This is a genomic window from Acidisarcina polymorpha, from assembly GCF_003330725.1.
Lineage (GTDB): Bacteria > Acidobacteriota > Terriglobia > Terriglobales > Acidobacteriaceae > Acidisarcina > Acidisarcina polymorpha.
Window position 1 is genome coordinate 1 of the sequence record NZ_CP030843.1, and the last position, 57,671, is coordinate 57,671.

The window sequence follows — 57,671 nt, forward strand, 5'->3', positions numbered from 1 at the left end:
CCGTTGGCACGGCTTGACGATCTCTAACCGCTGGCGACCGATAGCTATTCTTCCTGAATATTTGATTCGGCCGGGGCTTGGAATTGGAAGCAGGGATGAAAACGGACCGAAGGCGCTGCTTCAAGGGTCACGTGCGCTGCAGGTAAATCAATGCGGACAATGGTTTCGCTGGGTTCGGAATTTTCTGCTGGCTGAATGTGGGAATCTAAGCCCTTCCAAGATTGCCATTTTATCTGCAGCTCTAATTCCTTTGGAGGTGTGTACCAGTACCTTCTTTCAATGCTCAATGCGGCCACTGATCGGGCCAGGAATTCTTTGAACGTCTGGGGCCAGGAGCCATTGTCATCCATCGAGCTTGGCACAAAAACGCCGTTGTATGTGTGGCATGTGCGTTAGGAGGTTCTGTCGCGATAAGGCTCTGTTCATTAACTTCACAGGTCGCATTCACTCGGTGCGACGCTCGATCAGGGCAGCGACAGCGAAGATGTCGAACAGCTTGTTTACGAAACGGATCTTCTTGACGCGCGGCTTACAGGTGAGGCAATGCCCTCGACGGATCATACGCCTTTTACATGCTTCACTCAGGGCCATGGCGGTAGTAAGGCCAGATAGCCCAAATTCACCTCCGTTTGCGGAATGTAAAGTTATTGCTCATAATCGTCCAATGAGAATTCAGAGGCCAGGCCCCTCGGACTATCTGAAGACACAGCTGGCCAAGCGGCTCATGCTGTAACAGATACCATTATACGATCTCAGTCAATGAGTCCATAGGAGGAAGGAGCTGGCCTGATGTTGTCTCTATGCGAATGAGCATACGGCTAACGGACCAGAAAAAGTTAAACCGCCTGAAATCGGCCCCGATAGAAAACAGGCTCCAGGTCAAAACCTGGCGCGACCCCAGCGACCATGTCCGAAGTATCTCCGATGACACTCGAGAACTTGAATCCGTGCCCTGAAAAATGCGGCAATAGTCACCTGCAGCGGGTGAGCCGGATGCTGATCGAGGATGAAGTGCTCATCGGGGGGTCAGGTGTGTAAAGACAGGTGTCAGCATTCAGCAGGCGGCCGGCCAGGGTGGCCGAATACATTTGGGGCAAGGCCGCCCCCGAAGAGACGGCCTTGCTGCGAAGACACCATTTGGGGAGCGGCTTGCCGATCAGTGACGGGAGAAAGTCTACAACGATGGCAAGTAGCCATCACCGCCGCAGTGACGAGCCACCAGAGCCTTCTCTTGGACCCTCCACCGCGTAAGAGCAAGCCTCCCCATACAAGATCGGCCACGAAAAAACTCCCAGCGCCGGCAGAGCTAGAGCCCAGACGAAGGGCTCCCCGGCGATAGGAACCATCCCATGCTCCTGCGGTATTCGCCAGCCGCGAGATGCAAGTCGAAGGTAAAGCCCGATGCCGACTACGTTATGGCCATGAACGCGATGTCTAGGGGCCTCGCGGAACTGCCTGATGAGCGATCTAGGGTATTGATGGTTGACATGAGTATGTCCCCTTTCCAGCAGCCAGAGAAGCCCAAATTTCTAAACTGCGCCTGCTGAGCAGTGGCTCCGTTTGAGGATTTGAAGAAGGCGTAAGTGTTCGAGATTAAGCTGGCCACCCATTGTGGCGCTCCGTCCCTTGAACGTAGGCTCCTACTGCGACATTGGCTACCGGTGTGTATCCAGAGAAGAATTGCGTGACGGAACCTACCTGGAAACGCTGGAAGTCATAGTATCCACCTTGCCCAACAGCGGCTCCCGCCCCTGACAGCCCATTGGTCGCTCCGTTTGCGGCTATATTGCTGACGCTGAATCCTGGCGGAGCGGGGAAGCTAGCCCCAGTGCTCGTGGTGCAATTCAGATGGTTTTACGGAAGAGGCATTCGCTGGAAGTTACTTGGGGCACTACTTCTAGGTCGTCGTCGCAGTTCCTTGCGGGAGTCCGACAAATGTACATCAATGGAATCCCATTTATCTCTCTTTTCAATCACATCTATCTTCTGAATTCCGCAGTTTGCACATACCACGTTAATGCGACCGGTGCTAATCCATTGAAGTTCCACGTCATGGCCGTGTGTAGCGACGAGAATTGGCTTATCGTGTATTGCTTTAGGTAGGTCGGTTGGGTCGTGGTGATGATCTACCAAGACAACATAAAACACATCCGAGGAAAGAGAGTCGTGGCCGCGGCGTTGTACAAGTAGTGCAGAGATTGCGCTATCAGGCGATTTGACTTCCCTCACGACCGTATAGTCGGCAGAGTCACAGCCACCAACTGCGATCGTGCTTAGGGGAATTGCGATAAGAAGCAGTACGAAGGAGAGTAGCCTCTTCGCTTGACGAGTCGCAGTCATTGCGTTGCTCTGCTCAGCAGCCTTTCTTTTTTTGATAGCTTGCCCTTGTTGAATCTGTTGATTGTCCGATGGAATATCAAAGTGTGTAGCTGCCGTTCCTGGGTTGCCGCTGAGTTTGCCGTATAGACCAGCGGCATATTGACATGCTTCGTCACCAATAAAGCATGTTGCACCGTAGTTCACGTTCCCAGCGGCGACGCGTTGGTCGTGCGTTCCAGGGCCAGAAGAATTCTTGAAGTCCCATGGTCCGCCGGTGTGCACTAAACCAAAATATATTGCCAATGCATTCACTGCTCCACTGGGGCAGCAGTCCAGAACATGGCATTAAGCACTTTTGAAACCTGTATATTTTGCTGCAGATTTCCACCAACTTGGTTAACTGCGTTATCTGTGCAGTCGTTATTTGGGGCTGAACCGCTTCCGGAGCCGCCGTGGCCACTAGCTCCACCATCTCCGCCATCGCCACCGCCATAGAAGCCACCACCCCCATTAACGCAAACCGTGTCATCATCATCACAGTTCGGGTGACTTGGATCGCCGTCTTGCAGGCCGGCTGGATCGAAGAAGCTCAGCGGATTATTCAGCACATAGGCATATCGGTTAAGGCTCTGCGGATTGGGGATATCGTACGACCCGTCGTAAGGGTCAGGCGAGAGCCAACGTCCCTGGTAGAAGGAATAGTTGCGGAACTGAGCGTGTTCGGACATAGGTGCGCCGGCGTCGTTGCTGTCCTGCTCCATGTCAGCGAAGTGAAAGTTGTCTACATCGGCCTCGCTATTGAGGATACTGGCCACGTAGCCATCACCCCAGGGCAGAGACTTGTAGGTTGCAGACGTCGTGCCGTTATGGTCAGTCCGGATGCGCTCGGTGCCGATATAATCCTGGTTCTCGAAGTAGGTAGCGTTGTCAGAGGAACGAAAGGCGATCTGTTGCCCATCCCAATACATGCGGCCATCGGTACCATTGTTCGTGGCTGCATTCCAGGTGGAGATGCGCCTTCCCGCATAGTCGTAAGAATATTCACTGGTTCCAGCGGGAGTAGCCACGCTCACCCTTCGGTTCAGTGCGTCGTAGGTGTAGGACGCGGTTGAGCCGCCATCGACGCTCACGATGTTGCCCTCCGCGTCGTAAGTGTAGCTATGATACCCGTCTCTGGTCATGTTACCGGCCGCGTCGTAAGTATAGCCGCCGCTATTGATTTTGTTACTCGTCGCGTCGAAGGAGGCGCTGAAGGAAGGTGCGCCGTTTTGCGACCATCGGTTGCCATACCGGTCATAGCTGTAGGTGTAGTTCTGATTGGCGACTCCATTCGTCACGGTACGGGCGCTGAGCCGGTTGAACTCGTCATAGGAGTAATTGGTAGAGAGACCCAGAACGGTATCGCCCACGTAGGAGACCTGCGAGCCCTTGATGGTCTCGCCCTGACCGAAGGCTTGTGTCCCCCGCTGGCACAGTATGCGGCCGCCGGGCCTCCTCTGCACAGCCACTGCCCGTCTGGCCGCCCCATGAAGTCGTAGCCTTTGTAGAGATTAAGGCCGTTACCTAAAGTGTAGCTGACCGGGCCGTTTGGTCCATTGATGATGTTTGAGGCGATGGGTGTCGATCCGCCGGTTCCACCGGTCAGGTTATAGCTGTTGTTGTTGATCGAGGTCACCTCGCCGGCCGGGGAGCGAGTGTAGGCGACTTGTCCACTGACAGCGTCTCCTTCGGAGGTCAGGTTACCCGCCCAATCGTAGGTAAAGCCCAGCGGACGCGACTCCTGCTTCGCCGTGCCACACGTCGACGGAGCACAGTTCCACATATTCACTATCTGGCCCCTCACGTTATAGCTGAACTCTGAAGCGGCAGGATGATTCGTAGTTGCCGTTCCGACAAAGGCTCCCATGACGGCCAGCCGGCCCCTAACGTACTGCAGATTGTTCGTCGTGCAGCAAATCGTGTCGTAAACGAAACTCTTGTTTGATGTAGATGCGGATGGAACACCGTTGTCCACGTACCAACAGAAACCACCCGTCCAAGTGCATCATACTGGGTCGTCGTCGTTGTGAGGATGGCCGGGTTGGTTTGGTTCGCTTCTGGTCGAGTTCGGGTTACCTTGAGTCCCGTAGCGTTGTAGGCATACTGATAATTTGTCGCGCCTCGCTCCGGCTCGGTGACCGACACAGGGCGACCCAGGGAATCGGTAATGAATGTGCGGGTCTGCGAGCCTTGGGCGACCATTGTCACTTGATTGCCCCCGCAGCCGTGGGGTAGGAGTAGGAGGTCAGAAAGCCCGTGGCGGGGATATCCTGGCCGCAGGCAACCGGAGCAACCCCCTCTAGTGTGGAAGAGGAGACCTCGCAGGCCGACGTGACCCGGCCCAATCCATCGACCTGGGTGATGCGGCTGACACCATTTTCATCGGTCGCCAGAGTGGCTCGTCCGGCATAAGTGTACCGAATAAGGTCGTTACTATCCCAGTGGGTAATCTGCGTGACTCTTCCTAGTGAGTCGTACGCATAGACATCGTCCGCCCCACCCCCGCCGCACTTGGGCGGAGCCTGGAATTCGGAGCCCTGATATGGGTAGGACACGGAGCCTACGTTCCCATTTGCGTCATAGCAAGTATCCTGGAGATACCAGGGATTAGCGCTCTGGCCATTCATAATGGCTCGCCGGTTTGGACGCCCATAGCCGTCGTAGAAGATCACGGTTTCAGCCGTTTCCGTGGCGCTCAGCGTCTTTGACACGCTGCTGTGGCCCGGCGAGTAAAAGTTATACGTTGCCCCGTCGCCGGGATTGTCGATCTCCAGCGGCCGCAGCAACGCATCGTATGTCTTATAGGTTGTCACCTGTGAGCTAAGATCGGTGGTCGTTAACAGAACTCCAGTGGCTGCGTCGTAACTTGAGCCAGTATAAAGAGACACCCCGCTCGTCGGGGTTGGCGGGGTGACCCTATTCAAGAAGCCAGTGTGTGGGGGATCGTAGCTGAAGGTCGATGTTCCGTTCTGCGTAGTCACACTCAAAGGGTTCCCGGTGTCCTCATAGGACAGCTCAGTGGTTAGCGGCGTCGAGCTGTTCGATTGAGTGATCGTAGTGACATTTCCTCGCTGAGCACCGATCAGGCCTCCACGTTGGGGAAGTCCCGAAGTTTGCGATAGAGCAGCATGTCCTGTTCCCGTCGTCTCATCGTACAGGTAGGAGGTCCGACTGAGTTGGTTTCCGCTTCCATCGGTGACGGTATCCGACGCTAACAGACTCGCAATGCCAGACGCGGGATAAGTCCACACCTCCTTCCGCAACAGCGCTCCCCGACTGGCTCCGCCGAAATCATAGCTGTCGAGTTCCGTCTGAAGGCCAAACTGGTTGTAAGTAGAAGTCCAGCCGTGCTGGATCCCATCCAAGTTCTCATAGGTGTCAATTTTCGTAATTGGCAGGGTCAGAGCGGCCGTGGCGCATTGTTGCGTTGCAGCACCGTTGTAGCAGTTCAAGAGCTCTTCTCGTGGTAAACCGTTGATTGCGCCGTCATAGACTGTCTGATGGGTCTCATAGAAGGAGGTCGGCGACCCAGAGGTCACGAAGTTAAAGGCAGAATGATTCCCGTAGCCGTCGGTGATATCGGTTCGGCTGGTGTTGCTGGTTATCAGGCTACGTACGTAGACGCGACTTCCGTCACTAGTGGTGCGGGTAATACCGGTCGGCGTGCCGTCCGCGCAGTTAATTCCGTTATTAGCGCCCGTATAGGCGTAGGAGATAATCCCACCCGCCGGCAGGGTAATCGATGCCAAGCGTCCGGTGACGTTCGCGCTATGGCCCGGCGTCGGTTCATAGGTGAACTTGTAAGTGCTGGCGTCCCCAAGGGTGATGTGGTCAACAAGGTCTGCTGACAGGTTGTACTCTCCCGGACCACTGCATCCAAATGCCGTCTGCACTTGATATGTCTTGTAATAGATGGTCGCGCTTGCTGAAGGCGGGCTAGTGCCGTTTGGATTCGTACCATAGGTAGGATACGAGAACACCTTCGGGGAAGAGGCAGTACCGCTACCGGTAATAGTAAGAACTTGTGCTCCGGTGGTATCAGTGAAAGCACCGCTCTTGCTGGCCGTCACTTGGTTGCCGTTCGTATCGCTCACTGAAGCGGGACCTGAGGGCGCTACCGGCACTGCAAATGTATTTCCCTTCCTATCGAGAACAGGTCCTTGGGGGATACTCAAGCCACTTGCATTCTTGGCGAGCCGATAGCCGGACCCATCGATGGCTCCCCCGATGTTTCCAGAAGTCGTTATTCCGCTGGGGCAGGTTTCCGACCGAATAGCACCCGAAAATGCATGATTAGCGCCAAACGGATCGTGATAAACCACGTTTGAATAAGTGAAAAACGTACACGTATCGCCAATAGCACCCGATAAGTAAGAGTAACTTATATATCCAACCGCCGCGTCTGTATCAGCCTGCCACCCGAACGACTGAGCAGGCGACCAAGTGCTCACATCGTTGACGACCGTTGGCGTCCAAACAAGACCCTCATGAGAGAGGTTGTAATAAAAGGGCACGCCACGGCCGGATTTATTCACGATGGGAATTAAGAAGTGCACATTTAAGCTGCCCCGGTCGATGGAGTCGAACCCGAGATTATCGAACGAGCCGTAGGGATAGAGGCCAGTCGTCACTTGCGACCAGGCAGGGATCAGGCTGAAAACAACCACGAGCAGAAGCAAGGCCTTGCGAATCATTAAAACCATCCAAGTGTGCAGAAGTAATTTGGCTTTATTGGATCTGAGTGCGATTGACAGAAATCTCAAGCTGCAGCTTCCCATTCACGAATCGCTTGATCGTGTAAGGAATCTGAACTCCATTCACCAACTTGTAGTTTGAGTAATGAACCTGGATAGCAATCGGGGTTTGAGAACCCGTGTCGGGCTGAACTTTATAGGCGATGACCGCAGGCAAAGAGGAGATGGAGTCTAGACCAATGTCGGTGGTGCTGGCTTTCATTGCTTCGGTCGTGATGCTCATTGGCGTGTCACCAAAGACCAATTGGCTTTGAAGATGATGAAAGGTACCGGATCCGACGATTCCCGTACCGAAGTCCGCTATGCCCAGACTTGACGGCATCAGCCCTAATTGAAGCGACAGTGCCGGGAGGAACCAAATCACTGGTTTCCAACAGTTGTTCAGGTTGCTATCGTGCAAATCTCCGTTGGATCCAGACCACGAGCAGGCCATCGCAGAACCCAAGCCGGTCTGAGACTCAGTCCTGCTGCCTAGAGAAGAAAGCGACAGTTGCATCTGAGCGGCCCCCGAGGAAGCAGCAGTTAAGGTCACTGGACCGGAGTCCTCCAGGCTTCCCGCATACCACTTCGCGTTTCCGGAGAGTTCAACGCTGGTGACCGATTTACCCTGGGAGAAGGCCTGCTTCAGCTCGGCAAGAGCACTGGCTGCGCTTGTGCCGGAGGCGCCAACGGCTAGATGCCCAGACACCGAAGCGACTAGGAAAAGAACAAGCACACTTCGAGTGCAAGACAGGCATGTGTTCACAATTCCTCCTGGAGAGGCGATGGCCCGGTAGTCAGGCTGTTTAGGATTGGGGAAGCTCAATGGAAGGCAGCGAAATCCAACAGCGCAAACGTAGCGCAAGGCGCGAGTTCGTGCCTATACCACTTTAGTGGAAGTTACCCTGATTTTATTACTCAGGTAATCACTAGTAACCTACTGCATATTTCCTGACTAGCTAGCGGATGATTGTGAAGGTATCGCCCAACCGCGGACTACGCTCGGCTCGAATTCCATAGCGTGTTCGCTTTTTCTTCGCTATATACTGATCTCATGTTTCAAGGGCCGAGTTCGTCCCTCCACGATTTTGTGATCACGTGGAAGCTGCGCAGATAACAACAGACATCGCCCAGCTGAACGTCACGTACAGCGAGATCGCCAATGTGGTGGCTAGGTATCAGGGATTGTGCTTGGTTGGGGCGAAATTTCTTAATCAGCAGATTCCAAACCATTGCAAACATAGAAACCAGATGGACTCAGTCTGTCATTAAGGTATGCGAAACAGAATCGTGTCGTGTGGCCCGTTCCAAACTGGTCTTTGTAACGGGCGCAGCCAAGCAGATAGAATTGCCCACTTCGAGGATCTTGCTCAGAAGTGGCGTGGGGCAATGCTCCTGTAATCTGCGCTTCGATCAATCCATGGACATCTCCCATCGCCATTCTCATTCGCGTCTCTTGGCTGGGGGCGAGAACAAATCCAATTGGCCAAGTATCCCCAAGACCCTTCGCTGCCGATGTGTGAGATGCGAGTATCTGCTGGTCGTCTATTTCACATGCCTGGTCCCAGTTCTTGGTTAGCCAACTTGTGGCAGTGGGTACGGCAACCATCATGACCCAGCCGTCAGTGGCGACAGATACCCCTGTATTCTTGATCACCAAATCGCCATCAACGGCAAATCTACCGTCAGGCGGAAGTGTAAAGGTCGTTGGGACAAATGATTCGGCATTCACCCAGGGTCGCTGACTTTTCCTGAGTGTTTCCCCTGGCTGTGTCGGCGGCAGATTTGGTGGCATCAGCAGATCGGCTCGCTTGATCGGCCTGGAGTTGCAATTTCTTGACAGCGTCCTCTACTCCACGATTGATCAGGCCGGCACTGGTTGCGAATTCTTCCGCAGCTGTGGCGTTTCTCTGGGAAGCTTCGGCAATCTGATGGGCGGCACAAGCCTGCTTTTGCGCAGCCTCAGCTATAGCCTTAGTATCTGCTCCGCCAGTATGCATCTCGTACCACTGAAATCCAACAGCGATGGCACTCGCAATGGTGCCAAGGGCAATGAAGACTGTGAGGAGGATCATTACCGCATCCGAAAAATCCATCGGCCACGCCCAAGCCCAAAACCTTCGCCATTTGGATCTCGCTGGAGCCTCGGTGCAACTTGTGTCTGCACCGCAGCCTACGTGTTCTCCGCCTTTTTGTGCGTCTATGAGGGGTGGGAGTTTGCCTTGGGAAGTACTGGGTGCAATGGGATTCTCTTTCGTTTCTCCTGGCGAGTGATCTTCCATGCCGTTCTCAGTTCTCCGGGGTGGGAAATTGGTATGTTGAACGCATAGCCTTTGGATTTCACGACCTTAGCACCCCGACCACGCTCACGGATACCATCGTACGTTACGGCTGACGCAAAGGCTGAGTTTGCTTTGCCGAGTCTTGCAGTGTTTCGCCACTGGTAGTCACCGGTAAGGTTGATGTGCTCCCAGCCGAGCGGAGACAAGTGCTTCCGGAGCACCGGGTCCGCGAAGCCAACCGCCGACCCTAGCAATCGCGTTTTCGACCAGAGCCGCGTGGGCGGCGGCGATGGAATGTTACCTCTTGAAAACTTCCGGGCATGGCTGCATCGAGCGCAGCACTCACCGGCGCGGCTTCGTGTTTAAGGATGTTCCAATCGGTTTCTTCCAGTACGACTAGCGCCAGCTTGCGGCCCGTCAGATTTTGCTGATATGAGAGGTTCTTATCCCCCGTCACCAGGTTCTGTCGCAATAAGGCGACTTGTTATTCTTTGGACGGACGGAGAGGTGTTGAAGAGCCATGAAGCAGACGATGAATCCGATGGTGGCAAAGGTATTAAAGCGGTTGCATTATCCACTGGATGTGATTCTGCTTTGTGTTCGCTGGTATAGTGCGTATCCGTTGAGCCTCCGGCATCTGGAGGAAATGATGGCCGAGCGTGGGACTTCTGTCGATCACTCGACCGTGCACCGTTGGGCGATCAAATTGTTGCCAGTCCTGGAGAAGGCGTTCAGGCGCGTCAAGCGCAAGGTGGGGAGGAGTTGGCGGATGGACGAGACCTACATCAAGGTGAAGGGCGAGTGGAAGTATCTATACCGCGCCGTCGATAAGGCAGGCAAGACCGTCGATTTCTTGCTGCGGGCGCATCGCGACAAGGCCGCGGCACGCACGTTCTTTGAACAGGCGATCGAACGGAATGGCGCACCAGAAAAAGTAACCATCGATAAGAGTGGCTCGAATGTGGCGGCTTTGGAAACCATCAACGCCGAACGAGGGAAGCAGATCCTCGTGCGCCAGGCCAAGTATCTAAACAACATCGTTGAGCAAGACCATCGTGGGGTGAAACGTCGAACCAGACCGATGCTCGGCTTCAAGGATGTTCGCTGCGCTCGCATCCTTCTTTCCGGCATTGAACTCATGCGCATGATCAGCAAAGGACAAATGAAAACTGGCCGTAGCGGACAAATCCCTGCACAGCAGTTCTACTCCTTGGCAGCATAAGCAACCCAATCCTATTGGCCTTTCATCGTTCATGCATCCTTATTGCGACAGAACCTAGCCGGGTGCATCTCCAAGAGTGTAGCCGGTGAGGCACGGAAACTTATGCCTCACGCTCTCGGTAAAGGTTCACGAAATGATTTTTCTGATTTGGTCGGCGGTTAACTGCCAGTTTCCCGACATGGAATTGGCGATCTGTTGGCGGATCGGCTGAAAATTATCAAGCATACGACGTTGTTTGAAAGCGGTCATTTCAGTGTGGCTGTTCAAATAGTCCGGCAGCGTTTCTTTCCATTTTCCTTGCTTCTGCAAATGCTCCGCGAAGCCGTAGCGCTTGCCTTCGCTGTTGAGATCGAAACCCTCGAACTTGACATCGTCGAGCGTAAGGCCAGCCTTATCTGCAAGGTGATTGAAGCTGTTGATCAGAATACGGTGCATATCGAGAACGTCGTACACATAGGTGCATTCTTCAACGCTCATTTCGTCCCACACGTCGGTAAACACCGTGTGATATTGGGCCGTGTAGCCACGCGCGATAATTTCGCGGTCGGCGGCATATTCGTCGGCCCCCTCTGGATCGAGCTTTTCCAGAATCCGGTACTGGTTGATGAGCTGCAAGCGCTCGACGGGTGTTAGCGTTGTCACGGTCATATGTGGTGTGGTCCCTTCAGTTAGTTATTTTCTCCTGCAAGTCTCGATAAAGGGTGGACCGGCCCACATGAAAACTGTCGGCTACATCCTCTGGCCGTTCGCCTGCCGCTATCAGCTTCCGGGCCTGCTCGATGTGCTGTCGCGTGAGCTTGGGCTTGTGACCAAATTTCACGCCTCGCGATCTCGCATCCGCGATCCCGGCAGTGGTCCTCTCGCGGATCAAGCTATGCTCCATCTCGGCAAAAACGGCCAGCAGTTGCCACATGGCGCGGCCCCCCGGTGTTTCGGTGTCGATGGCCTGCGTTAGTGATTTGAATTTCACGCCGCGCTGTTTTAGGTCGTCGAGCAGGATCACAAGGTTTCGCGTCGTTCGTCCCAGCCGGTCCAGCTTCCAGACCGTTATGCTATCGCCGGACTTCAACACCTTGAGCAGGCGGAGCAGGGCAGGGGCCTTGCTGGCCGCGCCGGATATGCCCTTGTCGGTGAAAATCTTTTTACACCCGTCCTTCTTCAACGCGGCAAGCTGCATCGCGCCGGTTTGATCGTCGGTCGATACACGCGCATAGCCGTACTTCACTGTTTGGGACCGCCTTCGGCAATATCAGCGCGGTTTTTTTACCTTTGGCCGCTGGCTCTCTGCCGCCTTACGAACGGCGTCCACGTCCGCGAGGTCTTGAAGCCGCGCAGACGCCAGCTTATTGACAACAAAATCCTCCGCCGAAATTACGAACACCTTGAGGCCGCTACGCTCGTCAATGACTTCCTCTATGCGGCGCTGCCATGCGTCATCAAACTTGACGCCGGAAATATGCGGAAGTACTTCGATCATCTGTGGGGGATTGCCCATGCGGAAAAAGGAATTGGGGGCAATAAGATCATCGGGCTTGAGGCCATCAAGCGGTGCGCCGAATTTAGCCAAAGCCGCATAGACCGCCTTCGCATTCTCCGGCTCCGGCTGCACGAAAAGATCGAGGTCTTTTGTCGCTCGCGGCTGTGCATGTACCGCCACGGCATAGCCTCCGACGATCAGATATTTAACGCGGTGCTCGTTGAACGCGGACAAGAGTTCTTTGAAGTCCTGACTGAACATCGCGGGCGGGTTCCTTCCAAGCGAATTGCGTTGACGACAGTTCACCAGCTGCATCCAGCCGTTCATGCACAGGGCGGCTTTGCCAGTACCGATACTCGTCGGCCTTCATCTCGTCGAAACTGGTATAGCGGCGGATGGTCTTGTCCATGCCCGTTTGTAGCACCCGGAGAGACGCTTTTCAACGTTTCATTTCGGGACTGGATTTTGGGACGCGCAACCCCCTGATTTCAACGGGTCCGCAAAACGTCCCGAAACTTACCCTTTGCGGGACACGCCAAAGGGTGGCCTACTGGCGTTTTGCGCGGCACTTTGGCGTAATACACTTCCGCTGTGAAACAAAGACAAGTTATTCCGCCTTACGATTCTTGGATCACCATCAACCCGGCGAAGCCTTGACTATGGACCCTCAGCTTAATGCCGAATGGCAACGGCTTAAGCCGGTGCTGCGACAGTTTCCTTTCTCGAGTACTGGCAGCACTTTAATTGGTTCTGTCGCAATAAGGATGCATGAACGATGAAAGGCCAATAGGATTGGGTTGCTTATGCTGCCAAGGAGTAGAACTGCTGTGCAGGGATTTGTCCGCTACGGCCAGTTTTCATTTGTCCTTTGCTGATCATGCGCATGAGTTCAATGCCGGAAAGAAGGATGCGAGCGCAGCGAACATCCTTGAAGCCGAGCATCGGTCTGGTTCGACGTTTCACCCCACGATGGTCTTGCTCAACGATGTTGTTTAGATACTTGGCCTGGCGCACGAGGATCTGCTTCCCTCGTTCGGCGTTGATGGTTTCCAAAGCCGCCACATTCGAGCCACTCTTATCGATGGTTACTTTTTCTGGTGCGCCATTCCGTTCGATCGCCTGTTCAAAGAACGTGCGTGCCGCGGCCTTGTCGCGATGCGCCCGCAGCAAGAAATCGACGGTCTTGCCTGCCTTATCGACGGCGCGGTATAGATACTTCCACTCGCCCTTCACCTTGATGTAGGTCTCGTCCATCCGCCAACTCCTCCCCACCTTGCGCTTGACGCGCCTGAACGCCTTCTCCAGGACTGGCAACAATTTGATCGCCCAACGGTGCACGGTCGAGTGATCGACAGAAGTCCCACGCTCGGCCATCATTTCCTCCAGATGCCGGAGGCTCAACGGATACGCACTATACCAGCGAACACAAAGCAGAATCACATCCAGTGGATAATGCAACCGCTTTAATACCTTTGCCACCATCGGATTCCATCGTCTGCTTCATGGCTCTTCAACACCTCTCCGTCCGTCCAAAGAATAACAAGTCGCCTTATTGCGACAGAACCCTTCAATTGACGAATCAGACTTTGTGCTTGCTCGATCGAACGCTCGAAAAGAGACGATCTTCCCAGGCTGACCGTTATCCCGAAGCGTAAAATCCCGTTGGGTAAGGCCTGTCACCGGTCGGCCTGAACTATCTCGTGCTTCGACGTCAAGCCGAATCATGCCTTGGGTCGAGTCAGGTGCCGGTCCGCGTTCAAGCTCGAGCAGGTCAATGACTCGTGGCGACTCAGTTTGCTGCGCAGCTCCTGGGGTATGCGCACTTAAGAGAAACACCCCACAGATGAGCAACCGCCATTTCAACGGGATGACCATTCCTGGCATTTACCAAGGTATTGCGATATCCAGCCTGAGCTATTTTACTCTGCTTTCTCCTCAACCCTGAGCGTCGCGGGGGCAGTAAGGAAGTAGCGGCTACCATCCCTCGAAAGGGAAATTCTTGTTGAATCGCGATGCATGACAGGCTGTAGGCGATTGTAGTGTCGGCTTCCTCAAACAGGGGTAGCAAAAACTCATAGTGGACCCGTCGTCGAGCTTTCTCCGTACCGCCTTCGATTTCGTCCTTGTTCATGAATCACTTCTTAGGGGACTTTTGTGTCAAGGCTGCTCTCGGACTTTCGATTCCGCGCGGATACCCTACGCAGCAACTGCATTCGTTTATGTCTTTCTCTTGAACGTCATTCTCTCTCGGGAAAGCACTCTACTCGGCCGCAGCAAATCCTTTGTCGGTGACCGCATAGGTCCAGCTCTGATTGCCGGCAGATACCCATCGTCCCTCATGCACCCTTGGACGCTTCACGGCGCTGGAAATGCTGGTGTGTGCTTCTTTGTGGAAACTCCCGGATGTATTTTGATTCTTAGTCCGAGCAGTCTGCACGCCTCGTGCAAGTCAACATCATCTGGTCGGATTTCAACAGATGCTCTCCGAGAGTTGATCCGAAACGGTTCAAAAAAGAGCCCAGTTCTCGAGATCATGTCCATAGCGAGAGCGATAATAAATGCCGTCGAATCCAGTCTCATACACCTTCAGCGAGGCCAGCTGGGTGAGGCGACGCGGTTCCCCTTGCTGAAGCACGGAGTCGTCAAGATCTTGGAGACCTAATGCAATGCAGTCTCTCGCCAGAACCTGACGTAGATGGCTGACCCAGCTGGCGCCATAGAGATCAGCATAGGCCCCCGTCACTGCCGCCTCACCCATCACGCGGGGCTCGTACCAATCGCTTGGTACGGTACCCAAAGGTACATGGTCGTCTTCTCCTGCAATTGCTTGCAGTTCGGCGATCAGGGTGAGATCTGGTCGAAATCGCGCAAGCGTTTCAACGAAGCAGGCGACTCGCTGTGTGGCAGCGTAGAGAACGCGATAGTTCCCTCTCGGATCATCGAAGCGATTTCCAAAAGTCCCGTCGAGCTGGGCACGGGACCAATCAGGCGGATCCCAGGGATCTGGTTTTCGCCCAAGCCGAAAGAGCGGTGTAATGGGCGTTTTCGTATCCAACATCCAGCTATGCTCCAGCAATAAACGCTCTGGCAGCTCCCAGAATCTTAGGTGCGATCTCGTCCAAATTACCTTCCTTCAAGAGACGTAGGGGAACTCTGTCTCCCAACTCAGGATTGACTCCCGTCAACCATGCCTGAACGACCCGAGGTGAATCGTGTTCGATTAATGTCCGCGCTACTTGGTACGCGAAGCGAAGGCGAGCTTCTACATCTCCGTACGGCTCAACTCCAGCTATCCAACGGTCGAGCGCTCGAACATCTTTCACCCCCGCTATATAGGCCGTGAGCTTGCGCCCGATCATATCAATAAGGCGCTTAACGATCTCCTGCCACTGGAGTGTTAGAGCTTCACGATGAGCAGCAAGATCCGGTCTCGGAAGGGCAACGGCAGTCGCCATGATGAGTTTCCTCCTCTTACCTCAGCATACACACAATGCCGAAACACTTACTAGCAAACTCCGCACAAATACCGCTACTTTACCATCCTGCTGTATCTACCACACTATAGATCCAAGTACGGCATTTTCAGTCGTTCGCGCTGGAGGATCTAAACAGTCACGCTATGTCGAGGCCGATCGCGTCGTTGACGGCATGGGCAAGGGCCTGTTCGGTGCCGAGATAGCGCTCCGTGGTTTGGATGGAGGCATGGCCAAGCAGCAGCTGGATCTGTTCGAGCTCCCCGCCCGCCTTTCTGCAGAGTTTCGCGCAGGTGCGACGCAGGTCGTGGGGCGCGAGCTTCCCCAGACCGCTCGTCTTGGCATAGCGCATCACCAGGCGCCAGACCGCCTTTTCGTCCCGGATCTCCTCGCCGGCAAGGACCCCCGCCTTGGTGACCGGCCGGAAGAGCCGGCCTTGGCTGATCCCGGAAGCGCAAAGCCAGGCGTCGATGCGGCTCTTCACCCCGGCCGGCACGGTCACGGTCCGGACCCGGCCACCCTTCCCTGCCATGTCGGGTAGCACCCAGCGACCCTCCCGCTGCTGGAGGTCTTCTATATTGATCCGGAGCAGCTCCGCCCGGCGCAGCCCGCAGCCGAGCAGCAGGGCGAGGACCGCCCGGTCGCGAATCCCGGGCAGGGTCTTCGGGCTGGGGGCGTTGAGGAGATCGTTGGCCTGCTCCTTCATCAGCCAGTTCCCTGCCCGGTTGCCGCGCTTCTCAATCCCGGGCACACGCTCGATGGCCGCGGCCGCGCCGGGTCGAGCAGCTGGTTGTCGGCCATCTCGCGGGCGAGCTTGCGGATTGGTGAGAGCCGGAGGTTGACGGTCGAGGCGGAGAGCCCCTGGTCGAGGAGTGAGGACCGGTACTGCTGAACCAAAGCTTTTGTAAAGGCCCGGCCGGCCCCGGAGAGCCTGATCCAGGTGAAAAAAGCCTTGAGACCGGTCTTGTAGGAGCGCCGCGAGTGCTCCGAGGTCACCCCGTTGACCACCAGGTCGATCAGGAATGCCTCCGAGGGCCGGTTCCCTGCCGGTTGGAGCTCGATCTCGAGTTCGGCGGTCATTGGAAAGAGAATAGCACGATAACTGGGATTATCGGGTGCTATAGTTGTCGCTAATTCATATTGCCGTGCGGATTCCGTGCGCACTCATGAAGTATCATGGTTCTCAGCTGAAGAGCGGCTAATTCCCTCTTCCTCAATCGCTTATGCCCTTCCCGCGCAGCTGGCTCCCGCGAATCCGCTCGATCGTCGCAGCAGTCGAAGACTGGCCCGCAGAGCACTTGGACCGTGAGGCGATTGCTCAAGTCTTCGCTCTCAAGCGCCGCGCCGCCCTCTCGCTGATGAAAGAGATTGGCCCCATTCGGCTCCGTACCGGTCGTTGGATCCTGCCACGCGAGAAGCTCATCGCCTTCCTCCAAGCCCAGGCGAAGGAGGCGGAGGTCGAGCTGGCCCGCAAAGAACGCTTTACCCAGTCCTTGCTCGCTGCCGACGCTTCCCTGCTCCGCCGTCCGAGCATTTTGCTCGCGCCACGGACGCTGTCTTCTGAGCAACGGGAGGCCTACGCGGTCGGGTTGCCGGAAAGCGTGACCCTCGAGCTCGGTTCCCCAAACCGGCTCGTCGTTGAGTTCGCCACCATCGAGGAGCTCGCCGAACGCCTGCTCGCAACCGGGATCGCCCTCAACAACCGGTTTTCCGTCTACCAGGATCTGTTCGCACCTCAATCCCAAGCTGCCCATGACGAGGACCAAGCCGAGCGCGAAGATGCCGAGTATTTAGAGAATTGGAGGCCGGATTAGGATCAGAAGAGAAAGACGCGGAGTTTAGAGCACAAACCTGATCACCTGGAGAACTCGCGTGACAAACCATCGGCTCGGCCGTCTCAGAAGCAGCGCCACTGTCTTCTTTCTTTCAGCTGCGGCTTTGAGCCAAAGCCTTCAGGTTCAGCCAAACATGAGGCCTCTCACTCCTGATGAACGAACTGCTATGACCGGGAAATCATGGAGTCCAGGTTGTCCCGTATCGCTCGATGATCTCCTCTCGATCCGCATAACCTACTTCGGATTCGATCACCTGACCCATAAAGGCAGGCTCATAATCCATAAGCGCTTCGCCCAAGAAGCCTCCGCAATCTTCCAGGAGCTGTACGATATACGGTTTCCGATCAACAAAATCGATCCATACGAGAACTATGAGGTTGGCGGCGGCAACGCGGAAAAGAATGTGACCGTCGGCTTCTACTGCCGTAAAGCGCAAGATGCGCCCAAGGAGTGGAGCGGTCACGCCTACGGCATTGCCGTCGATCTGAATCCCTTCGATAATCCGTTCCACGATGCGAAGGAGGGCTGGTGGCCAAAGGGGGCCGATGCCCGTTCTAAGCGCGACGATACTAAGGGCAAGGTCTCTCCGAGCACTGAGGCGTTTCAGATCTTTGCTCGGCATGGCTGGGCGTGGGGCGGCTTCTACTCGGGAGAGCCCGACTATATGCACTTCTATAAGGCGACTCTCGGGGGTAGTGGAAACGTGCTCGAACGGTCTTACGTGGCGACAGGGTTGCAGTACGTCCCGGTGGAGCAGTAGAAGCCGGCAAGGCAAAGGCACACCCGCAGGCCAAGGAGCAAATGAATCTAAGCTGGGGTGCTTGCGTGAAACCCCACAGAACAGGGTTTAAATCCCTGCTCTTTTGGGAGATCAACTCGGATTTGTGCCTCCAGGCGCGAGCGCGAACGCCGCGCCGAGGCACCAACGCCACTGACACATCAGCCCTGAACGTGCAGCAAGAACTTCACCCGCGATGAGACGAAAGTCAAGAGCTTTCAAGACAGCTGCTAGTTTGCTAGCTTTCACTTAAATCAGGCCGTGGAAATGTCGGGACCGTGCAAAGCATGGAACGAGAAAGCCGTCCAACCCTTCGCACCGCCCCTTGCAAGACACCGGTGAAGCTGGGCGTCTTGCACATTCCCACCGCCTGGGCGACGGGGTTTTCTTTTAAAGACCTATAAACACGACCGGTGAAATGGTCTCGCGATCTCTACCCCATTCGCGAGCGGGCCGCGAACGCCCGGACCGAGACCTGGGGGCGCCTGGACATCGAACGGCTCTTCGGCGTCGGCCGCGCCTCCGCCCAAGGCCTGATGAAGGCCATCGGCGAAGTGCAGCCGGTTGGCAGGGCTCACTTCGTCGAGCGTACTTCCCTGCTCGGCTTTCTTGACGCGATGATTGCCGCGGAGGACTTCGACGAGGCCTTCCGCTCCCGCATGCGGGAGGCCGATGCACCCCCGTATACCAAGCCGTTGAAGGTGAGCTTGCCTGCCGGTCTTCGCACCGTGATGCTGCGCGACCTTCCCCCCAATATCTCGCTCACTCCCGGCAGATTGGAGATCATCGCCAACTCCTCGATCGCGATGCTGGAGAGCCTCGCCCTCCTCGCCCAGGCGATGCAGAACGATTTTCTTCACGTCCAGGCGATTCTTGATCCGTGCCCGCGCCTCCCTCAGGCCAAGCCGACGATCTCCGAGCCTTTCTCAACGGACTTCGTAGTCCGAGGTAAGGTAGGATTGCGCCGGACGTGGGCACTGTTTCCCCGGAGATCCATCAGCACGAACGACGCTGCTGTGAGCTGCTCCCCTCACAAGCCATCCGCGATCGCCGCAAGGCGCTCAAAGCCTTCAGCAACAGTGTATTCGTTACGCTCGCAAAATGCTGAAAAACGGTTCCAGTCAGCAACTCTAATTCGCAAGGTCATGGGCTGAGCCTTGTGCTTGGATGCTATTCGACCCCAAGCCTTCCTTTGGCGAGGACCCAGCCAAGCGTGAGGAAGTCGAATACTTATGGAATTGGCGCCACCATGCAGAAATTCGGATACTGAAGTCTTCATCTACTCCCCTGCTGAATCCAGCAGTTTCTTTATGGCATCGTGATAGGTCAACTCGTATCGATTCGCATAGCTAACAAATCGGTCGTATTGAGACTGAATCATACGAACCGCTAGAGAGCGCATCGGTTCGGCTGGGGTTCGGCGTCGCCTAACAGGTCTTGAACTGGCCTCGCGACTTACAAACCCGTGCTGCGCCGCAGCAGCATCCACTTCCGCGAGGTCGATTGGAGCTCTTTTTCGTATGGGAGCAAATCTCGACAGATCGATCTTTTGGGTCGCCGCCGCTGTCGAGTTGTCGTCTGCTTCATCCATGAGGCCGAATTTACTGCTCATTCGGGTACCTCTTTCTGTCAATCTCGTAAAGGATCTGAACCAATTCATCTACCAGTTCATGGATATTTTGATAAGCGGCTTCCAGATTCCCGACCTTGTGCTCACCAAGCTCCGCAAGGGTTAGCCTTTCGACAAAGATCGCCTTGAATGCGAGACGTTCTGCAAGACTTGTATTAAATCGAGGAACTTTGGCCTCTTGAAGCTCAGCTTCCAATTGACGCTGCACAGAGGATACAGGGGCACCAGGTGCAGGAGTTCGAGTCATGAGGACCCGAAAAGGTATTTTGCGGTACAAACTTGACCGCTGAGCTACCTTCTCCTCATCTTTGACGGCTTTGATTGCTTTTCCTGCTTGCCTAACATCCACCGCGCTGGCTTGTACCGGAATAATCACAAAGTCTGACATTGCGATCGATCGCGAGACCAGAACACTGGCAGTACCCTCCAAGTCGATGAAAACAAACTGTTCTCGTCTCTCGTCGAGAGTCTCCATGAGATTTGATTCCCTGATGGACCCTATGACTTTCAAGCTGGTCTTCGAAGAACCATTTATTTTCCAATCCATTATTGGCTGGTTTGGATCTGCATCAAGGACACAGACGGACGCTCCGCCTTGGGCCAGATACGTGGCAAGCAGCAGTGTCGTCGTGCTTTTGCCCGCCCCGCCTTTCGGATTAGAAACAGCAATGACCGGCATTTATTTCTCCCAAATCAATCAGCTTGCAATATCAAATGATGCGGCAATATCGCATATTGCAAATATACTGCTGAGGGGACATTGGACGGAGCCCGAATGAATCAAGAGAATCATGAAGATAACTGGAGCTTAGCGAACTGTAAACAATATTGCTTACAGCTTCCGATACTGCCACAATATAGCTTATTGCACAATGAAGCTTACAATATTGTTTACAGCAGAAGACATTTTGCTGTATTGCGACTCTCATCTATAGAGTTGCTATATTGCTTGTTGCGCCAATATTTAGATGCGTCAATCGTAAGTGACATGTCGACTACCTTTAGCGCCGATACCCTCAACCAAAGTTGGGAAGGGAATTCGGGACGCGGGCTCCGGCTCTGATCTGTCCGACCCCTGCCGTAATCAGTGGGGGAAGGGAAGCCTCAATTGGGGATCCCGGAATTTCCCACAGCCAACCTAGTACAGGCCAGCCGATGGTCGAATCTCAGCGCCTCTAGGAGCATGCCGATGCCCGGTGCGGTCTGCGGTGGACCTTGACATTGACTTGACGAGTTTCCAAGGAGGTGCACCTGCCCGAGGATTAGTGATCTACGCCTATACAAGCCAAGCCTGCAGCAGAGCTTTGTTTTCAGCTACTCGTATTCATCTTTCCACCTGAACCCGATGAGTGGGTCTCGCCCTTACTTCCAAAACCCGCAGTCGGCCGGAGAAACAATACGGAAAGCCTCTAAGCATCAGGAGTCAGCCAGCAAAATATGGGATCGTCGAGAGACGAACCGCGCGTTGGTAGCGCCGCTGGGTATCGCTGTCAATTAATGGACGCAACTCAAGCAAACTGATGCGGGCCGCGAGCAGATAGGTCCCGGCACCCAGGAGGCTCAGTCCGATTCGCCAGAATCATTGACGACCGAGTCCCTGAATATTGCTCCCCAATCGCCAATGCCGCCACAGTTGCTCGACTTACCCGTCCACCGTCGGCGCGATATGGCTTTTCGCCTAAATGCTGGCAACTTGGATTCTCCAGAGGCTGCCTTGCGTAAACGCACATTATCACAAGTCAGAAATGCCCGTTTTCGGCCTCCGGTTTTGCTGCGCTTACGCGCAATAATCGCGTATCCTGGTCTCGGCAGGGAATTGGCCTCCCGAGGAATTTGGCTCGACCACACCCCACCGGAATCGGAGACTCACGCGATGGGCCGCAGGCGCTCCTGGCTCGACCGCCTCTACTCGATCGCCCGCACCGTCCAGAACTCCGCCCGCTCCCACTACGACCGCCGCGACCTCGAAGAGCTCTTCGTCCTCCAGCCCCGCTCGGCACAGCTCCTCATGGCCGCGCTCCCGACCGTCCCGGTCGGCCGCGCCCGACTGGTCGAGCGCGAGGCCCTCGCCGAGCTCCTCGGCCGCCTCGAAGCCTCGGACGATCCGGCCCGCGCCTTCGCCGAGATCCTCAAAGCAGGCAAGCCCGCCCCCGTCCGGCGCAAGCTCCGGACCTTCGTCCGCCAGGATATCGCCGCCGATCTCGACTCCCTGCCAGCCAACCTCTCGCTCGAGACCGGCCGGCTGACCGTCACCTTCGAGCGCGTCGAGGAGCTCGCCGAGGCCCTCGTCCATCTCGCTGTCGTCCTCGAAATCCAGCTCGACGACTTCGCCGCCCGCTACGAGCCCCCGGTTGAACCCGCCCCGGAAGAGCTCGCCGCACGCCAGGCCGAGCAAGCCGATCTGGAGTATCTCAGAAACTAGCAGCCCTGACCCGCCCGGGCTTTCCAGCGCTATTTTCGATCTTAACTTCCGGCCCCGCGCGAGTTATTGAAAATAGGGCAGGGAAGCGATGGGCCAAAACTTACCCATTGTGTTGACTTTCGCGCGAAACCGCTGCATCTTTAAAGCGCTTCGACCACGGCCTTCGCGAGCGGTTCCACTGGAACGAGACGTTCAGCCCCCAACCAGGAAGGCAAGCTCCTATCCGGAGCTGCCTGCTTCCTACCCCCAGGAGCATTCCATGAGGAGCATCCCCTTTAAAGCTTTGATTCTCATTGCAGTCGGCGTGCTGGCATTCGGCCCGGTTGCCGCTTCTGCCCAGACTGCCTCTTCTTCCGCCCTAAACTCTCAACCCACAACCAATTCCAAGTTGCCCGCCGTCAATCCGGCGGTGAAGGCGAACTTCGCCAAGCTGCCGCTCAGTTTCGAGGCCAACCAGGGCCAGACCGACGGACAGGTGAAATTCCTTTCCCGCGGACAAGGCTATTCACTCTTCCTTACCGACCGCGAAGCGGTTCTTGCGTTGCACAAAAATGAGGCGCAACCGGTTCATGGGCGCGGCGGCAAACCAGCATTTCCAGCGCAGGCCGGCAAGATCGATGTCGTCCGGATGGAGCTTGACGGCGCTTCGCAAGGAGTGCGCGTCGCTGGCGAAGAGCCGCTGCCCGGCAAGTCGAACTATTTCATCGGCAGCGACCCGTCGAAGTGGCACACCAATGTCCCAACCTACTCCAAAGTCAAGTACAGCAACGTGTATCCCGGAATTGACCTGGTTTACTACGGCAGCCAGCAGCAGTTGGAGTATGACTTCGTCGTCGCGCGCAATGCTGATCCGAAGCAGGCGCGGCTGCGCTTCACCGGCGCCAGCAAGCTGAAGCTGAATCACGACGGCGACCTCGAGATCGTCGCCAAGGACGGCGAGATCGCCTTCCACAAGCCGGTCGCTTATCAGATGAAGGACGGCCAGCGCCAGCCGGTTGAAGGCCGCTTCCAACTGTTGGCGAAAAATACCGTTGGCTTCGCCGTCAAAGATTACGACCATAGTCGCGAGCTGGTAATTGACCCGGTCTTGGGGTATTCGACCTACTTGAGCGGGAGCGGCTCGGCGGAAGATACCGAAGGGCTCGCTATTGCCGTTGATAAATCGGGGCAGGCGGTGGTGACCGGATTTACGGACTCAACCACTTTCCCAGTCACCAGCGGCGCCTACCAGCCGACGTTGGAGGAATTCGCCCAAGATGCCTTCGTGACCAAACTGAATTCGACCGGAACGGGGCTGATCTACTCCACCTTTCTCGGCGGGAGCAGTGGCGCCACCGGAAGCGCGGTTGCATTGGACAGTGCGGGAGATGCTTACGTAGCGGGAAACGCCGGTCTTGACTTTCCGACTACCGGCGGGGCGTTTCAGACCACCGCCCGTTGCGTTCAAGGCAAGTATGAATGCGCAATCGGCTTCGTTACTGAGCTGAACCCGCAAGGCTCAGCCCTTGTCTTCTCGACGTACTTAGGTGGAAGCGGGCGCTCCTTGGCATTCGGCGACGCCGTTTTAGGTCTTGCGCTTGACGTCCACGAGAACATTTATGTCACCGGATATGCGGCCTCACTCGATTTTCCGGTCACCCCTGGCGCCTTCCAGACCACCAACAAGGCCCCGGCGGACAATCCCTACAATGCATTCTTGAGCAAGCTGAGCGCGGGTGGCGCGCACCTGGTCTACTCTACGTATCTCGGCGGAAGCGGCTCCTCTGAGGAGTCTTGCTGCGGCGATCAAGGCCAGTCGGTAGCGGTCGATGGCTCAGGATTCGCCTATGTCGGCGGCCTTACGTTTTCCCCCGATTCCCAACGACCTCGGGGACCCTCCAGACCGTATACCACGGCGGCCAATTCGGGACTGGATTTGTCAGCAAGTTCAACGCCGACGGCTCTTCGCTGCTTTACTCGACTTACATCAGCGGGACAAGCTACCCGGCGGGAAGGGACACCGGCGATATCGTGACCGCTATCGCTGTGGACAGTTCCGGCGACGCATATATCACCGGCGGCACAATCTCCCTCAACTTCCCGGTCACGGCCAACGCCTTTCAAAAGGCCAATAATTCGATCGGTACAAGCATGAGCTTTGTCTCCAAAATCAATCCGAAGGGAACGAGTTTCGTCTACTCGACCTACTTAGGCGGGACAAACTTCGGCCAAGGTAATGGCATCGCGGTCGACACGACCGGAGAAGCTACTGTGACCGGCTTTACCTACGATGAAAACATCTTCCCGCTGACACCGGATGCCTTTCAATCTCAGAACCAAACCACCTCCTATTCGGCAGGCGCGAATGCTTTTCTAACCCGACTCAATCGTGACGGATCGGCGTTGATCTATTCTACCTTTCTTGGCGGCCATTTTGAGGCCGATGGATTGGCTGTGGCTGTCGACTCAGCAGGTGACGCCTATCTGACGGGCAGCACACTTGGCGGTGCCTTCCCGGTGTCGGTCGGCGCTTTTCAGCCGAAGTACTCTGGCAATTCGAATCACGACTATTACAACGCGTTCGTCAGCAAATTTTACTTTGGGACGCTCCCTGCCTCGCTGGCTACCACAACGACGCTGTCCACCAGCACGAACACCGTGCAGGAAGGCGTTCCGTTCACTTTAACTGCCCATGTCGCTCTTGCCGATGGAACTGCGGTAACCCGGGGCTCCGTCAACTTCGTCTTTAATGGAAACGATTATGGCACGGTGGTTCTAGACAGCGCCGGCGATGCGATCGACACGAGAACTGTCGATTTGCCGGGAAAGTACACAGTTTCCGGCGATTATGTCGGCGTCAGCGACGAATTGCCTAAGTACGGACCCAGCACAAGCCCGTCCGTGACTCTCACTGTTTTGAGCCAGGTAGCGCCACCGGTGTTCACTCCGGCAGGCGGCATCGACTATAACCGAGTCGAAGAAGTCTCGCTGAGCTCCGCGACCCTTGGCGCATCGATCTACTACACCATCAATGGTGGCACGCCCACTTCTTCCTCCATACTCTTTAATTCCTATAATCCGATCACCATCGTCGGAACCATGAAGATCCAGGCGATCGCGGTCTATAACGGAACCTCCAGCGCAGTGGCGTCTGCTACTTACACCTCTCCAACTTACCCCACTACGCCCATCATCAACTTCAGCCAGGGCTTCCCGCTTACTGCTGGGGTAATGACGACGAATGGCAGCGCCTCGTTGTCCTACGGCCGACTGGGTCTGGCAATGTCTAATGGCTATGACGAGGCGGCAAGCTCCTTCTATGCCACTCAGGTCAACGTGCAATCGTTCACCACCGACTTCAACTTTGAAGTAACAGGCGCCGCGGACGGTTTCACATTCACCATCCAAAATGCGGGACCAAACGCTCTTGGTGGCGATGGCGCGGGGCTGGGTTTTGTGACCATCCAGAAGAGCCTCGCCATAAAATTCGACATTTACAACAATGTGGGCGAGGGGGCGGACTCGACCGGACTCTACATCTGGGGACGCACGCCGACCGTCCCAGCCATCAATCTCTCAGGAACTGGAATTGATCTGGGAAACAACCAAATCTACGTCGCTCACCTGACCTATGACGGCGCAATCTTGAACCTGACCATCACCAACCTCCATACACGGGCTTCGTTTTCCCACTTCTGGGAGATCAACATACCATCGACAGTCGGGGGGGCGACTGCCTACGTCGGCTTTACCGGCAGCACCGGAGGGGATGCCTCAGACATCAGCCTTAACAGCTGGACTTACGAGTCCGGCTTGCCGGCGGCTCCCAATTTCGCCACCGGCTTTGAAGACGGCAACGGTGTGTATCTCAACGGAACCGCTGTTCCCTCTAGATCGACGGTTCGACTGACTAGCGGCCTCAAGAACCAGGCAGGCAGCCTCTTTTTTCCAAATGCGCTCAACATTCGATCTTTCACCTCGAAATTTGGCTTCCAAATCACCAATCCATCGGCTGACGGTTTGACTTTCACCATCCAGGGAGTAGGACCAACGGCGCTTGGCGGCACTGGAGGCGGGCTGGGCTACAACACAATCCCGAAGAGCGTGGCGCTCAAGTTCGACCTTTTCAACAATGCGGGAGAAGGCGTCAACTCAACTGGTACTTATACCGGAGGGACTACGCCAACCCTTCCTTCCGTCGACCTCACGGGCACCGGAATCGACCTGCACAGCGGTGATCCGATGACCGTCGATCTCAGCTACAACGGCATCGTGCTCACCATGACCATCACCGATCAGATCACCAAGGCACACTATACGCATCCGTTCACCGTCGACATACCGGCAGCAGTCGGTGGCACAACTGCCTTTGTCGGGTTCACCGGAGCGACCGGTGGTGAGACGTCCAAGCAGAGCATCCTTACCTGGACATTTACCCCGGGGAGTTAAAACCAGCAACTCAAATCAACATATTCGGCCTCTATCCTCGCAGTAAGATCGCAGATAGAGGCCAGTTTCCTCGAAATACACGTCGGAAAAGGTAACCTTCTGGCGATCGCCGCCAGAAGGTCAGGGCAAAAGAGGCTCTGTCTCCCTCGTGCTGTCACCGGGTTTTTCCGCTTTGTGTCCATGCGGGCGCTAAGGCGCTAAAGCGGCAGCTTACACAGGCAAGACATTGCTGGCGAGATGACGCCCATTTTCATGGACGTGACAGAGATCAAGCTTTTTCAGTAAATCCCGAATGGTCCACACCGTTTACCCACGACAACACCGGTTGTCGCGGGGGATGCGATGGGAGAAAATGGGGGCATCTCAAGAAAGGGAAGGCTTCGTACGTTAAGCTGCGAGCAGGCTCAGTAACCCATTCATTTTCGGAGCATGGGAAACAGTAGGATCTATGAAGAACAGGGCTGCGGAAAAAATACTGGCCGGCCACAACTCGAAGGATGTCTTGAGAGCCTTCGTGAGGGCGACACCCTTGTCGTCTGGAGACTAGACCGGCTTGGAAGAAACTCGGCCGATCTTGTCAGGCTTAATGCCGAACTCGAACAGCGCAATCAATCTTGAATCACTTACCGAAAAGATTGAAACTCGTTCTCCAGCTGGCCGCCTGGTGTTCCACGTCTTCGCGGCCCTAGCAGAATTCGAGCGCAATTTGATCCGCGAAAGAACGGTTGCTGGCCTTCAAATCAGCTCGCGCTCGCGGCCGCAAAGGAGGTCGCCTCCTAAAGAGATTAAGACCATACGCGCCCTACTCAAAACCACAGATGTCCCTGGACCGAAATCGCAGCCCGTTTCGGCATCGCCCGATCAACCCTGTACCGTGCGGTACTCAAACCTGCGGCGTGATGCCCGAGATCGGTAGCCAATCGCAATCCCTTTTTGCAGCCCAAATCGCTGGACTTTGGGTCAACCCAAGGTTGGCTAAATCGAAGCTACGGAAAACGTTTTGCGGGCACATCCCGGTGGGGTAGATCCTCATCGCGGATCGAAAGTCACATAGCGATTCGCGTGACTGATGAACACACTTTGGAAGAGTACGGTTGGCAACAAGCCGTCTTCTTCTGGCACCGGGAGGCTCTGGCCAAAGCGTACCGGAGTCACAAATGAGATATTGCTCAAGATATAAGCGCCAATCCGCATGTCCTGCGGGGCCAAGGCGGCGAAAGCTTGATTTGCTCCGCTCGTCTGTAGCGCGGCCCTCTCCAGCCTCTTGAGTTCCAGCCCCTTTGGATACGGAAAAAGAATTGGCCCGTCGCTCCCGGAATCCACCTGTAACAAGATTTCCCGGGGTCCTGCGCCCGAGAGACGGGCAGAGATCACCAGGCGCTCCACATAGGGCAATTCACTCTCAGGGTGCTGGGGGGCAACGAGCGGAATGTGCTCGCCATGCACAAACCCCGCCAGCGTCTGTGTCGCGTCCAGACAAACCACTTTGTGTCTATAGTCGATGAGCAGATCGAAATGCGCCAAAAAATTCTCACCCAGGACCCCGCGAATGCGGGTGTCGGCCGCTCGAATCTGCTCAAGTTCCTTAACGAGAACAAAGGGCTTATCGACGGTAAGGGAGCCAGCCTCCAAGGTTTCTAGAACAGCGATGGACGCCTTCGCATAGTTGGCAACAGAAACCAGGCCGACCGCGCCTTGAGGCTTGAGGTCGAGTTCTGAAGCCAGCGACGGATCGGCCACCGTAACCTGGCTTCCTGTGTCTACCATGAAATCAAATGGTCCTTTGTGGTTGATCCTCACCGGAATAATGATGAGGGCGCCTTGAACGAATCGTGGGTTTACACTAGCGATGCCCCCCGGGCAACGCGCTTCGGCGTCGAGCAACGGAAGGGCAATCGAAGTCAGGGCGAAAAAGGCTAGTAGCTCAAGACGGGCGTTGGAGAACGCGTGTTTCATGTCGACTTCCTCCTCGCGGATTGCGCGGTGAGGGCGACATTGATACATTTGGCGCGGTTACCTCAATGCATAGCGGGTGAAATGTGAGCCCCTACGGGTCCGAAAAATCTCACCGGCTAAGCCGTTGATGGGCTGTGACTTGTTGAGTTTTATCCAGGTTCTGAGAACAAGATTGGAATAGCTGGAAGGCCGAGAGGACCATCCGCAGTGGCAGAAGCGAAAACCCAGCCTCGCCCCTTACGCTTCGGAAACTTCGAGCTTGACCTTCGTGCCGGAGAATTGCGCAGGGCTGGCGTGAAGCTCAAACTGAGCGGCCAGCCGTTTCAGATTCTGACCATTCTGCTGGAGCATGCGGGCGAAGTGGTGACCCGGGAAGAATTGCGAGAGCAACTCTGGCCGGACACATTCGTCGATTTCGACCATAGTCTCAACAAGGCGATCAATAAGATTCGAGAGGTGCTCGGAGATTCCGCGGAAAGCCCGCGTTTTGTCGAAACCCTGCCTCGGCGCGGTTACCGTTTTGTAGCCCCCGTTGCGAGTGGCGGCCCTGCCTCTAAAAAACTGGCCGAAGAAGCACCGCCCAAGGCCGGCCTAAAACCTCTGCGCTACGGGTTGATGGTTTTCGGGGTGGGTTTAATAACCGTTGCTGCCCTGAACCTCTGGAAAAGTGTCTTCAGCGACAAGGCAACGCTGAGAGTAATCCGCTTTACAAAACTAACCGATGATGGCCGGGCAAAATCCGGCCCGATGGCTACAGATGGTTCGCGAATCTATTTTAACGAACACAATCTTGTCACTCAGGTGTCCGTCGAGGGTGGGGAGGTCGTCGCGCTTCCGTTGCCCCTCAAGGTGCCCGCATTGCTCGATATGTCCAGGGAAGGACACGAGTTTCTGGTAGCCAATGACGACGATTTTTTTGACACCTCGTTCTGGGTTCAACCGGTAACAGGAGGATCTCCGCGCCGTGTTGGTGCAATCCTCGGTTCTTCCGCTGGATTTGGCGCCGACGAAACGACCGTCCTTCTAGGGAGGGAGCGCGAAGTCGACTCCGTGCAACGAGACGGTTCCTCCTTTCGAAGGCTGTTTGCGACAAGTGGCACTCCCTCATACTTCCGCTTTTCGCCGGATCTCAGTACCTTCCGCTTCACTAACTTTGACTATTCATCGAATGCCAGGACAATTATGGAGGCTGCTGCAAATGGGGCCGGCCTGCACAAGGTGCTCGATGGATGTTGTGGTGAATGGACTGCGAACGGGAATTTTTTTATCTATCAGGATAAGCGCAATGGAAGGAACGATCTCTTTGTGTTGCCGGAGGAGAAAGGTCTCTGGGCAAAGAGGCAAGGAAAAAAGCCATTTAGGCTGACGAACGGTCCTCTGGACTTTCAGTATCCTCTGCCCAGTAAGGATGGCAAGCGGGTCTTCGCCATCGGCACTTCGCGCCGTTCAGAGCTGGCCCGATACGACGCGCGTAGCCTTGAATTCATACCGTATCTACCGGGAGTCTCAGCTGATAGCGTGGCATTCTCTCCAGACGGACAATGGGTTGCCTACACTTCCTACTCGGATGGCACGTTGTGGCGGAGCAAAATAGATGGAACGAATCGCCTTCGGCTTACCTTTCCGCCGCTGCAGGTTTTTCTGCCGCGCTGGTCGCCCGACGGCAGACAAATTGCGTTCAATGCCAGACTACCCGATAAGGTTTGGAACATCTACATTATCTCGAGCGAAGGAGGTACCCCACAAAGAGTTCTTCCGAGCGGAGAAAGTCAGATGGATGCGAATTGGTCTCCCGATGGAAACTCGCTGGCATTCGGCTCGATGCAGGTTCCCCATAATCCGATCTACATCATCGACCTGAAGTCGAAGCGTGTCTCGGCCTTGCCGGGTTCATTCGGGTTTTATTCCCCCCATTGGTCGCCGGATGGAAGACACATGGCCGCCATAAGAACCGAAAAGCCTGAAACCCTGTATCTCTTCAACTTTGCCACACAGAAATGGAGGCAAGCATTCGGCGGAGAGATTGGCTATGAGAATTGGTCACACGATGGGAGATACGTCTATTTTGAGAGCTACCTTGCGAAGATCGCTCGTTTCCGGATTATGCGCCTTCGGCTAACCGACGGAAAGGTAGAGGAGTTAACAAATCTCGATAAAACTGTGGGTTTGACAGACTCGGAATATGCAAATTATTGGTTCGGAATCGCCCCTGACGATTCTCCATTGATCTTTCGCAGCATCAGCACTCAGGAAATCTATGCACTCGAAGTGGAATGACCCGAGTAGATTCGCTGGGTTTTCTAACTAGCTCGTCGAAGTCTTCCCGATCCCTTGAAATTGTGTAACTAGCTGCCCGCAGTGCAAGCTCATCACGGTGGCTCTCATTGCGGACGGTCCAATAAACAACCGCTGAACTGCCTGCAAAGTCGTGCATTATAGGTAAGTTGCTGCCAGCGCATGAAAGCTCCAGCGGTCAAAGACCTTCGTTAGCGTACATAAATTTCCGTTTCGTGAGGTGTCCCCTAGCAGCCCTGACCCGCCGGGCTTTCCAGCGCTATTTTCGACCTTGACTTCCGGCCCCGCGAAAGCCATTAAAATTAAGGCTGGGAAGCGGTGGGTCAAAACTTACTCTTCAGAACCCCGGCACGAGCGCTATAACGACCTCAGGATGGCGGCAAGGATCAGTTTTTAAGGAATATCGAGAAAGGTATGGGCATTACGGACAAGGCCGTATTTCTTCCGGTCGCGGGGCGGAATTCTTGATGGATTTCCAGAAAGATCCATCAGAAGAAGTGCTTGACGGCTTGAGCTGCGTCGGGCGTATCCTATAGATGACTTCCGGCGGGCTCCACCCCACCGGAAGGGTGCTACACCTGCTTTACCTCATGAGGCAGAGCAGAGCTGCAATCCACCGCAAGGGCAAATGGATTGCAAGGTTGAAGCGCATGTTTATAGAGAACATGACTTCTACCTCCTTTCAACGGGAATGACGGCCCTGTTCGCGCAGGGCCGTGTTGCTTTGGCAACCTCGGTTTTGCCCCTGCTCTAACCAAACGCACATTGTGAAGCCCCGCTAAAAGCGCAGCTCTAGTGTACCTAGCGAGCTTTCGTCCTGCGCGCAGGTATTCGCTTTTCCTTCGCTCACCCTGCTACCGATTCTGGGGTTAGCGCAATCTCCGACGCCTTCCTCAAAGTCTAAGCAAGCCACGATCGCCAACAACAATGTCGATTGTTGTTGGTGATGCGGCCTATACTGCTTTCATGGCAGAATTCCAGCTGTTGCCTTCCGCCAGCTCGCTTTCGTCCCTACCCCCGGGCTTCCCGCGGCCGGCTGGCAGGATCCTGACCTCAAACCCCCTCGTCTCCCGGCCTGCCCCTCTCGAGCCGAGAAAGGAAGTCAGGCGTTCCCGGCAGCGGGTGCTCTTCTGCCGCTGCGGGTCGAGTTCGATCTGGGCCCGCGGTCTCTGCCAGCGCTGTTACAGCCGGGTGCGGGCCGATGAAAGACACTTTGCCGGACTACGCGATCGGGTGCTCGCCCGGGACCGTCATACCTGTCAGGGATGCCAGGCGACCTCGATCTCGACCGTCCTCGCTGTCCATCATCGCCAGCCGGGCGTCTCCTCGCTTGAACTTCTGGTCACCCTCTGCCCGGCCTGCCATGCCTTGGTCGAACGCACCCAGGTGCTCTTTCGCGATGTGCCCGAACTTCTCCGGCTGCTCTGGCGGGAGCTCCACCCGGCGGCGAGCGAGCAGCTGCCGCTCTTCCTATGACCGGCTCCGCCCTGGTCCCGATCGCGCCGCCGACGCCGGCAACTTTCGACTGGCTCCGCGCGACGGTGCTGGCCGGCGTTGCCTCTCCGTATTCGAAGCGCAATTACTCGCGGGCCTTCGACGAGCTGGGAAAGTTCCTGGATTCGATCGAAGAACCGCTCTCGCGCTCGAGCCTAGTCGCCTACCGGACGCAGCTCCTCGAGCGGGGTCTCTCGGCTTCTACGATTAATGTCCAACTCTCGGCGATCCGCCAGCTGGCCGCTGAGGCCCGACGCACCGGGATCCTCGACGCTGAGACCGCGGCCTCGATCACCGATGTCCCCAATGTCCGCCAGCAGGGCACCCGGACGGGAAACTGGCTCAGCCGCGACCAGGCGAAAGAGCTGCTCGCCGTGCCCAACCAGGAGAAGCTGATCGGCAAGCGCGACCATGCTCTTCTGGCCCTCCTGCTTGGCTGCGGACTACGCCGTCAGGAACTGGCCGTGCTCAAATTTGAGGACATCGTCGAGCGCGAAAGCCGAGCGGTGATCGTCGACCTGGTGGGGAAGGGAAGGCGCGTCCGGACGGTGGCCGTGCCCTTCTGGGTCAAGCAGAGCATCGACCGCTGGACAGCCGCTGCTGACATTCAAGATGGGCCCCTGCTCCGGCCGGTTTCGAAGTCCGGCAAACCGGGCAAAGTGGCACTCGGCGATTGGTCGGTCTGGTCGGTCGTCGAACGGTGCGCCAAGGAGATCGGCATCCAAAATTTCGGCGCCCATGACCTGCGCCGGACCTGCGCGAAGCTTTGCCGGAAGTCGGGTGGCGATCTAGAGCAGATCAAGTTCCTACTTGGGCACTCGTCGATTCAGACCACCGAACGCTATCTCGGGTCTGAGCAAGAGATTGCCGTGGCCGTCAATGACACCTGGAGCTTTTAACACGAATTGCTCGGAAATGACCGCAGGGCTGGTGACAGCGGAGCATCTCGGTTTAATGAATCTCAGTTTAATGATAAGAATGGTTCTTTGTTGGAGTGTTTATGTCTCATGCGTCCCATGCGGCTCACGTCGCCACCCTGATTGATGATCTGCCAGTGTTATCGCTGAGCGGAATTACTTATCTGTTGGAAAGGCTCGCACACCAGATAGGGGGAGCGTACAGCCGGGGGCGTGATCCAGCTACCTCGGGAGGTCTTAGACTGTGCTGTGAGGATTTGCTGCCCATGATCCACATGGCCAAATACTATTGGCACTTCATCGGCACGGCTCCCGACCGACCTTCACCAAGGATTACTTCAAGTGCGCGATCTCCATGTTCCGGAAGTAAACTTCCGCTCCTTCGCACTGGAAAAGAATCTTGCCGTGCGTGGTGTTAGGGTTGGTGCCAACCAGCGCGGCTCTGCCATTTACAAAGTAAAGGATTCGATCGTGCGCAACGACGAGTTCCAGGACGTTCCATTCCCCGTGGGGCTTTTCAAGGTCATTGACAGGATCGCGGTCCCCGGTGACATTTACAAGCGGCCCACGGCCGATATGCGCGATGCGGATGTATTGTGTCGGGCTGGGTTCCGCCGTGCTCTGATAGGTATGCCCGTCGACAGTGATTCCAGTGCCATTGATCACCCACATGTCGCCGGTTCCACCCTCATTGATCTGAAATTCCATCAGCCGTCCCCAGACCCGAAGAGGCCCGGTGATGTTGTACTGGATCCCGCTATCGCGAGCCTTGCCCAGGCGCGGCGCGTACATCTTTTCTCCCCATTTGAACTCGGCGCGCAGATAGTAATTCTCATACTCTTTCCGGGTAACGAGGCCGCCGAACTCCTCCCCGGAGATATGTAGCATTCCGTCTTCGACCTGAAAAACTTTGTCTGGATCGTGGTTGATCCCATGATCCTTGAGCAGCGTAACGAAGCCTTCGAAGTTCTTCCCGTTGAAGAGCGGCTTGAGTTTCGAGTGAGGCGGGATGTTCTCTGCCTGCTGCGCGACCCCTGGTAAGGCGCACGTCACGATCAACATCGGCGTTACAAAGCACAAGGCAATTCGTCGGATCGCGATCGAGCCTCTCAATTGAGTTCTCCTCTTCGTCTTACCAAGTTCGGCTTGTTGCCGCGTTTGAATAGATCCAGTTCCAAGCAGACATAGTAGATTGCGGCGTAGTTCTTCGCTAGCGACTCAGTGCATTAATATTGCTGCCGGAGGCCAGTTATGAATCGCAGAAGATTTCTCGGCGCTTCCCTCTCTGCGGGGGCGGCGATGGCAAGCTCTCCCCTCTTGCCGAAGCCGCAGGCAATTGTCGGCGCAGAGAACACCGGCGGTGCCCAAACGAAGCCAAGGAAGTTGCCAATCGGCGTCTTCAATCCTCCGTTTCGAGATCTTACCCTGGACGAAATGCTCGACAAGTTCTCGAGCCTCGGGATTGAGGCGGTCGAGATCGGCGCCGGCGGGTACACCGGAACACCTCAATGCCCAGTGCCCGATCTGCTGGCGAACCCCGCGAAGGCGCGCCAGTGGAAGAAGAAATTCGATGACCGCAGCATGCCCATCATGGCGCTTACTTGTCACACCAACGCTCTGCACCCCGACCCGGCCAAAGCTGCCGGCTTTGCGCTGCAGTTTCGTCAGGCTCTCCAGCTTGCCGGCATGCTGGAGATTCCCACGGTAGTCGGTTTCTCCGGATGCCCGGGCGGCTCACCCACGGACACCACTCCTAACTGGGTCGTTTACGGCTGGCCATCGGATCACAGTGCTGCGCTCGCCTGGCAGTGGAAGGAGCGGGTAATCCCGTACTGGGGAGAGACGGTGCGTTTTGCGCGACAATGCGGCGTGCGCCGGATCGCGCTTGAGATGCACCCCAATTTCGTCGTCTACAATCCACGCACTCTGCTTCGCCTTCGCGAAGCGGTGGGACAAGAGATCGGTGCGAACTGCGACCTTAGCCACCTCTTCTGGCAGCAGTGCGACGCCGTCGAGGTCATCCGCTCTCTGGCCCGGCAGGGAGCCATTTACCATGCGCACATGAAAGATACCGCGTTCTTCCCCGAAAATGTGGACCGCTTCGGGGTCCTTAACTTCGCCGCGTCGCCCAACGACAAGGAAGGGTCAGAGATGTTCCGCGCCGTAGGCTATGGGCACGGAGTCAGCCTATGGAAGGACGTAATCGCGGCATACATGGCAGTAGGTTACGACGGCATGCTCAGCGTGGAGAATGAAGACAACCTGCTCAGCGCGGAAACAGGAGTGACACGATCGCTCGCGGTGCTCAAGAACGCCCGCGAGGAGCTCCTGTCCAACCATCTCAATCCCGGCGATTCACCCGGATAGTCAGGCGCAATTGTCCTCTGCCATAGGCGGGATTACGGAGCCCGAAGCCAAGCAACATTTCTGCGCCTTCTGCCATCTTGACAAATCCTGATAGATAATGGTCAGGGTCTTGCCCTCGTGTTGCGCGAGATCAAAAGAATCGAACGAACGCTTTTCATGCTGGCGTGGCTCGAAGATCCAGCGCTGCGGCGGCGGGTCACCGCCGGTCTAAACAAAGGCGAGGCCCGGAATTCGCGGCGCGGGCCGTGTTTTCAATCGGATGGGCTAAATCCGCGATCGACCCTTCGAGAATCAGCGGCATCGCGCCAGCGGGCTGAACCTGGTTGTGGCCGCCATCACTCTCTGGAATACCGTGTACCTGGAACGCGCAACCGAGCAGATGGCAAGATCGCGGCAGATCGATCGCGCCTTGCTCCAGCATGTCTCTCAGCTTGGCTGGGAGCACATCAATCTCACCGGCGATTACACCTGGCACACCAATAAATGGGTAGCCAAGGGTGGTTTCAGGCCTCTCCGAAGCCCGAGAAACCCCTCCGCCTCGCCTTAGCGTACATAACTTTCCCTTTCTTGAGGTGCCCCCAACACCAGCATTTTGTGTTGCAAAGTCCCACTGCGATTGCTTTTTCATCGGCAAATAGGTTTTTGCAGCAAAGCCTTGCCGTACGATTTTTGACGTTTGGTGTAGTCGCCCCAGGTCGCATCTGATAACGGGCTTCCCGACCATATTCCACTTAGCGAAGGTGATATAGAAATGCAGGTGAAAATCTTTAAGAATTTCTTAGCGGTGTTCCCAATTGCTCATTCGGTAACCATTACCTTCGTGCATACTGATCATAGAAACAACGCAGATCTGGGGAACGGGGCAGGAGCCACCGGAAAGGGTGTTCCTACCCCGTATTTTTTGGTCGGGCTCTTGCAGCGCGGCGTAACATATCACCAGGCTAGCCATTCTGTCGAGCATAGCCATCAGCATTACCCCGTCTCCCAGCTCTGTTTGCCAAAGGGCTACTCGAAAGAGTAGCCCTTGACTCCACCGCATGAAATTCCTGGCATTATGATGGTGTTCTAGGTGAAGCAACATTCGCCTGCCTGCGATGCTGTTCAACTGGCTGGTCACGGGGGAAGTGATCGCGTCCAATCCCGCTCATGCCATCCGGAGGTGAAGACTTGCTTTGGTGTTTTGTCTCCATCGCGCCTAGCTAGGCGACCGTAGAAAGGCAGCTGCTGGCTTCAGCGTACATAGTTTCCCTTTGTGGGGTGTCCCCATATTTCTGACCATGAGACCTATTGGTTGCGGAACAATGGAGGCCGTGCGCCCCCTTGCATATTCCCCGGGATTTAACGCTTTAATGCCAAGGCTGAGGGAAAGGCGTTATCGCTTGATAGGTTCTGGGAGGCCGGTCTGCTTGTTTCAGCTCGTGAGTGGTAGGCGTCGGCCGTGGCGGATGTGCAGGATGTAGACCACGTCGTTTTCGATAGTGAAGAGAACCCGATAGGTGTGAGGCTTTTGGCCGTAGAGCAGATGGCGCACTTCAAAGGGAAACAGCCTGTTCTCAGGCGCAATGGGGCAACGCTTCGGGGATTCCGCTAGGGAGGCAACGGCACCGTTCATGCGCTGAAACCATCGCAGACCGGTATCACCGGCATGTTGTGCTAGCAGCCAATCGAGGATGTTTGTCGCGTCTTCTTCCGCTTGCGGAGTGATTTCAACGCGGAAAGTCATGCTTGGCGCGTAACTCTTCCATGAATGCGGCGGCCGGACGTGTGCGCCCCGCTTTTACGTCCGCGTATCCCCGGCGGATACCCTCAACCGCTTCCTGAAAGTCTTGGCGCTCCCACTCGAAAGCATCGCGCAAAACTTCATCCAGCGCCGTCGTGGGGTCTTGCCCGTGCCGGAGCGCATAGTCGTTGAGCTGCGCCTGACGTTCGGGTGTGAGCTGGAGTGCCATATGTTTGAGGGTAAGGAAGAGCCGAGGCCGATGTCAATCGGAGTAATGCGCTTCCAGATGGTCGGATGGAGTGTCTGCGGGCCGGGTGTAAGTTCAATTGGCCCAGCCGGAGGCTGCCAACGCGCTAGCTTGGTGACCCACCTCGCTCCCGCTTTGTCATAAGTCAGTAGCAGGGGTACCGATCCTATGCTGCCTTTGACCATGTCCCGCCAACCGCTCGTTGCCATATGTGAGCATAGAGATTCTCCGCGACCAACTTCTTTTCGTCAGCGGTAAATGGTGGTGTGGGGAGACTCGTAAACACTTCATCAAGAATGAACACTCCGACGTCGGCCCAAAGCTCAATCAGTATGGTCTCCTTCGATGGTGGAGATTAGTCTATCCTGTCTTGCCGAACTGTCGTTCGCTGTTTTGTTCTACGTCCATGAGGCCTCACTACACCAAACGTCACGAATCGTACGGCAGACGGATCATCCTACCGCCCTGCCGACAAACAACGTCGCGATTCGAGGCGGTGGTTGTTGCTGCTCGCCCGATCGGACACTTCTACCCAAGGCAAACCAAACTGCTCGGTCACCACCTGAAAGACAAACCAGGGGTACCCACCCATCGTTTTTTTACTGTACGTCTTCCGAGCGGCGAGAGGTGCTTTGAAGAGTAGAGCATGGGAATGTCCGAGCTGGAGCATGAACTTGAGTTTCCGGGCACGCCGATCGAACACCTTTTCTTCGTAGAAGAGGGAATGGCCTCGATGACCACTACTTTCCGGGACGGATCTCAAGTTGAAGTTGGGATGTTCGGATACGAGTCCGTCATTGGTGTGTCCGCGCTGATGGGAACCAAGCAGAGCCTCAACCGCGTCTATACCCAAATTGCAGGAAAAGGCTACTCTTGCACGATTGAGGATGCCAGAAAAGAATTCCGGCGAGGCTCCACGTTTCAGGAGATGGCGCTCCGCTATGTCCAGGCGCAGCTTGTCCAGGTCATTCAGTCTGCCGGCTGCAATGCAACCCACAATCTTGAGCAAAGGCTCGCCCGATGGCTACTGATTTGTGCGGATCGAGCCCATAGCGACACCTTCGAGATGTCGCATGAATATCTGGCCCAGATGTTGGGAGCGAGCAGGCCAACTGTCTCTATAACGGCCTTCATTCTGAAAGGACGGCAGCTTATCGAGTACAACCATGGACTCATCCACATCCTCGACGTTGCTGGGCTTGAAAAGGTGGCTTGTGAGTGCTATCAGGTCATCAAGGAACACCTCAATAACTATGCCGAGTTTGAGAGCTCCATCACCGCGTAGGGATGCGTCGGCTTCACGAGCTTGGTGAAGCAGCCGGGCAACGCCGTCATCGCAAATTCGAGAGACTTCTTTGCTGTACGGAATAACCGACATGCGCAAGGCGTCGCTAGGTGCAACCGAGCTTGGTGCGATCGGTCGAAGGGTTACCTTGGTACTACCCGCACAGCTGTTTAGTGTCTTATGGAACAGACAACGCCACGATTTGCCTGTACTACATATCTCGATCGATATACCTTCACTAAGGGCGGCCTCCTCCTCGCTGGCGCCTAAAGCCCCCCCAAGCGCCCGGTTAGAAGTTGGTGGTCGAGGTATGATGAGGTCTTTATTCTCTCCTTGAGCAGTTCGGGAGTGATTGTCACCGCTTCAGGTTTCGCTACATAACGAGCGCGTTGCCGACCATGCGGTCAGCCAGACGACGTGCTTGGCCTGGTGCAGCTCTGACTCTCACGATGAAACACCGCATCACTGGCCACAACCACCTCCTGTGAGTTTGCGTCCCACGGTCTCGTATCATGAGCCTAAATAGTGGATGTTAGTGGGCTTATAACTAATAACATGCAGGCCCGCATATTACCGAAGTACTTACATCCTGTTATTTCAGCTATCCGTAACACTGAATATTACGTCCTAGCATTCAGTACAAGTCATGCTTGGTGCCCAAAGGTTCCCGGCACTCTTGATCAGGTGATGCGGCTGGTGGGTAACCGTGCTGTTGTCTCGCTTGCCTGAGTTGTACGGGGATGAATAGGACGCTTTGACTGTGCTGCGGTAAGGCATGCTGCCTGCCCGATGGGACAGCTAGCCCACATTTTACTTAGGATCCGGCGATTATCCCTGCCTCAGAGCAGTGCGTGTTGAGGGTAGGGGATCTCTCGTTTCGAAAACGCTAAACAGCTGAGGGAGTATATCGTGCAGCCATACAATTATTCGTCTAATCTGCCTAGAAACATTGCAAGGCTATCTGTGCTTGCGGTCGCACTTTCAATGTTCGTAACAACGGTCTACTCCCAGGGGCAGCAAACGATTCAAATCACCGCGACGAATCCGGATGGGACCGGCACCGGGACCGCGAGGCTAGGGATTCCAGTCAGTCTTGTGGCGACCGTCTCCGCTGGGCAGTCGCAGGTGGTTAACTGGAGCCTGACCAGCGGGGGTAATATCTCGGCGACGAGTAACTCGGCTGCAACCTATACGCCACCGTTCATGCAGCCCTCCTGAGCGCATAAAGCTCGTATAGCGGTCATCGATCGAATCGAACAAGATCGAACATTTGCACAACAAGAGGATGACAACGTGAGCTCGGCGGAGGCGAAACTACAAGACGAAGCAGGACGGCTCGCAGCCCTTCGCCGCTATGAGGTTCTGGACACTCCGAGAGAGCCTGCCTTCGACCGTATCACGGCCCTAGTCAAAAGGGTGTTGAAAGTCCCAATATGCAACGTGTCGCTTATTGACGCCGACAGACAGTGGTTCAAGTCCTGTGTAGGTCTATCGGTTTCTGAAACCCGGCGTGATGAATCCTTTTGCACTCACACAATCATGGAACGAGAGCCTTTGTGTGTTCCGGATGCAAAGCTGGATACGCGCTTTCTAGCAAACCCTCTCGTAACCGGTGACCCTTTCATTCGGAGCTACCTTGGTTTTCCTCTATCGACCCCCGACGGCTATAACGTAGGTTCACTCTGCGTCATAGACGTCGTTCCTCGAAGCTATAGCCCGAATGAGATCGAAATCCTGAAGAGCTTCGCAACTCTTGCAGGGAATGAACTCGAATTGCGGCGGATCGCCGAGACAGATCACCTCACCGGGGCAGTAACGCGGCGGGGCTTTACGCTCGAAATGGAGAAAATTCTATCGAGATACAGGCGATGGGGACGTCCCGCTGCCCTCCTCTTGTTAGACCTCGATGACTTCAAGCGAGTGAATGACGTTTATGGCCACCCGACGGGTGATCTCGTTCTCCAAACCGTCTCTCGAGAGCTCGTAAGCCAACTAAGACACGGTGACATCTTGGGCCGATTAGGAGGCGAAGAATTCGGGATCCTCCTGCAGGAAACAAGCATTATACAGTCGGTAGAAACCGCGGAGCGTCTCCGCTTGCACCTCCAGTCAGTTCCAGTTCAACACGATCCGTCCATCCGGATAACCGCGAGCTTTGGGATCGCGCCTCTTGATTCTCAGACGGCCTCCGTACAACATTGGCTGGCAGCGGCTGACAAAGCGATGTATGACGCCAAACAAGCAGGACGGAATCGCAGTCATTGTGCCGGAGTGTAGCTGCGGTGTAAATTCCATTAGTGCATCAATATCTCAACCATCTTGAAACCAAAGTGAGGCATGAACTGGAGACCAGGACGGCTGTACCTTCCTTACTTTCAGATGCAGTAAGAAACTTTGTTTCCTGCCCGACATAATCTAAGCTTGCGGGGTACACCGGGAGAGAGGGTGTGGAAGGGGATTCATGAAGAATCTGGGACAAACTGCATTTGACCCTGAAACCTACCTTGCCACTGCCGGACTCGGCCGCAAGATTGTGCGCTTGATGGAAGGCCAAGTCTTTTTTTCGCAGGGAAGTCGCTGCGATTCGATCTTTTACCTTCAGATGGGCCGCGCCAAGCTCACGGTTGTTTCATCAGCCGGAAAAGAAGCCACGATCACCGTTTTTACGGGTGGCGACTTCATCGGTGACGCGTGCATTGCGGCGGTTGCCGGGCCGCATCTGGCGACAGCGACAGCTGTCACCGCGTGTATCGCACTCGAGGTGGAAAGAGAGGAAATGATCCGCGTTCTGCATGAGCAAAGTGCCTTTTCGGATTTGTTCATCGCCGCTCTGCTGATCCGCAGTATGCGAACCCAAGCCGACCTTATTGACCAACTTTTTAATTCCAGTGAAAAGCGTCTGGCAAGAGTTCTGTTGTTAATGGCCGAGTTCGGGAAGCCGGGAGAAGTCGTCGACGAGAAAACACTCATTCCGCCGATTACGCAGCAAGCTCTGGCCGAAATGGTCGGGACGACCCGGTCGCGTGTCAGTCTTTTCATGAATCGCTTCCGCAAACTGGGGTATATCGAATACAAGGAGCGCATTTACGTCCACAAGGCTTTGCTCAACGTGATTTTGCACGACCAGATATCGGGAGCAAACTTTCAGAACGCCTCTTTGCTGGACAAAGGCCGGGATGAATCCGAGGTGGCAAGACACCGGGCAAAGTCCCTTCGCGCCATTCAGCATCCATAGAGGGTGTTTGAAACGTGTTTTGTCAGGAGGAGCCGCCGGTTGAGCATACGGCGAATAGCAGCGATATCGATGAGCGTCTCTCCGACGTTGCACCCTTCGCGGTTCTTAGAGGAGCTTAGTCGGGTATTGTTATCGCTGAGCGGAATTACTTATCTGTTGGAAAGGCTCGCACACCAGATAGGGTGAGCGTACAGCCGCGGGCGTGATCCAGCTACCTCGGGAAGTCTTAGACTGTGCTGTGAGGATTTTCTGCCCATGATCCACATGGCCAATTACTATTGGTACTTCATCGGCGCGGAAACACAGAACTGTGTGTGTAGAGTGAAATGAGATCCCGTCCTTTAAGCGTTGTCTTCCGTACATTGTGGGGGGTTGGTCTGTGTGAAAAACCAGCTTACTTATCATGTACACCTTACATATGGGGTTCCCATACTCGCCTTCATTCTTTAATAGGAGATCTCCGACCTTCAAGCGAAATTCAGCAGACTGTGCGGCGTGGAGCTCCTCCATCTTTAATTTGAGCTGCGCCTTTATGAGCCCTACTTCCTGTCTCATGTCGTCAATTTTGCACACGGCGGACTCCTTAATCTGAGAGTAGGCAGGCCGGCGCGGCGAGGCGTACGAGATATCTCGCACATCAGAGTGGCCGACTCCGACATCGTCAAGCGTCGCCCACCTACCTACCCGGCGAAGGTATCATGTGGCTTATGGCGCTTGTATGTTCAATACTGAACATGACGTCCGATTCTTCCCGGCCTTCTAAAGAACCGCAAGCAATCTAGCTGGTGGTGAACGAAAAGATATCAGACAATGGCATGATGTCAGATGTATGCCTGGCGACAAGAAAGGCCTTGGTCTTCTTTAAGCTTCCATTGCCTGCCAGCAGAGGTGGTCGTTTTCCTTCGCTTCAAGTTCTTGCTCCGTCGGCATAGAGGCAACCGTGGAAAAGCAGAAGAGGCAAATCGAATCAGACATTCCGTTTTTGTTCAAGCTCCGGGCAAAAACTTTGATGGGATTCGAACTGGACCGGGGCATAGCTCTCCGTTCTTTGCCCATATGTTTCCTAGGCGAGGATGTGCCTTGAAGAGTAGACCTGGGTTTCAGAAATCCACAAAGTAGGGCGGAACCAGCCATTATCAAGCAGGGACCTAACGTTCGCTCACATCTACCAACTGCCGCACCCGATACAGATCGATTACTTCAGAAATGCATTTGCCTGCGTGATCTTTTGTACGCCTCAAATCTGCTGGGGGATGGTCACAATTGATCCAACACTCGGGATTGCGCTCACCGAACCATCTCAGCGGGTAGTCGGCGGCCGAGGCCTGGCGCAGCGCCGCTTTGTTGTTGGCAGAAGCGCCGAAGGTGACGAGAGGATGGTCTTCGTCCGTCATGGCAGCAATCTTAACGTGGCAATCACCGCCAGAGCCATTGGAACCTCGTCGGATTCGTCGCGGTGTATTTAACGGTGTACTGAATGTTCCGGTGTCCGAGATAGTCCCGAATGGAGGCTCTAGGAGCGTTTTGGAGGTGTGGCCGGCATTGTTCCCATCGTTCTTTTACCGTACGTTTTCCGAGCGGCGAGAGGTGTCTTTAAGAGTAGAGCACGGGAATGTCCGCCGTCCGGATCTCGACGGTCACACATTCCGTCGCCAGTCCTCTACATGCCCAATCACCCTGGGCTCCTCGAAATCTACACAGACTCTTACCTCCCGGCGATAGAACGACCTTTTATCCTTCACGCGCTTATGGCCGAATAGAATCGATTTCCCACGCAAGGGGAACAGGATCCTACTCACCATGTACACCACGCATTTGGAATGGCCATAGGTTCCTTCTTCCAGTTGCAGCAGGCCTCCAGTCTTAATGTGAAAGAGAGCAGACTCTTCGACGTGGAGTTGATTCATTTTGGACTTGAACTCGGCTTTCAAGACTCTCATCTCTTGTGTGAGCTCGTCGATTCTACTCATGGGAAATGTCATCCTTTCGGGGCGACTATTGCAAAAGAAGTTGACTGCGATGATGCCGGGTCGCCAATTGTAGCGCGGTGGTGCTATCACCTTCACGTCTAAAAGCCGTATGAGGTGCCTAACACGCGCTTACCTTCACTGGAACGCTTGCTAACGTTATCAGCAACATGAATCACAACATACTCGAGGGGGCCGCAACGCGGAGGTAATTGCTTTGGATGAGGTCAGACACCTCGCCCCAATTTACGGCTGAGAGGTCCAGACGCAGACCTACCCAGCAACTCAAGGCCACGCTAGTTGGAGTGAACCATGGTGGGGTGGTGCTCAGTGTGGAATTAGTAGACATCTCTCCAGAACGGAGCCTACAGCATACCCCGATGATTCCATCACCCTGGTAGTCGGAAAGATAGTGGGCAAAGGTCCGTCCGTTAACCACAAAGGCTGCGTGAGTTCCGGTTTTCTTGATCCGCACACCCGGAAGTGCAAGGCAGATCTTTGTTAGCCTTGATAAGCGGGTTGATCGCAGGCAGGTCTGAGCCGAACAAATGTTGATGAGTTCGGAGGAGGGTTCTGCCTTAGCCTGAAATTGCACCAACATGCGCAGCGTCGCTCTAGCATATTCATCTGCCTCCTCGATCAGTGCTGACAGTTGGTGAGGCTCGGTAATGGACTGACGCATCCGACCGTGAACATTGATCAACTCGATTAACTGAGGTTTCACTCTATTGCTGAGCTCTGCCGTCGACATCTTTGTAGCTCGCACATGCTCACCTGCTGCTGAGTCGATGAACTTGAAGCACCAATTGGTTGTTCCCATAGGGCGTCGTGATGAACATAAGTAACCACTGCCCAAACCCGGCTGAAAACTGCGGACACAGGTCGTCCATATGGCGTTCATGGTCATTACCATCTTCACGGTTGACCGTAACTCACGAGATAGGCCAACTTTTGGCGAACCAGTCTTTTCGGATGCCATATCACCTGTTAAGGCCTAGAGGGCTCAATCATGACTTGTTCTGTGCATCAGGAGCCTCAGTAGCGGCTTACGTCTCATGATGGGCCGGTTATGGGTAGCAGGCCGGCGCGGCGACGTGTAGGGCGAAAACGTCGCGTATCTGAATGGCACTTAGATGTCGTCAAGCGTCTCCCACCTACCTACTATGGCTAAGTTAGCACTGTCTCAAACCGAGATGGAGTGCTTTATGGCGCGGAACGCCTTAATTTGGAATTGGAGCCACACGGAGGTAATTGCCCCGGACAAGATCGGACACTTCGCCCCAATCGGCACCCTCAAGAATCTGCTCGTTGTCGACAAGTGGAGTGCTCCATTTGGCTCGCGATAGCTTGTAGCTTGAGCAAGATTTTATTGGCCTCCCTCAAGCCAGGAGATTAGAGGAGCTTTAAGTACTTTAGTGACGTTTGCATGAGAGGAAGGTAGGTAACCGTATTCCAAATCATCTATCTTCACCCCATGGACATCGAAAAGTGCAAAGAGATCGTGGCGACGATGGCTATCTCAGAAGAGGAAAAGGAACTCGTAACCCAGGGCTGTCTCGCATTATTAAAAATGGGCTGGCCGCCCGCCTATATTGATAGGCAGATGTGCAGTCGGGCAACCGCAGGAATGGTGCGCCGCTATTGGGGTCTCTCCAATTGGATCGCCTATTGCCGCGAGTGGGGGATGGAGGCGCCAACAGTATCCTCCATCATGCGTCCGTTCTGACTGTCAAATGTCGCAATTTCGATAGCAATCCTACTCAATTAAGCTGGCCGTTCCTTTGTATTTTGACTATGGACCTCTCTAAAGAGGGGTACTTCTAAACCGCTTCATATCTGTCATCGGTCATCTTGGCGAGGGATTAACGGAGATGCTCACTCGCTTCGATCAGATTCTGACACCCAGACTCCCGGCGAAGACCCGGATGATTGGTTTGCGCGGGCCGATCAACGCGAAAGATGTGGCTCGGGGCCCATCTCCATTTCCAGACGGCCTCCGCTCGCTAAGGCTGCGTGGGAGACTTCAAGCGACTTAAGAGGTACGCCGTTCAGTTTTGCTGACTGAATGTAGACGTTGCGGGCGCTGTTGCTGCTGGCTATGATCTCGAAGTCGTGGCCGCCGAGGTGGAGCGTGACCTTGTGGAAGGCAGGCCCGCTGATCTGGTATTTGGGCACGTCTGTGCAGCCGCCCTCCATATCGAAGAGCCCGATGCCCGCAAGCACGACATAAGCGCCCATCTGGCCTTCGTCCTCCTCGCCCGGCCAGCCATTAAGCGGCGAGGTATCGAAGACGCGGCTGAAGACGTCCCGAGCATAGCGCTGCGTAAACCACGGCTTTCCGGAGTAGTTGAAGAGCCACGGGGCCTGAAGATCCGGCTCATTGGTGAGATCGACATAGTGCTTATCGAAGCCTTCTTCAAGCCGCTGGTTGAACCGATCCGTGCCCACGGCAGCGACAAGTGCCGGAACATCCTGCGGAACGAACCAGCTGTATATCCAAGCGGTGCCTTCGAGGAAGCCGGGGCCGCTCCATCCGCCAGTCGTGCCGAAATGCTGTAGGTCATTAGGCTCGACCCACGAACCATCTGCGCGCCTGCGTTGTGCGTAGAGCGTCGCCGGCGAGAGGCTGTTGCGCCAGTTCGCCGCGCGCTTGGTGAAGAGTACTGCGTCCTCCGACTTGCCGAGGCTATGCGCCAGGGTTGCCGCGCAGGCATCGTCAAAGGCGTACTCAAATGTGGAGGATGCAGGCCCATCTTCTTCGGGAACGTAGCCGAGCTTCAAATACGCTGCCCGGTGACGGTCTCCGGCGATGCCTTCCGGATAACGCCCGCCACACGTATACGGCTCACCTGGAGTCGTGAGGACCTTGCGAACAGCCGCGTAGGCAGCATCGGGTTCGACGCCTTCGCGGACGTCTTTTTGCCATGCGCCAACGATCATCGCGGTCGCGTGCTGAGCATCCATGATGGGTGCGTAGCGCATGTTGACGGTGACATCGGGTAGCCAACCTCCGCGCGTAGCGCCAAGCAGCAGAGCGCGATTGAAAGAACTCGCTATCTCCGGTGTCAGCAGATCCCATAGCGGGCCGAGAGTCCATTGCGCGCCCCACAGAGCGTCGCTCGAGTAGAGGTGTTCGCCGGGCTTCGACAGATGCTGGATCTCGCCGCATGCGTCTCGATACGAGCCATCGACATCGTCGAGCAATGCCTTGCCCGTGTAAGCTCGATAGAAGCTGGTGTAGAGTTCGATCTGTTCGTCGCGAGTGCCGCCTTCCAGCTCAATCCTCGACAACAATTGCTGCCAGGTGCGGCTGGCGCCACTGGAGATTCTGTCGAAGTCGAAGCCGACCGCATCGGTTTCAGCGGCAAGGTTGGAATGAGCCTGTTCAGCGCCGACCAGGCTGATACCGGTCTTGAGAACGACGGGAGTGTTGGCTTCGCCGTTGAAGTCGACCCATACGCCGCCAGAGCGGATACTGTCGATCGCGGTGACGTTTGACTTCGCGGTTCTGGGCCGCCGCCACTCGGTGCCGTAGTTTGCATCGATCCCGGTGTACTCCCCGTTTTGCCACGAGCCCATCGTGGCGAATGGACGCGAGAACCGGGTATCGAAAAAAACTGTGAATTCCCCGGCATACTTATTGCTTGCCGTCATGCTTCCGGCGATCTCATTGGGGGCGACCTTGTGAACGGAGAAATGCATAAGCTGGCTTCGCTCCTCAGACGGCGCGTCGAAATCGAAAATGAGGTGCGTTGGCCGGTCGGCTGGCGGTGTGAAGCGCATCCAGCCGGTTCGTTCGGTTGCGGTGAGTTCCATGCGGGTGTGGGCGTCGATCAGATCGACCGCATAATATCCGGGCCGGCCGGTCTCGGTCTTCTTATCGATCCGGGAGCGGTAGCCGGCTGTCCACATCTGGTCGAAAGGCCCATCGGGCGGCCCGGCGAAGAGCTTCGGCTGGCCAGGGTAGTTTTCGAGCGGCCCTGCCAGCGGCATGACGGTAAAGGTCGCAAGCCCGAGGGTGTGGAGAAAGCTGAAGCCCGTCACGCTGGCAATCGTGTATTCATACCCGGCGTCCCACACGTTACCCTGATTGTCCGGACTTATCTTCACCATTCCCATCGGCAGGGTGGCGCCGGGGAACTGCATCCAGCGCGAGTTGGATGTGCCCGTGAAGACGTTGACCAAGTCTACCGCTTGCGAGCGAGACGCGGCGGTCGTGCGCTCGGCGATCTGTGAATCGGCGGGCCGAGGTGCGGTGAGAATAGCCGCGAGAAGGGCGGCGGCGCAGCGGGAGACTCGGAAAGCGGACATACTGAAGTGCATTGTCGAATTATTCCTTCGCGGGATGAGACTACCAGGTTTAGCTGCCGCCGGAGCACGGGTTTGAGGTCGTCCGCCATATGGCCATGCTGTTCGCGGGAGGGAGGGGAGTTGCAACCGTTGCCGGAACGCCCAGACGATGCACGAGTCTTGGACACTGGCAATGGCTTACTGATTGTATTGCGGAAGAAGCGGATCGGTAACCATGGTGCCCTCTCGAGGCGTCATGGAAAGCACGTGGATTGTTGCGCGAATTGCGGGAATTGGATTGTCGAAGGGTGCGCGAGAAACGCGAGTGACGCCAAAAGGATCTGGATCTTTTCTGGCGCTACGAGGACGAGACTAAATATTCCACTATGGATAGGCAGGGTCCAGCCGATGCCAGTGCGATTCTCCTTCTCGGCCGGCAAGCCAGGGAAATCGCGAAAACCTGGTTCCCCTGCTCCATCGTTCTAACGAGTCCCAGACGCTGGGTCCTAGACACGTTCTCTAGTGTAGACGCTACCACCGTATTCTCAGTTGTTCGGCCTGCGGCTGAAGATTCCTGATTCGCCGCTTCGCGCCCTTAAGTCGCTTCACTTAGCGGGCACAATAGATTGAGGATGCTGATCAACCAAACGGCCACTTCCTGACGAGTAGAACATCCATATAGCGATGCCGAGAAGTACCCCCACCAGAATGATGATGCTGAGCACCAGCCTAGCTACATTCAGAGCGCAAAACTCACCAACTCTTGTCATTGCACCTACTCTGGCTTGTTTGGAAAGGCCAATTCGTAACATAAGTGGCCGGCAACAGACGGCAGCTCGACTCATGGTGCCATGCAGAACCATTTATGGCCCGAACTAACTACTTGCCCTACTGCCTAAAATTGTCCAGCCCGGATGTTCGTCGAGCGCCTGCATCAAGCCGCTCGCCACCTTAGACTGTGTTCCGCCAGCTTGCTTCCCGGCCATACCCTCACTCGAATCTAGAGTCCCATCGTTATTCCTCCGGTTGTTCGATGCATCCAGTGGCAAAGGCCGTCCGGAAACTAGCTGTCCCGCTCATCCTGCTGCAGATCTTTGTTCTGTAACCCGGAACGTTCCACAATTACATCCTCGACACGGATCTTGACTAATTGAGGATTTCGGGTGGTGACGGTCTGTCTGGTTACCCGGACTTCTTCACGCAGCAGCAGCTTTTTGTGCACGACCACAACCTCTTCCACTACCGGATAAATCGTGGTTTCGCCCTCCTGACGGACTTCAGGCGCGGTTGCGACCTCTAGGCTCAAAGGCACGCGTTCAATGGCGTACGTGGTGGCGGCCAGAGGCTCATCGACAAGGATCTCGCGCTCCTCGACCACCTTCTGCAATCGAACTGTTCCGGTAACCACCTCTCGTTTCTGGATATCAAGTTCCTCTTCCATGACCGGGATAACCAGAACCTCCGCCTGCGAGGATGAAGCGGGCTGGGGAACAATGGCGGCGCTGAGATAAGAAAGGAGCACGCTGGTTGGAAGACGGATCACCTCGCCGCTCTCAAGCGTGAGCACGGTTTCAGGACTGGATGGATCGAGTCTGCCGAAGACGGTGCCCAGACTCGTCGCAGCAGGGGGTGGAAAAGAAGCACTCATTCACAACTCCGCATTAAAGGTAAAAGGGCGGAGCGAAATCGCTCTGCCCTTCTAGGTTATCGCTCGTACTTGGTTGTAGTTTCAGTTCCCGGAATGTGTTCGACGTCGACCTCGGTACGCCGGACAGTATCCCGAACCGCTTCCGTATGTTCCGTGCTCTCCTTGCCGACGAGCACTTCTTCGACGACACGGCTGGTCTTGCCCACTACCGCTTCTTCCGCCGTTTCAGTGAGCTCAATGACATCGCCGTTGACATTGCTGAAATCCGCAGCCGTTGCAGCTCTATTGACCGGCCGCCGCGACACAACGACATGTTCTTCACGGAGAGCCACTTCAGCCTCAACCGGCCGTTCGGTAACACGCGAGTACACCCGTACGCCGCCGCGCTCCACCTCCCGCTTGCCGACCACCAGCTGCTCTTCGACGATAGGGATCGCAGTGAGTTCTCCGCTATCAGCGACGCTTGAGGTTCTCGCAAGCCCACCGCCAGCAGCGCTTTCATCCACGTGGCGGGCGCCATGTTCTTCTAGAAGCTCAGCAACTTCGTCCGCTTCCTCGTCTTCTTCAACCGTCACGGCCACCAGGGCGCCGCCTTCAGTCACGCTCTTCTCGTAATAAGCCTGTTCCTTGTCATCCCCGCCGCCCAGAGAATGAAAGAAACTGCTGATCTTCTCGCCGATGTTCTTCCCGGCGGCTTGAATGCTGGACGACGAGGTTGTGGGACTGCCTTCATCATTCGCCATCACTTCGATGTTCTGCGCGCTCAACCCGGTCTCAATCAAGGCCTGCTTCACGCTTTCCGCTTTGCCGAAATTCGCAAATACTCCAACGACTGTCTTCGCCATAAAATCTCCTTTGAAAGATGAACTTCGTGATATGGTTTACTGCTGCTGAAAGAGCTCGACCCGGCGATTGTCCGCCTTGCCGCTTTCCGTAGAGTTCGGGGCGACGGGTTTCACTTGTCCAAATCCGGCTCCCGTCAACCGCGATTGCGGTATCCCCTGTCCAACGAGGAACTTTTCGACAGCCGCGGTTCGCTGCTGCGATAAAGCATCATTGTGCTCTGGGTTGCCCGTACTGTCGGTGAAGCCCTCGACGCGGAGGTGGAGGTTTGGCTGCTGCTTCATCGCGGCCGCCGCCTGAGTGAGCGTTGCCTGCGCCGCCGGGGTCAAGACTGCGCTAGCCGTATCGAAGTGAATGGCATCGAGATTGGGTGGGGTGACGGGAGCTGTGACGACTGGTTCCTGGGTGGTGGCCACCGGCTCATCATGGTGACGGGTGAAGTAGTAAGCGAGGATTGCTAGCAAGAGAAGAAGAGGCAAAAGCCAGTACCAGAGTGGCATAGCTTTTTTCTTTTCTTCGTAAACTTTGACGCGTTCTGTCGGCATGTCGGATCTCCCTGAGACGATTTCCGTGAACTTACATACTGCGTGGATCCGAGCTGCGATCTGTTCCGAGTCGCTCAACCTCGACCTCGGTCTTTCGGAGGGTGTCGCGAACGCGCTCGGTGCGCTCGGTCGTCTGTTTTCCTACCAGGACCTCTTCCACGACATGGGCCATTTTGCCAACAACAGGCACTTCCGCCATCCCGGTCAGTTCGATCGTTCCTTGGGTTTTGTAGTCCGCTTCCGTTGCCGGCCGATTGACGGTACGATGCTCGACCACGACATGCTCTTCGCGGAGGTCTACCGTGTGGGCGACTGGCGTCTCGACAATATGTCGAAAGACGCGCACGCCCCCACGCTCGACTTCGCGTTTGCCGACGATCAGGTTTTCCTCAATCACGGGAACGACCGCAGCTCCAGTACCGGGCAGAATAGCCGCAGTTGGCGCTACTACTTTCTCATCGACCTGAGACGCGGCGTGCTTGCGAAAGACAGCTTCGATTTTGTCGGTCCAGGATTCTCCTGCCGCAACTCCGACAACGGTACCGCCGTCATTAAGGCCGGTGGTGAGCATTCGCATGTCGGTGTCCGGAACCTTTAGCTCAGCAAAGAAGATCCGGTTTGTTGCATCGCCGCCCTCATTGCGCGCCGTTGCTCCGCCCATCACGGAGATGGCGCTTTGTGGCACACCGGCCTCTAAGAGATCGCGCACCGCTGCTCGCGCATTGTCATTGTTATGAAACAGGCACACTAGAGTTGTCTGTTCGGGGATTTCTGACATATCTGCTCCTGGATGCAGTTGCACCTGTTTTGATGAATTGGGAGATATCCTCAGTCTGCGAATGGGCAGAAAAAGGTTCTTACTAGGAACAATGAGCGGAGATTACCTATGGAAGATCAGGAGAAAGTGGAATTATGGCGTTCGGTTCGATTCCTGCGGCTCATATTCCCGTACTCGTATTGAGAAGCAATTACTTCGATAAGGTTGCTAAAGTTCGTTACCAGACGGCACTTGCCAGCTCGCTCGACCAGACTGGCCCCCCTTCGTAGAGAGGCCCGTCGACCCGGATGACCGTGGGGACCGTTCCGCGTGTCACCCAGACGTGGAACTCTGGGGGCTCTTGCCCAATCAGGGGAGCAACTGCTCCGGTCAGACCCCCTAGCTTGACCTTGATGACGTACTTCCTCGTTTTGTGAGCAAGTGCGCCGACCTTAAACTCATCCTCCCCATCCGGCAAGATAGTAAGAGTCACGAGTCGCGGCTTTGAGGATACCGCCAGATAAGGAACATCGATTTCAGGGCCGTCCGGCGGCAGATTTCTCATCAATGTAAGAACGAGGCCATTAGACAGATCAGAGGGCAGAGCCAGGTGTTTTGTCTCAGCTGGTTTTGCTCCCTCCTGAAACACTATCTTGCCGGCCACGGCATCGATGGTGACATCATAGGGGTGCGGAAATGAAGGCCCCCTCTGAATATGGTGCTCCCGGACGAGATGAAAGGCTTGGTCTTGCACGTAGATCGTCGTTTCATCATCGATCGATCCATCTCTGAACTGGTAGACAAGCCGGGAGATGATGCGATGTTTCTGGAGTGTTTGAGTCAACTCTCCGGACGCTATGACTTTTCTTTTCGCATCATGCAAAATTAGATATCCATGGGAAAAACCTTCCGGGATATGCACGCTTACAGTCTGTCCATAAACCCATAGCGGGCAGGCCAATAATCCGATTGCTATTAATCCAGCCCATACCCCACGAAAAAGGCCTAGAGGGGAAAATATTCGGTGTTGGTGGTCGGAAAGTCGCACACCACGGCTCCCGAATTCGCGCACGATACCTCCTCAACACTTAAATTCCTTGTCTATGAACGCCAAATCTACCAGATAGTTTTGCGCGCAACTAACGGCCTGTGCCAATTGATTTTCGGCGAATCCTTTTCCGTCGGCTTGTTCATGGCCGGGTTCATCTTGGTGATCGAAACTTCTTTTTGCGGCGGCGCGACTGAGCGCCAGGTGCTCGACGGGATCATTATTGTGATCCAACGATGCGTCCGTATCCTGCAGGTAGATCGGCATCCGGTCATGAAAGGCACGATGAGGGCGTTGGGCGCGCCGTTCACGATCGAAAATGACAAGATCTTCTCGTTGCCGATCTTGGCGAATTCCAGATGTCGACGAGAGCAAACGGCTCGCCGCGCATGAAAGCCCGCGCACGACGAAGCTCTACGACGACACGTCTGATGAAATCACGAGCGGATCGGCATCTGGAAACTTTTGCCGCCGCCGGGGTTTAGTCAATATGGCGCTGAATGTGCTTCAGCATGCCATTGAATGCTTCGTCCTCGATGGCCCGCAATTCCTTGAGCCGGTCGGGATTCACGACGTGCCAGTCCAGGAGATAGTGCAAATTCGCAACCGTCTCCAAATACGGGAGCAGCTCTTTGGCGAGCTCCCGAGCGCTCCTGTCGCCGGCCTTGTCTGGAGTCTCCGCCACTTATAGTCGGATGGCGGCGGGCGTCAACTCGTTGTGCGTCCTAGTGGTGCGGTATGATCCTGTCCGAAAGGGTAAAACACTGCCTCAAGAACCCTCCATGTCAAAAGCTGTGAGAGTGATTTGCGCAGGCATCGATCCGCAGCTGCTTGAGAGCCGCCGGCTGGTGCTACAGGCGGCCGGCTTCGAGGCTACCTGCGTCAGCCCTGCAGAAGCTCTTAAGGCTCTGACCACGTCCCCTTTCGATTTCATGATCATTTCGGTCAGCGTCAGCGAGAAGGATCGGGAAGCTCTTAGAGCAGCGGCTTCAGGAAACACACGCGTCATTCAGCTGCACACTTTTACTGCCCCTCAAGAACTGTTAGCGCTCCTCCGGCCTTAGCCCGGGAGCTCCTGGCTGCGTCAACGGCCCTTCTGACCATCCCAGGACCCACTGTGCTTCAGTGCATCGGTGACGCCCTTGCGAACAAGAAGCGGCAAAATTGGGCAACTGTGCTCGGAGTGGGGGTGGGAGATGCTATAGCCATGAGCCTTTCCTTCTTGGGAGCCGGGGCGCTACTTAGAGTGCGCAGGTCAATATAACGGGTCACTGCACCAAACGTTGAGAATCGTACGCTAGCGTCTTCCGCCGTCTAGTGATTGCGCCGATTTGCCGATGTGGGATGGCAGACTCTTGGCAAGCCAATCAACGCCTAACCGATAAAGCTGGAGGTACATCGCGGCCTGACGAGCTTTACGGCTTTCAAATCTGCCATCACCGTCACATGTCCCACAACGATTCCTTGTTCAGGCCAATTAGATGAAAGACGGCCTTCCCGAGGTCAATGCCGCACGCGCTTGCTGTCACAACGGGTTAAGGCGGCGGAAGGATCTGTGTGCCGGGCGCCCTGTTGCAGTCCTGTGGCGGAACTAGAATCGGTCCAAAAGGATGCGAACCGCAACAGGACGGTCCTGAAAAGGAGGTGGGCCTTCTGTATCGCCGCCTCCTGTATCGCCTATGGCAGGCAGTGTAGAGCTGCTTCTGGCCGGGACTGCATGTGGGTCGGGAAAACGGATACCGCGATCCGTCTCGTCGCCATTGAGGATGCGAATCCGATGCCACTCCTCTGGCGCACCTGACGCCCTAGATGGGGTGAAGTAACCCTCTTCGGCGCTGAGGATCTGCATTCGAATGCCGGGTAGATAACCGGGACGGTGGAAGAATACAGCTCCGCCAATGCCGGTTACCAAGTACTCATTGGGGTTCATCTGAGCAATCAGCATCCGACCCGACTTGTCGGATGAGCCAGGAGCTGCCTCACCGTCGCGCTGCGGAAATCCGAATCGGACTTCGGCAACCCAGGCTCCGCTTTGATCCGCTGTGCGGGTAGCCACATTGCCCGCCTCTCCGGGAGAAACTATCGCGTTGGCGAGAGTGGAAATGTCGATGAGCGCATCATCCGCTGGAGGCGAACTTGCCCCGAAAGAATTTCTAGCAGTTAGAGGTGTACTGTTTGGATAGAAGATTACCTGTTGGTCAGCGCCTCCTGCAGCTTCGATCATCGTCTTGATCTTGCCCGCGAAGTTGAGTTTCGCCAGCGTACGATCCATGGAGCCCGCAAGGGCATAGTTTGCAGCATGTACCCTGGGCACAACTCCGTCCGGCAAGCGTCCTACCCAATCGATTCCGAAAGGGGAAAAGCCTATGGCTCCCCGACCCACCGCCGCGAAGAAATAAGGCGCATATTCATTTCCCTGGCCGGTCTCTGGGATCCAGAGTGGATTGTCGGGCCGCGCATACGTGTCCAGAATCCCCAGATAAAAGGATGGATCACTTGAATACAGGTCGGGGCCAATCAAGTCGATGGATGGGGCTGCGAACTTCCATATCGGCAGCATGAACTGGTTTGGGCCACCTGAGGGATAACCAATACCGGGTGCTGCGATATGACGCTCCGGCAGTGCTGCGGGAGGATAAGCGAGCCACACATTGCAGTAGAACGGAATGTTGAACTCGCGCTTACCCGCTTCGGCTACTGCGTTTACGTAGCGAGCCTGATGCCAGGCCTGAAACGATTCATCCGCCACACCGGGAAATACCTCGCTCCACGTCCCGGGACGCTTTCCGAGCGCTTTGACAAGCTCAGCCGGCACCTGTTCTCCAAACTCGCGATTTGAGTCGGTCGAGTAGTCGCGAGCCGCGCCGATACCGCCTGATTCATTTTCGACCTGCATCATGAGTATCGTATGGTCGGTGCTGTCTTCCTCGGCGAGGTGGTGCATGAGAGCGGCGAACGCCTTCCGGTCCGCCTCCATATTTGCCGGAGCATTCGCCGACAGATCGTCGATCGGCGCTCCCGCGCTGTTCTTCATACGTGGATACTGCTCCGGATGAGTCTTTACCCACTGCGGGACGTAGTGGTCGTTCCCGTTCTTCCACGTGCCAAACCAGAGGAGTATCAGGTGGAGGCGGTGTTCTCGCGCTCCACTGAGCAGCGCGTCGACATTTGTCCAATCGAAGTTGCCTGGCTGCGGTTCTATCTGTTCCCAATACACGGGCGCTTCCGCTGTATTGACGTGCATAGCTTCCAACGCGGGCCATACCTTCTGCTCAAGCAGTAAAGGCCAAGCACTCGAATTCCCAATCTGTGCCCCAAGAACAAGGAAGGGGGTCCCATCGACAAGCAGCGCATGCCGACCATCTTGCTCGACGAGTCGCGGGGTCTTGAGCGGCTCCTGCGCAACAAGGGACAATCCACGGGTAAGAAGGACCAATATCGGAACGAGTCGCACGAAGGTTGAAACAGATTTCATAGGTACTCTTTCTGAAATTATTCGGCATCGGGCCGGGCGAGCTGATTACGGTCCGGTGTCGAGGCCGACGAGGATATTTGCAGCTGTTGCAGCCCGTAAGCCGAAAGTAACAGTCCCAGAGCAGTGAATATCACGGCATGGGGCGCAAATCAATTGAGTTCGCCGACAACTTGATCATACTAAGTGGTACCTCGGCCTGTAACCTACAGCCTATCGGCATACAAGATGTGGAGCAACTTCTCTCCTTGTTGAGCCGTGCGCGCCGTGTTTCTCTAGCTTTGTTTGTTGTCTCCACCTTGGCCTCCGTTTCATTCTGTCTGTAATCAAGATCAACAGGGATCTCGAGCGGATCGGCGATCAGTCCATGGGCATCGCGCACCGCGCGCTTGATCTGCTGGTGTATGACACTGCAGAGTTGCCGGTAGATATTGCGGGGATGGGCGAGGTGGCTTCGCGAATGATTTGCACCGCCGTCCAAGCGCTACTCGAGGCTGACGCGTTCCTTGCTGAGTCGGTGATGATCATGGACGACGAGATCGATCAGATGAACAGAGTCGCTCGAAAGGGGCTGATCGGTGTTATACAGCAAACTCCAGATGTGATGCTCCAGGCGTTGAACGGCATTCTGATCGCAGAGCCTAGAGCGGATCGCCGACCACGCCTCAAACATCGCCGCCGACGTAATCTTCTGGTCCGCGGAGCGGATGTTCGCCACCAGTTGAGATTGGCTATGGACTAGGGATGGTTCGCAAGCATAGTCCGAGCCGCTTGTCGTTCGCGTTGTTTGACGCCGATCGTTTCAGCCGAGCTTTTGATTTGTCCATAACGCCTTGACCAAGTCACCGCCCCTTCCGCGAAAACAAACACATGGCCGGAGAACGGATCCTGTTTAAGCGTCGTCTGCACCATCGCGCTCATACCGGTGAAGCCGCACCGAAGGTCAG

At 55.6% G+C, this 57,671-nt stretch carries 52 protein-coding genes and 3 pseudogenes (1 of these 55 running past the window's edge); 21 read left to right on the forward strand and 34 right to left on the reverse strand.

The window, feature by feature from the left end; translation table 11 throughout:
• Nucleotides 1-1,854: 1,854 nt before the first annotated feature.
• From ACPOL_RS31365 to ACPOL_RS31410, 7 genes are all read right to left on the reverse strand, one after another.
• On the reverse strand, nucleotides 1,855-2,631 hold the full coding sequence (locus ACPOL_RS31365; RefSeq protein WP_114211308.1) for a hypothetical protein: 777 nt from the start codon (nucleotides 2,629-2,631) through the stop codon (nucleotides 1,855-1,857).
• On the reverse strand, nucleotides 2,628-3,728 hold the full coding sequence (locus tag ACPOL_RS31370) for an RHS repeat-associated core domain-containing protein (RefSeq protein WP_150133212.1): 1,101 nt from the start codon (nucleotides 3,726-3,728) through the stop codon (nucleotides 2,628-2,630). The genes ACPOL_RS31365 and ACPOL_RS31370 overlap by 4 nt, the downstream gene beginning before the upstream one ends.
• Nucleotides 3,653-4,333, reverse strand: coding sequence for a hypothetical protein (locus ACPOL_RS33315; RefSeq protein ID WP_236657634.1), 681 nt, complete (start codon nucleotides 4,331-4,333; stop codon nucleotides 3,653-3,655). The genes ACPOL_RS31370 and ACPOL_RS33315 overlap by 76 nt, the downstream gene beginning before the upstream one ends.
• A gap of 229 nt (nucleotides 4,334-4,562) precedes the next feature.
• The gene (locus ACPOL_RS31380; protein WP_114211311.1) at nucleotides 4,563-7,052 is read right to left on the reverse strand and encodes an RHS repeat domain-containing protein; all 2,490 of its coding nucleotides are present in this window, start codon (nucleotides 7,050-7,052) and stop codon (nucleotides 4,563-4,565) included.
• 34 nt (nucleotides 7,053-7,086) lie between these two features.
• Complete coding sequence (locus ACPOL_RS31385; RefSeq protein WP_150133215.1) at nucleotides 7,087-7,857, reverse strand: hypothetical protein; 771 nt, start codon at nucleotides 7,855-7,857, stop codon at nucleotides 7,087-7,089.
• Between the two features lie 919 nt (nucleotides 7,858-8,776).
• Nucleotides 8,777-9,166, reverse strand: a complete 390-nt coding sequence (locus ACPOL_RS31400; protein ID WP_150133216.1) for a hypothetical protein — start codon at nucleotides 9,164-9,166, stop codon at nucleotides 8,777-8,779.
• A gap of 454 nt (nucleotides 9,167-9,620) precedes the next feature.
• Complete coding sequence (locus tag ACPOL_RS31410; protein WP_114211316.1) at nucleotides 9,621-9,845, reverse strand: hypothetical protein; 225 nt, start codon at nucleotides 9,843-9,845, stop codon at nucleotides 9,621-9,623.
• Between the two features lie 48 nt (nucleotides 9,846-9,893).
• Between ACPOL_RS31410 and ACPOL_RS31415 the strand changes: the two genes are divergently transcribed.
• On the forward strand, nucleotides 9,894-10,595 hold the full coding sequence (locus ACPOL_RS31415) for an IS6 family transposase (RefSeq protein WP_201759355.1): 702 nt from the start codon (nucleotides 9,894-9,896) through the stop codon (nucleotides 10,593-10,595).
• Between the two features lie 126 nt (nucleotides 10,596-10,721).
• On the opposite strand, the gene ACPOL_RS31420 is transcribed toward ACPOL_RS31415, so the two are convergent.
• From ACPOL_RS31420 to ACPOL_RS35270, 8 genes are all read right to left on the reverse strand, one after another.
• The gene (locus ACPOL_RS31420; protein WP_114211317.1) at nucleotides 10,722-11,243 is read right to left on the reverse strand and encodes a YfbU family protein; all 522 of its coding nucleotides are present in this window, start codon (nucleotides 11,241-11,243) and stop codon (nucleotides 10,722-10,724) included.
• Nucleotides 11,244-11,259: 16 nt separating this feature from the next.
• A complete protein-coding gene (locus tag ACPOL_RS31425) occupies nucleotides 11,260-11,820 on the reverse strand; it encodes a recombinase family protein (RefSeq protein ID WP_114211318.1) in 561 nt (186 codons plus the stop codon).
• Nucleotides 11,821-11,844: 24 nt separating this feature from the next.
• A complete protein-coding gene (locus tag ACPOL_RS31430; protein ID WP_114211482.1) occupies nucleotides 11,845-12,333 on the reverse strand; it encodes a nucleotidyltransferase in 489 nt (162 codons plus the stop codon).
• A 540-nt stretch (nucleotides 12,334-12,873) separates the two neighbouring features.
• On the reverse strand, nucleotides 12,874-13,554 hold the full coding sequence (locus ACPOL_RS31435) for an IS6 family transposase (protein WP_114211319.1): 681 nt from the start codon (nucleotides 13,552-13,554) through the stop codon (nucleotides 12,874-12,876).
• A gap of 1,024 nt (nucleotides 13,555-14,578) precedes the next feature.
• On the reverse strand, nucleotides 14,579-15,130 hold the full coding sequence (locus ACPOL_RS31445; RefSeq protein WP_114211321.1) for an RES family NAD+ phosphorylase: 552 nt from the start codon (nucleotides 15,128-15,130) through the stop codon (nucleotides 14,579-14,581).
• Nucleotides 15,131-15,134: 4 nt separating this feature from the next.
• A complete protein-coding gene (locus ACPOL_RS31450; RefSeq protein ID WP_114211322.1) occupies nucleotides 15,135-15,527 on the reverse strand; it encodes a DUF2384 domain-containing protein in 393 nt (130 codons plus the stop codon).
• 157 nt (nucleotides 15,528-15,684) lie between these two features.
• Nucleotides 15,685-16,251: a tyrosine-type recombinase/integrase gene (locus ACPOL_RS35265; RefSeq protein WP_236657635.1), complete on the reverse strand. Its 567-nt coding sequence runs from the start codon at nucleotides 16,249-16,251 to the stop codon at nucleotides 15,685-15,687.
• Entirely contained in the window at nucleotides 16,251-16,709 is a 459-nt protein-coding gene (locus ACPOL_RS35270; RefSeq protein WP_236657636.1) for a site-specific integrase, read from the reverse strand. Before ACPOL_RS35270 ends, ACPOL_RS35265 begins: the two co-directional genes overlap by 1 nt.
• 59 nt (nucleotides 16,710-16,768) lie before the next feature.
• On the opposite strand from ACPOL_RS35270, the gene ACPOL_RS31460 reads away from it, so the two are divergent.
• The 3 genes from ACPOL_RS31460 to ACPOL_RS33845 all read left to right on the forward strand — a co-directional run bounded on the left by ACPOL_RS31460 (nucleotide 16,769) and on the right by ACPOL_RS33845 (nucleotide 19,312).
• Nucleotides 16,769-17,359 carry a hypothetical protein gene (locus ACPOL_RS31460; RefSeq protein ID WP_114211297.1) on the forward strand — a complete coding sequence of 197 codons (591 nt, stop codon included), beginning with the start codon at nucleotides 16,769-16,771 and terminating at the stop codon, nucleotides 17,357-17,359.
• Between the two features lie 58 nt (nucleotides 17,360-17,417).
• Nucleotides 17,418-18,140 (forward strand): M15 family metallopeptidase, encoded by a 723-nt coding sequence (locus ACPOL_RS31465; protein ID WP_114211298.1) that lies wholly within the window; start codon nucleotides 17,418-17,420, stop codon nucleotides 18,138-18,140.
• A 431-nt stretch (nucleotides 18,141-18,571) separates the two neighbouring features.
• Nucleotides 18,572-19,312, forward strand: a complete 741-nt coding sequence (locus ACPOL_RS33845) for a hypothetical protein (protein ID WP_114211299.1) — start codon at nucleotides 18,572-18,574, stop codon at nucleotides 19,310-19,312.
• A 447-nt stretch (nucleotides 19,313-19,759) separates the two neighbouring features.
• On the opposite strand, the gene ACPOL_RS31485 is transcribed toward ACPOL_RS33845, so the two are convergent.
• Nucleotides 19,760-20,467 carry a ParA family protein gene (locus ACPOL_RS31485; protein WP_114211326.1) on the reverse strand — a complete coding sequence of 236 codons (708 nt, stop codon included), beginning with the start codon at nucleotides 20,465-20,467 and terminating at the stop codon, nucleotides 19,760-19,762.
• Between the two features lie 1,194 nt (nucleotides 20,468-21,661).
• On the opposite strand from ACPOL_RS31485, the gene ACPOL_RS31490 reads away from it, so the two are divergent.
• The 4 genes and pseudogenes from ACPOL_RS31490 to ACPOL_RS31510 all read left to right on the forward strand — a co-directional run bounded on the left by ACPOL_RS31490 (nucleotide 21,662) and on the right by ACPOL_RS31510 (nucleotide 27,538).
• Nucleotides 21,662-22,210: a hypothetical protein gene (locus tag ACPOL_RS31490; protein ID WP_114211327.1), complete on the forward strand. Its 549-nt coding sequence runs from the start codon at nucleotides 21,662-21,664 to the stop codon at nucleotides 22,208-22,210.
• A 259-nt stretch (nucleotides 22,211-22,469) separates the two neighbouring features.
• Nucleotides 22,470-24,224 (forward strand): DUF7948 domain-containing protein, encoded by a 1,755-nt coding sequence (locus tag ACPOL_RS35275; RefSeq protein WP_236657637.1) that lies wholly within the window; start codon nucleotides 22,470-22,472, stop codon nucleotides 24,222-24,224.
• Nucleotides 24,221-26,638 carry a chitobiase/beta-hexosaminidase C-terminal domain-containing protein gene (locus ACPOL_RS31505; protein WP_338026817.1) on the forward strand — a complete coding sequence of 806 codons (2,418 nt, stop codon included), beginning with the start codon at nucleotides 24,221-24,223 and terminating at the stop codon, nucleotides 26,636-26,638. The genes ACPOL_RS35275 and ACPOL_RS31505 overlap by 4 nt, the downstream gene beginning before the upstream one ends.
• A 429-nt stretch (nucleotides 26,639-27,067) precedes the next feature.
• Nucleotides 27,068-27,538, forward strand: a pseudogene (locus ACPOL_RS31510) (recombinase family protein).
• 129 nt (nucleotides 27,539-27,667) lie between these two features.
• Here ACPOL_RS31510 and ACPOL_RS31515 read toward each other — a convergent pair.
• Complete coding sequence (locus ACPOL_RS31515; RefSeq protein WP_161557685.1) at nucleotides 27,668-28,594, reverse strand: retropepsin-like aspartic protease; 927 nt, start codon at nucleotides 28,592-28,594, stop codon at nucleotides 27,668-27,670.
• 207 nt (nucleotides 28,595-28,801) lie between these two features.
• On the opposite strand from ACPOL_RS31515, the gene ACPOL_RS31520 reads away from it, so the two are divergent.
• The 3 genes from ACPOL_RS31520 (at nucleotide 28,802) to ACPOL_RS31530 (ending at nucleotide 33,282) form a co-directional block, all read left to right on the forward strand.
• Nucleotides 28,802-30,871 carry a winged helix-turn-helix domain-containing protein gene (locus ACPOL_RS31520; protein WP_114211332.1) on the forward strand — a complete coding sequence of 690 codons (2,070 nt, stop codon included), beginning with the start codon at nucleotides 28,802-28,804 and terminating at the stop codon, nucleotides 30,869-30,871.
• Nucleotides 30,872-31,816: 945 nt separating this feature from the next.
• On the forward strand, nucleotides 31,817-32,365 hold the full coding sequence (locus ACPOL_RS33320; protein WP_150133217.1) for an HNH endonuclease: 549 nt from the start codon (nucleotides 31,817-31,819) through the stop codon (nucleotides 32,363-32,365).
• Nucleotides 32,362-33,282, forward strand: coding sequence for a tyrosine-type recombinase/integrase (locus ACPOL_RS31530; protein ID WP_114211334.1), 921 nt, complete (start codon nucleotides 32,362-32,364; stop codon nucleotides 33,280-33,282). The genes ACPOL_RS33320 and ACPOL_RS31530 overlap by 4 nt, the downstream gene beginning before the upstream one ends.
• Before the next feature lie 351 nt (nucleotides 33,283-33,633).
• Here the strand turns inward: ACPOL_RS31530 and ACPOL_RS31535 are convergent, their stop codons facing one another.
• Nucleotides 33,634-34,413: a 3-keto-disaccharide hydrolase gene (locus ACPOL_RS31535; RefSeq protein WP_114211335.1), complete on the reverse strand. Its 780-nt coding sequence runs from the start codon at nucleotides 34,411-34,413 to the stop codon at nucleotides 33,634-33,636.
• 138 nt (nucleotides 34,414-34,551) lie between these two features.
• On the opposite strand from ACPOL_RS31535, the gene ACPOL_RS31540 reads away from it, so the two are divergent.
• Together ACPOL_RS31540 and ACPOL_RS31545 are read left to right on the forward strand one after the other, a co-directional pair.
• Complete coding sequence (locus tag ACPOL_RS31540; RefSeq protein WP_114211336.1) at nucleotides 34,552-35,667, forward strand: sugar phosphate isomerase/epimerase family protein; 1,116 nt, start codon at nucleotides 34,552-34,554, stop codon at nucleotides 35,665-35,667.
• Nucleotides 35,668-35,772: 105 nt separating this feature from the next.
• Nucleotides 35,773-36,214 (forward strand): annotated as a pseudogene (locus ACPOL_RS31545) (Tn3 family transposase); the annotation flags it as partial.
• 864 nt (nucleotides 36,215-37,078) lie between these two features.
• On the opposite strand, the gene ACPOL_RS31555 reads toward ACPOL_RS31545, so the two are convergent.
• Together ACPOL_RS31555 and ACPOL_RS31560 are read right to left on the reverse strand one after the other, a co-directional pair.
• Nucleotides 37,079-37,390, reverse strand: coding sequence for a type II toxin-antitoxin system RelE/ParE family toxin (locus ACPOL_RS31555; RefSeq protein ID WP_114211339.1), 312 nt, complete (start codon nucleotides 37,388-37,390; stop codon nucleotides 37,079-37,081).
• On the reverse strand, nucleotides 37,374-37,616 hold the full coding sequence (locus ACPOL_RS31560) for a hypothetical protein (protein WP_114211340.1): 243 nt from the start codon (nucleotides 37,614-37,616) through the stop codon (nucleotides 37,374-37,376). Before ACPOL_RS31560 ends, ACPOL_RS31555 begins: the two co-directional genes overlap by 17 nt.
• 670 nt (nucleotides 37,617-38,286) lie before the next feature.
• On the opposite strand from ACPOL_RS31560, the gene ACPOL_RS31565 reads away from it, so the two are divergent.
• The 4 genes from ACPOL_RS31565 to ACPOL_RS31580 all read left to right on the forward strand — a co-directional run bounded on the left by ACPOL_RS31565 (nucleotide 38,287) and on the right by ACPOL_RS31580 (nucleotide 42,154).
• Nucleotides 38,287-38,919, forward strand: coding sequence for a Crp/Fnr family transcriptional regulator (locus ACPOL_RS31565; protein ID WP_236657638.1), 633 nt, complete (start codon nucleotides 38,287-38,289; stop codon nucleotides 38,917-38,919).
• A gap of 984 nt (nucleotides 38,920-39,903) precedes the next feature.
• Complete coding sequence (locus tag ACPOL_RS31570) at nucleotides 39,904-40,137, forward strand: hypothetical protein (protein ID WP_150133218.1); 234 nt, start codon at nucleotides 39,904-39,906, stop codon at nucleotides 40,135-40,137.
• A 75-nt stretch (nucleotides 40,138-40,212) separates the two neighbouring features.
• On the forward strand, nucleotides 40,213-41,196 hold the full coding sequence (locus ACPOL_RS31575) for a sensor domain-containing diguanylate cyclase (RefSeq protein WP_114211343.1): 984 nt from the start codon (nucleotides 40,213-40,215) through the stop codon (nucleotides 41,194-41,196).
• 184 nt (nucleotides 41,197-41,380) lie between these two features.
• Nucleotides 41,381-42,154, forward strand: coding sequence for a Crp/Fnr family transcriptional regulator (locus ACPOL_RS31580; protein ID WP_114211344.1), 774 nt, complete (start codon nucleotides 41,381-41,383; stop codon nucleotides 42,152-42,154).
• 1,148 nt (nucleotides 42,155-43,302) lie between these two features.
• Here the strand turns inward: ACPOL_RS31580 and ACPOL_RS31595 are convergent.
• From ACPOL_RS31595 to ACPOL_RS31600, 3 genes and pseudogenes are all read right to left on the reverse strand, one after another.
• Complete coding sequence (locus ACPOL_RS31595) at nucleotides 43,303-43,548, reverse strand: hypothetical protein (protein ID WP_114211347.1); 246 nt, start codon at nucleotides 43,546-43,548, stop codon at nucleotides 43,303-43,305.
• A gap of 22 nt (nucleotides 43,549-43,570) precedes the next feature.
• Nucleotides 43,571-43,660 (reverse strand): annotated as a pseudogene (locus ACPOL_RS35280) (pilus assembly protein); the annotation flags it as partial.
• Between the two features lie 131 nt (nucleotides 43,661-43,791).
• On the reverse strand, nucleotides 43,792-44,124 hold the full coding sequence (locus ACPOL_RS31600; RefSeq protein WP_150133219.1) for a hypothetical protein: 333 nt from the start codon (nucleotides 44,122-44,124) through the stop codon (nucleotides 43,792-43,794).
• 1,202 nt (nucleotides 44,125-45,326) lie between these two features.
• On the opposite strand from ACPOL_RS31600, the gene ACPOL_RS33850 reads away from it, so the two are divergent.
• Nucleotides 45,327-45,467 carry a hypothetical protein gene (locus ACPOL_RS33850; RefSeq protein WP_161557687.1) on the forward strand — a complete coding sequence of 47 codons (141 nt, stop codon included), beginning with the start codon at nucleotides 45,327-45,329 and terminating at the stop codon, nucleotides 45,465-45,467.
• Between the two features lie 128 nt (nucleotides 45,468-45,595).
• Nucleotides 45,596-45,847, forward strand: coding sequence for a hypothetical protein (locus ACPOL_RS31610; protein WP_114211350.1), 252 nt, complete (start codon nucleotides 45,596-45,598; stop codon nucleotides 45,845-45,847).
• Between the two features lie 221 nt (nucleotides 45,848-46,068).
• On the opposite strand, the gene ACPOL_RS31615 is transcribed toward ACPOL_RS31610, so the two are convergent.
• The 9 genes from ACPOL_RS31615 to ACPOL_RS31650 form a co-directional block, all read right to left on the reverse strand.
• Nucleotides 46,069-48,432, reverse strand: a complete 2,364-nt coding sequence (locus ACPOL_RS31615; protein WP_161557688.1) for a GH92 family glycosyl hydrolase — start codon at nucleotides 48,430-48,432, stop codon at nucleotides 46,069-46,071.
• A gap of 584 nt (nucleotides 48,433-49,016) precedes the next feature.
• Nucleotides 49,017-49,181: a hypothetical protein gene (locus tag ACPOL_RS33855; RefSeq protein WP_161557689.1), complete on the reverse strand. Its 165-nt coding sequence runs from the start codon at nucleotides 49,179-49,181 to the stop codon at nucleotides 49,017-49,019.
• Nucleotides 49,182-49,474: 293 nt separating this feature from the next.
• Nucleotides 49,475-50,059, reverse strand: a complete 585-nt coding sequence (locus ACPOL_RS31620) for a YsnF/AvaK domain-containing protein (protein ID WP_114211352.1) — start codon at nucleotides 50,057-50,059, stop codon at nucleotides 49,475-49,477.
• Between the two features lie 56 nt (nucleotides 50,060-50,115).
• Entirely contained in the window at nucleotides 50,116-50,904 is a 789-nt protein-coding gene (locus ACPOL_RS31625) for a YsnF/AvaK domain-containing protein (RefSeq protein WP_114211353.1), read from the reverse strand.
• Between the two features lie 36 nt (nucleotides 50,905-50,940).
• Nucleotides 50,941-51,447 carry an OmpA family protein gene (locus tag ACPOL_RS31630; RefSeq protein ID WP_114211354.1) on the reverse strand — a complete coding sequence of 169 codons (507 nt, stop codon included), beginning with the start codon at nucleotides 51,445-51,447 and terminating at the stop codon, nucleotides 50,941-50,943.
• A 31-nt stretch (nucleotides 51,448-51,478) separates the two neighbouring features.
• On the reverse strand, nucleotides 51,479-52,225 hold the full coding sequence (locus ACPOL_RS31635) for a YsnF/AvaK domain-containing protein (protein ID WP_236657639.1): 747 nt from the start codon (nucleotides 52,223-52,225) through the stop codon (nucleotides 51,479-51,481).
• A gap of 217 nt (nucleotides 52,226-52,442) precedes the next feature.
• The gene (locus ACPOL_RS31640) at nucleotides 52,443-53,048 is read right to left on the reverse strand and encodes a hypothetical protein (protein WP_150133220.1); all 606 of its coding nucleotides are present in this window, start codon (nucleotides 53,046-53,048) and stop codon (nucleotides 52,443-52,445) included.
• Between the two features lie 237 nt (nucleotides 53,049-53,285).
• Entirely contained in the window at nucleotides 53,286-53,657 is a 372-nt protein-coding gene (locus ACPOL_RS33325; protein WP_161557690.1) for a hypothetical protein, read from the reverse strand.
• A 76-nt stretch (nucleotides 53,658-53,733) separates the two neighbouring features.
• Nucleotides 53,734-53,937 (reverse strand): hypothetical protein, encoded by a 204-nt coding sequence (locus ACPOL_RS31650; protein ID WP_114211357.1) that lies wholly within the window; start codon nucleotides 53,935-53,937, stop codon nucleotides 53,734-53,736.
• 97 nt (nucleotides 53,938-54,034) lie between these two features.
• Here ACPOL_RS31650 and ACPOL_RS31655 point away from each other — a divergent pair, with 97 nt between their 5' ends.
• Nucleotides 54,035-54,316: a hypothetical protein gene (locus ACPOL_RS31655; protein WP_114211358.1), complete on the forward strand. Its 282-nt coding sequence runs from the start codon at nucleotides 54,035-54,037 to the stop codon at nucleotides 54,314-54,316.
• 527 nt (nucleotides 54,317-54,843) lie between these two features.
• On the opposite strand, the gene ACPOL_RS31660 is transcribed toward ACPOL_RS31655, so the two are convergent.
• On the reverse strand, nucleotides 54,844-56,727 hold the full coding sequence (locus ACPOL_RS31660; protein WP_236657640.1) for a DUF5597 domain-containing protein: 1,884 nt from the start codon (nucleotides 56,725-56,727) through the stop codon (nucleotides 54,844-54,846).
• 313 nt (nucleotides 56,728-57,040) lie between these two features.
• Here ACPOL_RS31660 and ACPOL_RS31665 point away from each other — a divergent pair, with 313 nt between their 5' ends.
• The gene (locus ACPOL_RS31665; protein WP_275066533.1) at nucleotides 57,041-57,466 is read left to right on the forward strand and encodes a phosphate signaling complex PhoU family protein; all 426 of its coding nucleotides are present in this window, start codon (nucleotides 57,041-57,043) and stop codon (nucleotides 57,464-57,466) included.
• Here ACPOL_RS31665 and tnpB read toward each other — a convergent pair.
• A protein-coding gene (gene tnpB / locus ACPOL_RS35290; RefSeq protein WP_236657642.1) for an IS66 family insertion sequence element accessory protein TnpB crosses the window boundary here: on the reverse strand, nucleotides 57,463-57,671 show its 3' portion. The gene runs 49 nt beyond the window's last position; the window shows 209 of its 258 coding nt (coding positions 50-258); its start codon lies off the right edge, out of view; the stop codon is at nucleotides 57,463-57,465. The two genes, ACPOL_RS31665 and tnpB, sit on opposite strands and share 4 nt — an antisense overlap.

Coding starts and splice junctions, on each gene's coding strand:
- ACPOL_RS31380 (WP_114211311.1), bottom strand. CDS start 7,052: ATGATTCGCAAGGCCTTGCTTCTGCTCGTGGTTGTTTTCAGCCTGATC.
- ACPOL_RS31400 (WP_150133216.1), bottom strand. CDS start 9,166: ATGATCCTCCTCACAGTCTTCATTGCCCTTGGCACCATTGCGAGTGCC.
- ACPOL_RS31415 (WP_201759355.1), top strand. CDS start 9,894: ATGAAGCAGACGATGAATCCGATGGTGGCAAAGGTATTAAAGCGGTTG.
- ACPOL_RS31420 (WP_114211317.1), bottom strand. CDS start 11,243: ATGACCGTGACAACGCTAACACCCGTCGAGCGCTTGCAGCTCATCAAC.
- ACPOL_RS31430 (WP_114211482.1), bottom strand. CDS start 12,333: ATGTTCAGTCAGGACTTCAAAGAACTCTTGTCCGCGTTCAACGAGCAC.
- ACPOL_RS31435 (WP_114211319.1), bottom strand. CDS start 13,554: ATGGTGGCAAAGGTATTAAAGCGGTTGCATTATCCACTGGATGTGATT.
- ACPOL_RS31445 (WP_114211321.1), bottom strand. CDS start 15,130: ATGTTGGATACGAAAACGCCCATTACACCGCTCTTTCGGCTTGGGCGA.
- ACPOL_RS31450 (WP_114211322.1), bottom strand. CDS start 15,527: ATGGCGACTGCCGTTGCCCTTCCGAGACCGGATCTTGCTGCTCATCGT.
- ACPOL_RS35265 (WP_236657635.1), bottom strand. CDS start 16,251: ATGAAGGAGCAGGCCAACGATCTCCTCAACGCCCCCAGCCCGAAGACC.
- ACPOL_RS31460 (WP_114211297.1), top strand. CDS start 16,769: ATGCCCTTCCCGCGCAGCTGGCTCCCGCGAATCCGCTCGATCGTCGCA.
- ACPOL_RS31485 (WP_114211326.1), bottom strand. CDS start 20,467: ATGCCGGTCATTGCTGTTTCTAATCCGAAAGGCGGGGCGGGCAAAAGC.
- ACPOL_RS31490 (WP_114211327.1), top strand. CDS start 21,662: ATGGGCCGCAGGCGCTCCTGGCTCGACCGCCTCTACTCGATCGCCCGC.
- ACPOL_RS35275 (WP_236657637.1), top strand. CDS start 22,470: ATGAGGAGCATCCCCTTTAAAGCTTTGATTCTCATTGCAGTCGGCGTG.
- ACPOL_RS31515 (WP_161557685.1), bottom strand. CDS start 28,594: ATGAAACACGCGTTCTCCAACGCCCGTCTTGAGCTACTAGCCTTTTTC.
- ACPOL_RS33320 (WP_150133217.1), top strand. CDS start 31,817: ATGTCGATTGTTGTTGGTGATGCGGCCTATACTGCTTTCATGGCAGAA.
- ACPOL_RS31530 (WP_114211334.1), top strand. CDS start 32,362: ATGACCGGCTCCGCCCTGGTCCCGATCGCGCCGCCGACGCCGGCAACT.
- ACPOL_RS31540 (WP_114211336.1), top strand. CDS start 34,552: ATGAATCGCAGAAGATTTCTCGGCGCTTCCCTCTCTGCGGGGGCGGCG.
- ACPOL_RS31555 (WP_114211339.1), bottom strand. CDS start 37,390: ATGACTTTCCGCGTTGAAATCACTCCGCAAGCGGAAGAAGACGCGACA.
- ACPOL_RS31560 (WP_114211340.1), bottom strand. CDS start 37,616: ATGGCACTCCAGCTCACACCCGAACGTCAGGCGCAGCTCAACGACTAT.
- ACPOL_RS31565 (WP_236657638.1), top strand. CDS start 38,287: ATGTCCGAGCTGGAGCATGAACTTGAGTTTCCGGGCACGCCGATCGAA.
- ACPOL_RS31570 (WP_150133218.1), top strand. CDS start 39,904: ATGTTCGTAACAACGGTCTACTCCCAGGGGCAGCAAACGATTCAAATC.
- ACPOL_RS31580 (WP_114211344.1), top strand. CDS start 41,381: ATGAAGAATCTGGGACAAACTGCATTTGACCCTGAAACCTACCTTGCC.
- ACPOL_RS31595 (WP_114211347.1), bottom strand. CDS start 43,548: ATGACGGACGAAGACCATCCTCTCGTCACCTTCGGCGCTTCTGCCAAC.
- ACPOL_RS31600 (WP_150133219.1), bottom strand. CDS start 44,124: ATGAGTAGAATCGACGAGCTCACACAAGAGATGAGAGTCTTGAAAGCC.
- ACPOL_RS33850 (WP_161557687.1), top strand. CDS start 45,327: ATGGCGCGGAACGCCTTAATTTGGAATTGGAGCCACACGGAGGTAATT.
- ACPOL_RS31610 (WP_114211350.1), top strand. CDS start 45,596: ATGGACATCGAAAAGTGCAAAGAGATCGTGGCGACGATGGCTATCTCA.
- ACPOL_RS31615 (WP_161557688.1), bottom strand. CDS start 48,432: ATGTCCGCTTTCCGAGTCTCCCGCTGCGCCGCCGCCCTTCTCGCGGCT.
- ACPOL_RS33855 (WP_161557689.1), bottom strand. CDS start 49,181: ATGACAAGAGTTGGTGAGTTTTGCGCTCTGAATGTAGCTAGGCTGGTG.
- ACPOL_RS31620 (WP_114211352.1), bottom strand. CDS start 50,059: ATGAGTGCTTCTTTTCCACCCCCTGCTGCGACGAGTCTGGGCACCGTC.
- ACPOL_RS31625 (WP_114211353.1), bottom strand. CDS start 50,904: ATGGCGAAGACAGTCGTTGGAGTATTTGCGAATTTCGGCAAAGCGGAA.
- ACPOL_RS31630 (WP_114211354.1), bottom strand. CDS start 51,447: ATGCCGACAGAACGCGTCAAAGTTTACGAAGAAAAGAAAAAAGCTATG.
- ACPOL_RS31635 (WP_236657639.1), bottom strand. CDS start 52,225: ATGTCAGAAATCCCCGAACAGACAACTCTAGTGTGCCTGTTTCATAAC.
- ACPOL_RS31655 (WP_114211358.1), top strand. CDS start 54,035: ATGTCAAAAGCTGTGAGAGTGATTTGCGCAGGCATCGATCCGCAGCTG.
- ACPOL_RS31660 (WP_236657640.1), bottom strand. CDS start 56,727: ATGAAATCTGTTTCAACCTTCGTGCGACTCGTTCCGATATTGGTCCTT.